Source organism: Chryseobacterium herbae (assembly GCF_025154075.1).
Classification (GTDB): domain Bacteria; phylum Bacteroidota; class Bacteroidia; order Flavobacteriales; family Weeksellaceae; genus Chryseobacterium; species Chryseobacterium herbae.
In genome coordinates this window covers 504,397-562,067 of record NZ_JAOAMU010000003.1, presented here as the reverse complement: position 1 = coordinate 562,067, position 57,671 = coordinate 504,397, and the positions used below count along the sequence as shown (strand labels likewise).

Sequence of the window (57,671 nt, the reverse complement as noted above, 5' to 3'; positions counted from 1 at the left end):
AAAAACAGGAGCTTCCATGATAATTTCTTGGCTAAAAATGCAATTAAAAGAAATGCAATAAAAAGAATAATATACAAAAGGACTCCGGCAAACACTCTTTCAGCCTCCGGTAATATTTTAAAGCTTACCAATAAACCAAGGCCGTACACCAGAGTGATCATCAACCATGGCAATACCAATTTTTTGGTATTATTTCCTTCATTTAAAAAGTCTTCGTGCTGAAATTTGAGCGTTTCTTTGAAGTTGAGGACTGCTGTTTCAATTTTTGAATTGTATTTTCCGTCAAACTTAATGGAATCTTCATACTGCGAAAAGAGGCTGTTCATCAGATTGATCTCTTCTTTAGAAAGGGATTCATCCGCAGGTTTCAGTTTTTGCAGTGTAAATGTTTTGGTGTTGAAAAATCCCAGCAAACCGGAATCTTCGCCTTCAATAATCTTTACATAGCCTTTTATGGCAAGATTTACAACGCCAGCGGTAAGGTATTTATTTTTAAAACTTTCGGAATTGATGTACCCTAGAGAAGCCGGTGAAAGATTTTCGGGAACATTGAATTGCGGATAAACCGTTGGGGTTTCAGGATCTACGCCGTATTTTCTCCATGTTGAATAGAGATACAGCAGCAGTCCCAGGAATATGATACATGCGCCAATCAGAATTCCATACTTTTCAGAGAAAGTCGGTGGTGGTGGCGGTACCATAATTCCTTTTTTAAAACCTACCGCAACAGTAAGACCTTCATTCGCTTTAAGGCCTGACGCATTCCATTCTATGGATTGATCTGACAATACTTTAACCGTACAGTTCTGGCTATTGCTGCCATACTCCCCGGTGTAGCAAGAGTTTTGGATGATTCCGGCACCTTCCGGAAGCGTTACTTTTGCCGAAATAGAATCTACATCAAAATCCCAATACGTTCCATTGACATTCCAATAGAATTCATCGTACTTCGGAAAAAATCCGATCTGGTTTTCTGTTTTATATTTTATTTCATAGTTGTAAGTTCCGGGATCAAGAATGATATCTTTGTTTCCGGCGTATATTTTCAAATAGCCGTCTCCTGTCTCTTCATGGTAGTTTTCATCGATCCCGTTTTTTTTTACAGAAATAATGTCGTACCGTACCCTTTGCGTTTTATTATTCAGATTTCTGGATAAAGGAAGAGCCCGGAAAATTCCTCTTTTAATATTATTTCCGAGGCTGTATACTTTAATGTTTTCCGTAACCGTAATTCCAGAATTTTTATCTACCTCAATATCCGAGTGGAAAGAAATAATTTTTTCCGGCCCGATAATAGACAGCTGATCTGCCCTGGCCAATTCATTCTGAGCAAAGGCGATGAAAAAAAACTGAAGAAAGAAAAGCAGTAACCACTTTTTCATTTCCTAGAATTTTACGGTTGGAACTTCTCTTTCTGCAATATTATCCAGTTCGAAGAACGGTGATTTCTCAAATTTGTACATATTCGCGATGATATTGCTCGGGAAAGATTCTACCAGTGTATTGTTCTCACGGACCGTACCATTATAATATCTTCTTGATTTCTCCACATCATTTTCTATGGAAGTAAGTTCGCTCTGCAATTGTTGAAAGTTCGTGTTAGCTTTCAGATCAGGATACTGTTCAGCTACCGCAAATAAATTCATCATCGCTTGGTTCAGGTTTTTCTCTGCAGCTTCTTTAGACTGAACAGAATCGGCACCTACAGCCTGAGTTCTTGCCCTGATCACACTGTCAAGGGTCTCACGCTCGTGGGTTGCATAGCCTTTCACCGTTTCCACAAGATTGGGAATAAGGTCATGACGTTTTTTAAGCATTACATCTATGCTGCTCCACGCTTCCTGAACGAGATTTCTCAGTTTGACAAGTCGGTTGTAAATTGATACTGCGTAAAGCGCAAACACAACAATTAAAGCAATAATAATAACTATGGTCATAATTTTTTATTTTGTATGCTTTAAAAGTAGTGTTTTTTTAAATTTGAATCAGAAATTAAAAAGTTGGATAAAAATATTTTAGTAGATTTTCTATAAATTTTATTGTTGGGAACAAAAAAAGTACCCGGAAAACCGGATACTTTCTGTAATTAAAACTATATGAATCTCCCCTAAAAATACTTACGGCAGTGGTATTCCACCATGGTATTTAAAAGTTTATTTTTATTCAGATAAAACTCCAGGTTCTGGTAGTCCTCTGAACTTACATTAATATACAATTGTACCGAACCAAAACTGTTTCCATTCACATATTCTACATTCGCAGACAACACCCTGTGGCATATCCCAAACTGATTATAAATGGTATTCATCAAATGCTCAAATTTCATTTTGCCATTCAATTCTATTTCCAGTATCAGTTCTTTTTTAGGCAGTCCAATGGTAGTATTGGGTATTATCTGCAGCGTAGGATTAGGTGTAATCATCACTAAATAATTTTTTGGTTAAACATTTTCTAGATCATGGTTGCTTTCTTGCGTTAAATCTTTGACAAAAATATAAAAAATTATTAGTCCACCAAATTAGTAGACTAATAATTTTAAATTTTAACATATTTATTTTTCAATCCGGGAAATAAGGAGAATATATACTGAACAATCTTTGTGCTTATTTGTCTCTCGCTGATTGAACTGATTGTGCAGATTTTTTTAAACATTCAATCAAACCACTGCGTAAAATCAAAAAAATAGGCTCTGCGTTGATACTTTCGATATTGGTTTAAACATTTTAATCATCGCAAGGATAAACAAAGTTTTTTTGAAACGAAGCTATTTTGATAAAGATAAACAAAGGCATTTCATTTAAGAAAGTAAAACAATACCAAGCAACTCATTCTTTCTTTTGAACAGAGTAAAACCAAAATTTCAGGGCTGAAATCATAGTATTTCGGAAATAAGTGAAACGCCTTTGTTTATCTTACTGTAAAGAAAATTAAATCAATTCTTTGTTTTTCTTTGCGTTTAACAAATTTTTATTTACGAGACTTTATTTACAACTCCCTACTCTTTCCAGTTTTTCAGAAGCTGCCAATCCATTGGGGTTGCATCCCGGTTTTCCTTCCGGTACTTCCAAATTTTTCTTTTTATAAAATTCAGTCCAGAATGCATTGATCTTTCCTGTTTTCGGATCAATAAATGTCATGGGTTCCAATTTGAAGATATTATTCTCACGAAACGCTCTCTCTATATAATCTGAACAGTAGTAAGAATTTTCGTCTAAAATATAGTTGAAGTTATAAGGTTTTCCCAGCATGGTCTCTGCTTTTTTAAGCGCTGCCGGAACAGATTTCTGATATTCAGGTTTCAACCGGTAAATCACAACTTGTTGTCCGTCATCAGACTGATCTTTAAGAAAAGAAGCAAGCTCCTGTTTTTGGGAACCTCCTTTTGGTGCGGCATGGAGCACATACCAATGATTATTTTCTTTTTCTGCAATCCCGATATGATCAAACGATGCTTCTTTTTGTTTTTGAGTGACATTATTAATTGCTCCTGAAAGTCCGGTTTCTTTCGCCGTCACAAAAAGCAGGTCTCCGTTTTTTAAAGGTCCGGCTTTGGGATGTGGCGCACAATACTGCAGCAAAAGCGTTACAGCAAAGCAAAGAACATAGGTAAATATCTGTACCGTTTTGTTCAACGGATCTTTATTAACTTTAATCATATTACATTATCATTGAGCGGTCAAATTTACAAATTGTATTCATAACAGGTATGTGAAAATACTTAATTACCTTTGCAGGACAGCAATAAAACCAGATTTCTATGCCTCATATCCTACTCGTTGAAGATGACAAAAGACTTTCGCAGCTGATTGCGAGAGGACTGATGGAAAATGATATGGAAGTCAATACGGCTGCTGACGGTGAAACAGCCCTGAAGCTTACTGGATTGCTGAACTTTGACCTCATCATTACAGATATTATTCTTCCTGTGAAAAACGGTCTGGAATTTTGCAAAGAAATCAAGATACTGAAACCTGAAATTCCTGTCATTATGCTAACCGCGCTGGGAACTACAGATGATAAACTGGAAGGTTTTGATTCGGGGGCAGATGATTATCTGACCAAACCTTTTGAAATGCGGGAACTTTTGGCCAGAGTCAAAGTTTTGCTTAAAAGATATTCCACCTACCGTCCGGAAACCTCAACCCTGCTGCAGTATGAAGATATTGAGATGGATCTGAAACTGAAGACCGTTACCCGTTCCGGAAACCTGATCAAACTGACTCCCAAAGAATTCAATCTGATGAAATTTCTGCTTGAAAATCCTGAAAGGGTGCTTTCCCGTCATGAGATTGCAGAAAATGTTTGGGATACTCATTTTGATACAGGCACGAATTTCATTGATGTTTACATTAATTATATCAGAAAAAAAATAGACCGCAGCTTTGAAACCAAACTCATCCATACCAAGGCGGGCATGGGATTTATTTTAAAAAAGGGCTACGAAGACAGTTCCAATACTTAAAAATTACGGAATGAAAGTTAGAACCAGGCTTACTTTACTGTTTACATTAGTGACTGCAATGCTCATCAGCTTTTATGGGGTTGCCATTTACTATTCGTCAAAGGAAGCCAGGGAAACTTCGTTTTATACAGAACTCAAAAGTGAAGCTGTAGCTAAAGCCAACCTCTTTTTCCAGGGTGATTTGAGTGAAAAGGAAATGCATCAGCTGTACAAAAATAATACGCAGACTTTAAGTGAAGTACAGGTGGCTATTTATGATTCCGGGTTCAATCTTGTGTATCATGATGATTCAAAAGTGGATTATGTGAAGGAAAATACTGAGATGCTATCCAAAATTTTCAAAAGTAAACAGCTTTTCTTTTTTCTGGATGACTTTCAGGTGGCAGGAATTGTTTATTCTCATCAGGGAAAACAATATGCCATCACTGCTGCGGCTTATGATCAGTATGGTTATAATTCGATTAATCATTTGCTGACGATCAGTATTGTTTCATTCATTATTATTCTCGTGCTTATTTATCTGGCGGGTCTTTTTCTTTCGAAAAAAGCGCTTAGTCCGGCGGTAAAAATGGTAGAACAGATCAAAAGGATCAATGCCGGAAAACTACAACTGAGATTGGATGAATCTGAAGAGAAAGGAGAATTTCACGAGCTTGAAAAGAGCTTCAATCAAATGCTGGAAAGACTGGATCATTCTTTCAGTACCCAAAAACATTTTGTTTCCAATATTTCCCACGAACTGAATACACCGCTTGCTGCTATGACCGCCGAGCTGGAACTGGCTTTACAGAAAAATTATACTCAGGAAGAATATCAGAAAATCATTCTGAATGCATTAACGGATGTAAAAAACATGAGCAAACTTTCGGGAAGTCTAATGGATCTTGCCAAAGCCAGCTATGATCCTGCGGAAATAAGTTTCTCTGAGATCAGAATCGATGAAATCCTGATGGATTCTTACGCTAAAATCAGAAAAGAAAATCCGCAGTATATCATCCATCTGAATATTGATCCCGAAATGGATGAGCAGAAACTAATCCATAGAGGAAATCCTTATCTTCTTCTGGTGGCATTCAACAATCTTATCGATAACGCCTGTAAATATGCTTCGGATGGCAGCTGTCTCATTGATGTTGCATTGGTCGCCGATCATCTTTCCATCCAATTCATCAATACCGGAATCTCCATTTCCGAAAAAGATCAGCAGAACATTTTCAAACCTTTCTACAGAGCCGAAAATTCCTTCAATAAAAAAGGATACGGAATCGGTCTCTATCTTACTCAAAAGATCATCGATCTTCATCAAGCCCGAATTCAGGCCTCTTCGGAGGAAAATACGACTAGCTTTCAGATCCTGTTTACATGAATTCATTTGAGACATCAGATGCCAGATTTCAGATTTCAGACAGAATCGTGGTAAACTAGAAATTTAGATTAACTTATAAAGGTTTCGGGATGCGGGATACGATTTCCGAACCACCAACTAAACTCCACACTCATATACTCTCCGGCTCTCAAACTCTCCAACTCTAATACCCTCAAACCCCTATACTCTCCAACTTCTAACTTCTCTAATAGAATTCTAATAACATTCTAAAACATCTCTAACGGCCTGCCACAGCTGTTACTTCTACTTTTGCAGCAAAATAATTCAAACTATGGACACAGATCCTGCCAGTTATTATCAACCTTAAGGCTTTTCTGAGCATACTTTTTCCGTGTGCCTGAAAAAAGGCCTGCAAAAAAGAAAAAGTTATGAATACATTAGAATTTGGTACACGCTTACTGACTGCTCTTATTTTGGGCGCCTCCATCGGTTTTGAAAGACAGTGGCATCAGAAAAGTGCGGGCCTCAGAACCAATACACTGGTATGTCTGGGATCGGCGGCATTTGTTTTATTATCCCTCAGAATCGGGGGTGATGCTACGGGAAGAATAGCTTCCTATATTGTGAGCGGCATTGGCTTTCTCGGTGGTGGTGTCATCATGAAAGACGGACTTACCGTACGAGGACTGAATACCGCTGCTACCATCTGGTGCTCTGCATCCGTAGGCTCACTGGCTGCTTTAGGATTTGTTACCGAGGCAGGAATGACTGCCGGCCTCATTATTTTAACGCATACCATATTACGCCCGCTGGGAAAAACATTAGGTTCTAAAACCATCCGCACCAGCACTTCAGAATATCTGATCACGATTAAATGCAGAACGGAAATTGAAAACCATGCAAGAGTTTTGCTGATGCAGTCATTCAATTCCACCGATCAGATCTTGCTCAAATCCCTTACCAGCGACGATACAGATACGCCTGAAAACATTATTATTTCCGCCGAAGTATATTCCGCATCTCCACAGGATAACATTATAGAAAAGGCAGTGAGCAGACTCACCCTGGAAGATAAAATCACAAGGGTAAGCTGGGAAATCATCGGCACTGAAAGCGATTTATAAACCTAAAAAATCAATGTAAAATGATCCATCTAAACAATAAACAACGACCACTAAACATATCCTTTATGAAAATACTGATCTTCTCTCCTGTTCTTGCTCTTATCATTTCCTGCAGTGGTAAAAAAGAAGAACCTCAACAAAAAGAAGCATTCCACATCCAGGGAAACCTTGTTACCATAACGAACAACGATCCTGTCTTAAAAAAAATTACTACAGAAACGGTGACTGAGCAAGAGTCTGGCAACAGCATTACTTCAGCCGGAACCATAGAAACCATTCCTAATAATTATGCGGAAATAGCGAGTCCGTTTTCGGGAAGGGTCATCAGATCCTTTGTAACGATCGGACAGCACGTCAATGCAGGAAGTCCGGTTTTTGAAATCCTTGCTCCCGGATATTCTTCCGTTCAGAAAGACTATTCCGATGCATTGAATGATGTGAGACTGGCGGGAAAAAATTACAAACGTCAACAAGATCTTGTTAAGCACGGTGTCGGTATCCAAAAAGAACTGGAAGAGGCAGAAACTGAATACAAAAATAAAAAGACCTCACTATCCAACGCTTCGTCAACACTGAATGCATATAACAGCAAAAGCTCTGGTGGAACCTATATTATAAAAGCCCCGATCAGCGGAGAAATTATTTCCAATAAGATCGTCACCGGGCAGTATTTAAAAGAAGACTCGGAACCCGTGGTGATTATCGCTGAACTTTCAAAAGTCTGGATCACCGGTGCTGTGAAAGAGAAAGACATCCGTTTTATAAGCCCCGGAGACCCTGTATCCGTGAAAGTCAATACCTATCCGGATATGGAAATTACCGGAAAGGTGTATCATATCAGTGAACTGGTAGATGAAGATACCCGAAGTATTAAAGTCCTGATTCAATGTGATAATCCACAAAGAAAATTAAAGCCCGGAATGTACGCAGCGGTTACATATTCTGCCGGAACAGAAAAAGCGGTAGTGATTCCTTCTGGTGCTCTGATGCAGCAGGGAGACCGTCAGTATGTCTGGGTACAATCTGGCAAACAGGAATTTACAAAACGTATTGTAGTTCCCGGTAATACTTCTGAGAAAGCAGTAAGGATCAATTCCGGGCTCAAACCAGGAGATATCATCATGACTCAGGGTGGAATCTACATGCCGGATACCAAATAACAACCTTTAAAAGTCAGGAAACTTTCGCCTGGCGAACAGCACGATTTCCAGACAATCAATCAATCTTATGAAAAAATTACTCACACTCTCCATACAGAAGAGATGGCTGATGCTTGCCCTTTTCTTACTATTAGGAATTTTCGGATATTATTCCTGGACTAAACTCTCTGTGGAAGCGTATCCGGATATTGCCGACACAACATCACAGGTAGTGACACAGGTTCCCGGACTGGCTGCTGAAGAAATAGAACAACAGATCACCATTCCTCTGGAAAGATCTCTGAATGGTCTTCCGGGAATGCACATTATGAGAAGCAAAAGTACTTTCGGATTGTCTATCATCACGATGGTTTTTGATGACGGTGTTGATGACTATTGGGCTAGACAGCGCATTCAGGAAAGACTATCCGAAGCGGAACTTCCTTACAATGCTCAACCCGGTCTGGATCCTTTAACCTCTCCTGTAGGCGAAATCTACCGCTACATCATTGAAGGTAACGGGCAAAGCCTGAGAGAACTTACTGATCTGCAGAATTTTGTCATTATCCCAAGAATCAAACAGGTCACGGGGATTGCGGATGTGACGAATTTCGGCGGAATCACCACCCAGTTTCAGATTGAGCTGAATCCTCAGAAACTGGATCAGTATGGATTATCTTTATCTGAAGTCACAGAAACTATCACCAAAAATAACAGTAATGCCGGAGGAAGTATGCTCCCAAGAGGTGACCTGGCTTATGTGGTACGTGGAATCGGACTCATCAAAGATTTAGATGACCTGGGAAAAATTGTTATTAAAACAGAAAAAGGCGTCCCTGTATTTCTGAATGATGTCGGAACTCTGAAATACGGAAATCTTGAAAGAAAAGGAATTCTGGGTTATACGGACAGGAGTCGTAATTACAACGAAAGTACAGGAGGAATTGTATTACTGTTAAAAGGGCAAAATCCTTCCGTCGTTTTAAAGGATGTTCATCAGGCTATTGAGGAACTGAACACCCATACTCTTCCGGCAGGCGTAAAAATTCATGCTTATCTGGACCGGACCGATCTCGTGAATACAACGCTGACTACAGTTACTCATACTTTAACGGAAGGAATTGTTCTGGTCATTATTATTCTGATTGTATTTCTGGGAAGCTGGAGAGGAGCCTTGCTTGTAGCGATTACCATTCCACTGTCGCTTCTTATTGCATTTATTCTGATGTATTTCACCCATATTCCTGCTAATCTTTTGTCGTTAGGTGCCATAGATTTCGGGATTATTGTAGACGGATCCATTGTGATGCTTGAAGCCATTTTAAAAAAGCGGGAAGACCATCCCGAGCAGGAGCTGGAAGAGAAAACCATCATCCAGAGGGCTACAGAAATTGCAAAACCTATTTTCTTTTCGACTGTCATTATCATTACCGCTTATCTTCCACTGTTTGCTTTTGAACGGGTTGAAAAGAAGCTCTTCACTCCTATGGCTTTTACAATAGGTTACGCATTGTTGGGAGCATTGGCAGCAGCACTGATCTTAATTCCCGGACTGGCTTACGTCATCTATAAAAAACCACAGAAAATTTTTCATAACCGATGGCTTGAAAAAATAAGCAGCCTGTATGGTAAAAGAATCGAAAGAATCATCAAAGCTCCTAAAAAAATATTGATTCCCGCGGGTGTTATATTGCTTTCTGCAGGCTTCCTTTCTTTCATGGTGGGTAAAGATTTCCTTCCTGAGCTGGATGAAGGATCGATCTGGCTTCAGGTACAGCTTCCACCCGGAATTTCATTAGACAAAGCGAAGGAAATGAGTGATTCTTTACGCACCCAGACCATGAAACATTCCGAAGTTACTTATGTGATGGTACAGGCCGGAAGAAATGATGACGGTACAGATCCATGGACCGCTTCCCATTTTGAGGTTTCCGTAGGAATAAAGCCTTACAAAGAATGGGCATCAGGAAAAACCAAAGCGGATCTGATCAAAGAACTGGCGGATGATTATAAAAATATGCCAGGATTTTCTGTAGGATTTTCCCAACCCATGATCGATGGAGTTATGGATAAAATTTCCGGTGCGCACAGTGAACTGGTTGTAAAAGTATACGGTGATGATTTTGACGGAACCAGAAAAATTGCCGAACAGATTCTTTCCACTTTAAAAAAGATTCCGGGCTCTGCTGATCTTGCTATCGATCAGGAGCCACCGCTTCCTCAGCTGCAAATCATCGCGGACCGGGATAAAATTGCACAGTACGGTCTGAATGTTTCCGATGTAGCCGACCTCATCGAAACGGCTCTGGGTGGAAAAGCGATTTCACAAATATTTATTGGCAATAAAGTCTATGATATTTCTTGCCGGTACGCCGAAGACAGCCGAAATACTCCGGATAAAGTCGGAAATCTTATGCTGACTTCAGCTTCAGGAGCTAAAATACCGCTTTCACAGGTAGCTGAAATTAAATTAAGCACCGGAGAAAGCACAATCACCCGGGAAATGAATAAGAGACATCTTACGGTTAAATTGAATTTAAGAGACCGGGATTTATCTTCTTTCCTGAAGGAAGCACAGGATACCATTGAAAAAGATATCCGCTATGATCATCAGAAGTACCAGATCAAATGGGGCGGACAATTTGAAAATAAAAACAGGGCTTATTCCCGACTGGCTTTCATCGTCCCCTTGGCTTTGGCTGTCATGTTTTTACTTCTTTACGGAGCATTCGGAAGTTTCAGACAGGCGCTTGTTCTGATGAGTATTATTCCATTGGCATTATTCGGAGGTATGCTGGCCTTGAATGTACGCGGAATGACTTTAAATGTTTCTTCGGCTGTCGGTTTTATTGCGCTGTTCGGAGTGGCGGTACAGAACGGAGTGATCATGGTCTCGCATATCAATACGCTCAGAAAACAGGGATTGAATTTAAAAACATCCGTGATCAAAGGAGCGGAAGACCGTTTCAGACCTGTACTGATGACTGCTTCCGTAGCCGTTATAGGATTATTCCCGGCTTCATTAGCTACTGGAATTGGCTCCGATGTACAGAGACCTTTAGCCACAGTGATCGTGTATGGACTTATGTTTTCAACGCTCCTTACTTTATTTATCCTGCCGGCGATCTATTATCTCGCAGAATATCGTTTTGACCAACCTAAATTAACATCAGATGAAAGCTAAAATCACTTTAATTATATCAATAGGCCTATTATTTCCAATTGCACTGAAAGCCCAGGAAAAGGAAACTTTAAATTTCTCGTCTTATCTGAATGAGGTCAGGGAAAAAAATTTAAACTATGCTGCTCAGAAATACAATGTGAGCATGGCTGAAGCTTCTATCCTGACGGCAAGTATTTTTCCCGATCCGCAGCTTGAAATGGAAACCTCAGATAACGGGGTTTCAAAAAAGATGGGCTATACCATCGGAACTTCATTGAGCTGGACCCTTGAACTTGGACAAAAAAGAAAGGCAAGAATAGAAACTGCAAAAAATCAGGCCGAATATACCAAACTCCTGCTTCAGGATTTTCTGAGAAATCTAGTGGCTGATGCTTCTCTCGGATATATTGAAGCTTTAAAAACAAAAGCTCTGGTGGATGTTCAGAAAGATTCTTATCTCAGTATGCAGCAGCTTGCCAAATCCGACAGCATTCGGTACAAACTTGGAGCTATTTCTCAGGTTACCTCCAAGCAAAGCAGACTGGAAGTTTCTTCTTTGCTAAATGATTTGTATATGGCGGAAAGTACAAGCAGACAAGCTTTCTCCGCACTTTCCATATTCTTAGGAACAAATTTGGAAAAAAAGGACATCAGCGGAGACTTCAAAGATTTTAACAGAGATTTCAATCCTGAGGATCTGATTCTCGAGGCGGTCAATAACAGAACTGATCTTCTGGCTTCCAAACAGAACATCAATACCGCTGCGAGTCTTGTTCAGCTTGAAAAGTCTAAACGGGTCATCGATCTCGGACTCAGTGTAGGCGCAGAGCATAATACGTGGGCAACGAATGAAATTGCTCCCTCACCTGCTGTGAATGCAGTAAAACTGGGAGCGAGTATTCCTCTGAAATTTTCAAACCGTAGAAATGCGGATCTGAAAATAGCTGAAATGGGCCGTATGCAGGCGGAAACAGAATACAAACAGACTCAAAATAGTGTCCGGACGGAGGTTATGCAGGCTTATCAGCAGTATCATGCAACACAGAAGCAGCTGAAACAGTTTGATAATGGCATGCTTTCAGAGGCGAAAAATATTCTGGATGGTATCAGCTACAGTTATCAGCGAGGTGAAAGTTCTATTCTGGAAGTTCTGAATGCGCAGAGAACATATAATGATATCAGGCAGCGTTATATTGAAACGGTGGCTGATAATGCGGTGGCACTTGTAGAACTGGAACGGAAAACGGGGATTTGGGATATAGATTTTTGATATTAATCGAGTTTCTTAGTTCTCGCGGATGATTGTGGGTATTTGTGTTGAAAAAATTTAAGTGGAAGGGGGCTTCGAGAGCCTCAGCCCCCAGAAATATTTGTCTTCAAAAATGATAGTCGTAATGAAGTAAGCGAAAAGTCTGTTTCTTTTTTGAAACGGGCTTTTTTACTTTTTAAGCTGGCTTTCATAAATATTGATCCAGTCTTCCACTGTCATTTTTTTGCTTACCTCAGCAATGAGCTCAAAAGGAATATCTTCTATCTTTTTGAAGCGGACACAGGATTTTCCCATATCCAGTTTTCGTTTGGAATGTTTAGGATATTCTGTGACAAACCAATCCAACAGTTCAGGATTGGCGTAGATTCCCATATGATAGAAGGCGATGAAATTCTTTTGCGAAGCCAGACCCATGAATGGCAGCGGTGAACCCGGCGTACAGTGATAGCCTGCAGGATATGTTTCCAGAGGAACATTCCATCCTATCATTCCATAACTGACACCTTCCTGAAAACCTTTCGGCAGATTGTCATTCACGGTATCATATAATTTCTTGAATACTTCCTGTCTTTCTTCAGGAATTTTTGAGATATAATCGGCTACAGAGTCGGCTGGAATTTGCATATTCGGTCAAGTTTTATAATGTTCCAAATTAATAAAATTTAGAATACCTACAATGATGACTGAACATATATTGATACGGTCTTTAATTCAATAATAATTTTCTAAACAATCGTTTAATAGCTTGCACTTACACCAAGGGACAAACCGGCACTTTCCGGTACAAATCTGCATACACCGCCCACGCACAGCAATCCTCCCCGCTGTCTTCCGTATGAAGCCTGAACCCTGAAACTATTTTTTCTGAATACCAGACCGCCGGTGTAATAATGCAATTGTTTTTCTTTATCCGGATTACCATAGTTATAAAGATCATTGATGAAAACGGACCAGTTCTTTTTAAAATTATATTCAGCCAGGCCGGCAACCCAATTTCCGTGGTAACTATCTGCCCACTGATGCTGGAGTTCCAGTTTCACAGAGCTTTTTGAAAATTTATAGATATTATCCAGAACTATTGTTTTTGCTTTCACCTCGCCTACTGTCTCTTCGGTTCTGTACGTGTTATAATACTGGTTGATGAAAACAAAAGCAATCTTCCAGCTGTCCTGTAGTTTTGTTCTTATATCTATACTTTGATCAGCATAATATTTTTCCCCGAGCTTTAAAAAATCTGTCCTGTAATTATTATTATCATTGATATAATTGCGATAGGTTCCTTTGAGACCATACCAATTGGAAATATTCAGGGACAGATCAACACCGTATTTTCCTCCGAGGAATGTTCCTTTCTTTATTTTATAAAAAATATCGAACTGGGAGCCTATCTCCCCTGATTTTTTTTGAGGCAGAAAGGCAAGTCTGGGCTGTGCCTGATACACATAGATATTGGCAAGACTGTAGTCATACTGCTTTGTAAGTGCCGGCAAATAATCCAGAACAGCATTATGGTAAATATTTCCGATCTGGTCACGCTGGGAATATAAATTGAAATTTTCCAGCCTCCGGAAATTGGCGATAATTCCAAACCGGTCCGTAGCATATGATAGATTGAGGTAATAAGCATTTCCTGAGAAGGTATTATTCGGATCCAAAACGGTGACCTGTTTTATATTGTCTTTAGTTTTGTAGAGATATTCGAATTCCATGGCAAATTTGGAATACTCCATTTTCAGACGTGATGCATACACATCTACATTTTTCGGGTATAGAGCATTTTCTCTGTTGTTTTCATACTTGGTAACGTAGCTAAACTCTACGCTGGTCCGGAGATTTTTCACATTCATCAGAGAATCAAGTTTAACCTCAGCATCCAACCCACCGATCATCCCATCGGTAAGTTTAAACCCTGATCTTTGTTTTCCTGCCAAAGCTTTCACCGTTATGATCTGATCCGGGTCGGAATATTTTATTTTAGCCCCAAGCAGAGAATTGGCTATTCCAAGCTGTTTGTCTTCCCAGAGACGTAGCGCCAAACCACTTCCGAACTGTTCATAAAAGTGACCTAAAGTTACATCAATCCCAGCTTTCTCGTTATTGTAATTGACATAATAAGTGGCTAAGTTGGTCTCTTTAAAAGCCGGAGAATAATTAAGTAAAGCCTTAGGTTCATAGGATTCCAGCTGTGCTCCGAAAGTGAAGTTTTTCAGTTTATAATTCAGATTCAGATAATTATTGGATCTGAATCTGTGAGAGGCCTCTGCTTCGGACAGTTTTATTTTATCATCATCTATATAGTATTGGGAGTTAGATTCTAAATTTACAGTCAGCTGACAAAAAAATTGAGTACTAAAAAGGAACAGAGTACCGATCATTAATTTATTCACCATTTTCAAAAGATTAATTTTTATAACAATCTTTAATTTTCGCAATCAGTTCATCCTCGTCGCCGGAGGAATATCCCACATGAGAATACACTATTTTACCCTTATGGAGAAGGACTAAATAAGGAATACTGTTCACATTCAATGCTCTTTTCAGCGTCTGGTTGGAATCCAAAAGTATGGTATAAGGCCATCCTTTGCTTTTAACTACTGTTTTTACTTTTGAAGCTGTACGGGCATCATCGGTAGACACAGCATACACACTGAATTTAGCCTCCTTCTGCCAGTCCTCATACTTTTCATGGATGGTATTAAGTTCTTCCATACACGGCAGACACCAGGTGGCCCAAAAAGTAAGTACAACAGGATCCGAAGAATCTATTTTTGAGACATTTATCTTTTCATTATTCAAGTTGCTGATGGATACATTGGGAACCTCCTGAGCATAGAAGAGATGGAGGAACAAAAGCAGAATCACAGATAATATTTTTTTCACCATTGCAGATATTTTTTTTACAAACATACAGAATAAAAATTAACGATATGTTAATTATTATTGTATATTTGCAATAATAACATCAAATAAAACATAAATTTATTAAATATTCGATAAAATAATAAGTAAAATATTAATCGATTTACTCAATGAATTTGATAACATTTTAGAGAACCGATTTTTAACTGAATATTTTAAAAACAATATGAAAAAAAACTTAATATTTCTTATTCCTGGCATACTTGTTTTTTTCATCCTCCTGGCATGTCAGGGCTCAGCAAGTGATGAAGGCAACTCAGTAGTAACCTATCTGACGGTAACTGCTGAAGGCGGAAATGAAAAATTAGTAGGGAAAACATTTATTTTTAAGGTGAAAGATAATCTTACGAATGATGTTACCTCCCAAAGTCTGATTTATATCAATGATCAGGTGATTTCGGGAAATACCTTTACTCCTACCGAGAAAGGAAACTATACTGTACGAGCTGAATACAGAGATCTACCCCTAAACCCGATCGCTGTAAAAGCTGTTGTAAACAGCGGAATAAGTTTTAAGCACAGAATCTTATACGAGGATTTTACAGGAACATGGTGCGGCTACTGTACCATAGCACTGGCAAGACATGATAATCTGGTGCATCAGACCGAGGATTTTGTTTTTATAGGAATTCACGGTCCAGCCGGAACTACTGATCCGTGGTCCAATGGTACGAGCACGGAAATGGAAACTTTAAAAAACGTTACAGAGTGGCCGGCAATGTTTATCAACAGAAATACGGTATGGCCTTATGATTCCAATTATACAGATATGTCTTTACCGCTGGGACAGTTGAGTGCTTTCAGTAAAATCGGAATAAGAATGAAATCTTCGGTTTCCGGAAATATCTTTACTACGGAGGCTTCAGTTTTATTCACTGAGAATTTCACCCATCTTAAAATGGCAGCATTTCTGGTGGAAGATGGGCTGGTGCATCATCAGAAAAATTATATCAGTTCGCTTTATGGAGGCACCAGTTACATTTACAATTATATCCATCACAACGTTTTACGAAGCAAACTGACCTCTTCCGTAACCGGAGAGAGTATTCCCAACACCCAGACCGTCACATCCGCTGAATACACCCGATCTTTTCAGTATACGGTTCCGGCAGGTTACAATGCGGACAAACTTAAAATTATTATTATGATCACGGATGCCAACGGCACTGTACTCAATGTAAGAGAAGAGAAAATAAACACCACCAACACTTACGAATTTTTATAACAACCTTAAATTTTTAACAATATGAAAAAGATTTTATTTTTTATGGGTATTCTTATTTCAGGAATACATTTTTCCCAGACTTATTACACTCAGGATTTTAATACTACCGGGCTTAACAGCTGGGTCAGTACAGACATTGACGGGGATGGCAAACAATGGATTAACTCAAACCTATCCAGTGTAAATGCGGGTCTAGGGACCGGATCGCTGATATCCAGGTCCTGGACAAGCGCGGGTGCAATAACTCCAAATAATTTAATCACGTCTCCACTGATTAACTTGGGATTGGTCACTGCAAGTAATGCTTACCTGCAATACGACCTTGCAACGGCACCCAGTTATCCTGCTGAAAGATATTCAATATATGTCACAACCTCCAATGTATCAGGAACGATCACATCATCTACTCCGGTCTACACAGAAACAGTTGCTACGGGAGGTTTTCAAAGCAGATCAGTAAACCTTACACCTTTTATTGGACAAGAGGTTTACATCTCATTCAGACATTATGAATGTACAGATCAAAACTATTTAATTGTAGATAATATTCAGGTAAAAACTCTTGCTGACAAAGATATCGCCCTTAAAAACATTTTCCTCACCGAATACGGTCTCATCAGCACTGATTACCAGCTTAAGGCAACAGTAAGAAACAACGGATCAGAAGCTGTTAATAATATCACTCTTAATTGGAATGATGGGGCAACGGACCACATTTCTACCATTCCATTATCTTCTCCGCTTAATGCAGGACAGGAAATCACCGTTACCCATCCTGCAGCCATCAATTATTCCACAGTGACAGAAAAAAATATGGCGGTAACAGTGACCCAAATAAACGGAACTGCCGATACAACGCCTGCTGACAACAGCAAAAATACGATGTTCAGAACTGTAAGTCAAAATTCACCTAAAAAGGTATTGGTTGAAGAAGGTACCGGAACCTGGTGTGGATGGTGTCCGAGAGGTGCGGTTGCCATGAAATATATGGATACCAATTATCCGGATGACTTTATTGGGATTGCAGTACACAACAGCGACCCTATGGCGGTAAGTGAATATGATACCGGATCTAATTTCAACGGATATCCGTCTATGAATGTGGACAGGGCTGCTTTAAATAAAGGGGTAACCAATACCGAAATGACCACACAGGTGACTACAAGAAAAACGCTTATTACCCCTGCACAGCTCAATGCATCCGGAGGTTTGACAGGAAACTCACTTACCCTTAATACTTCCGCTACATTCAGAACCATGATAAGCAATGCCAATTTCAGATTTGCCGTGGTTTTGGTAGAAGATGGTGTAAAAGGAACTACTACTGCTTATAATCAAAAAAATTATTATGCAGGCGGAAACAATGGAGCTATGGGAGGATATGAAACCTTACCAGATCCGGTACCTGCAGCACAAATGACCTATGATCATGTAGGCAGAATGCTGCTAGGCGGATACACGGGACAGGCAGGTTCAGTTCCTACCACAATTACAGATGGGCAGGTTGTCAATTATCTATTCACAGCAAATATTCCAACTACTTATAATCTGGCCAAAGTGAAAGCCGTTGTGCTTTTATTAAATGGTGTGACCGGTGAAGTAATCAATGCACGTTCTTTCCTTCTTGGTTCTTTAGGAACAAGTACGACTGAAACCAATTCCAATTACCTAACCGTATATCCTAACCCAACCTCAGAATATATCAAGGTACAGGCTAATAAAAATGTAGATCTTAAACTTTATGACGTCTCAGGAAAAGTTGTTTTAGAAAAAACAAATGTAGCACCGGACAGCCCGGTTTCCGTTGAAAAACTAGCTAAAGGAGTTTACATTATTTCTATTACAGAAAAAGGTTCAGAACCAAAAACACAAAAATTAATTATAAAATAATAATCTAAAAGCACTGGGCTCCAGGCCGGAGCTCAGTGCTTTTTCTTAACAAATAAATTTATGAAGAATTTTATTTTTTTACTGCTGGGTGTTTTTACCCCTTGTTTTAGTCAGGCACAGTTGGCTTTGGTAAAAGAAAACGGAGCCTCAATTTCCAATGGACAGATTTTCACCTACAATACAACCAACGAAAGCTCTGCTACACTTTACTATAAAATTAAAAACACCTCTTCATCTGCCGTTAACGTACGTATTAAGATTCTTAGCATCCAAAATGGGACAGGAAGTGGCTTTCAATTCTGCTACCTGAATACCTGCCTCCCTTCTGTAGCTCTCAATGCTGTATATCCTTCAAATTCCAACACACCCATTACGATCAATGGCAACTCAGAGACCCCTGCCAGTGGCTATAATATGTGGAATTCCAATACAGGAAGCGGAACATTCCCGATAGATTATACGGTAAAATTTTATCTGGTAGATGATTTTAATAATGAGTACGGAACACCGGTTACCATTGTGTACCGATATGACCCTAATGCCATGTTAGCAACTGATGAGGCAGGAAAAAAACAGAAACAATTTGCTTCTGTATCCTCTACTCTATTTAAAAGTAATATCTCCATTATTTCAAAAGAGAATATTACTTATCGTATAAGCAATATGGAAGGGCGTATCGTATTACAAGGAAATCTCAAAAAAGGAGATGAAGCAATAGATACGTCTACAATGAACACAGGAACATACATTATAAGCCTGCAGAATGATCATGGAAAATTGATTTCAGAGAAAATCATTAAAAATGATTAATTGGCAGAATTGATACCTCAACCTAAAATAAAAACGGTGGCTATAATGAAATAACCACCGTTTCTTTATTAAATAAAAAAAATTATTTTTTGATCGCTTTCACCGTAGATTGTGAACCGTCTTTGAAATAAATCGTTACAAAATACAACCCTGTATTCAGCGTGCTCAGATCAAGCTCTTTCACAGCGCCCGTAAAGGTTTTTAAGGCTCTGCCCGAAGCGTCCCCTACCATTACAGATTTCACTTCTCTGGTATCTGAAATGTACAGAATATCTTTGAATGGATTTGGGTGAACAGATGCTTTCTTTACACCGTCTTTCACTTCAGATGTACTTAGTTGAGCATTTTCAACGGTAAAGTTGTCAACATAAAAATTGTAATCTGGATTATCATTTACAGTTCCGGCTGTTGCGTAAAAAGCAAATACAGTATTCACACTGTTGTATCCAGTTAAGGTATAAGAATATTGCGTTGACGTATTGGTAGGTGCATTGGCTGCATTCCATGTCTGCAAGACTGTCCAGGTAGATCCGCCGTCATTCGATACCAGAAACTGGACCACATCATCAGATCCCATTGGTGAAGAAGCAGTACTTAGATACGCTGCAACTCCATAATCAAATTTAACTTTATAGGAACCTGCAGAAAGATTAAATGGCAGTGTTTTTAGCCAGCCTACTCTGTTGGTAGAATACAAATTGATCGTTGCTGATCCACCTGATCCCGTTCCTAAGAATCCACCTGATGCCCAAAGACTGCTTGTTCCTGTAGGACCTGTAGCAGGAGTACCTCCGGAAAGATTACTGGTCCAGCATGTTCCAGGGAAAGTGCTGAAGTCATTCGTGTAAGACGGGACTATTGTTCCACACAACGTGGTAAATGTTCCCGATTGCGACCAAACGCTCTGAGCCGTTGCGGTGCTACAATTCGTTCTTACCCAATAATAGTAAACCGTACTTGATGATAAGGACGGAATGGTAAAGGAAGTTCCTGTAACTCCAGGATGATTCGGCACTGTTGCAGCGGTAGGCGCTGTATTGGTTGTACTGTAATACACATCATAGCTTACAGCCTGAGTACTGGCCGGTACTGTCCATGAAACCTGAGCAGAGCTTGAAGTAAGCGTACCTACAGGCTGAAGTGTTGGAGCCACACAATCTGTATAGGCATCCGCTGAAAAAGCAAAAACATTGGCAATTCCTGTACCGCTGACTTTAGTCACCGTGATACTTTGAATTGGCTTAGTCTGATTGGCTGCATCAAGCGTCAATAAGGACTGATACAATCTCGGGTTTGTAGAATTCGGTTCTAAAACATTATTCGCTCTGTTGATTCGTCCGATCCCCCGGACGGCATAGTTTGTCCCGTCATACCAGTCAGAGACTACTACTCCTGAAAATATCTGAGTGCTGCTATCCGTAAAGTTGACCGTTACATTCACTGTACATGGTCCGCTTCCTCCGGTAGCAAGCATATATACTTTAAAAGCAGGAATAGGTGTGATAAATGACAATGTTCCGCTTGTCCCACTGGTGGAAATTTTAAGAGAATTATTCCCATAAAGATCTCCCAGTTTGTAGCTCAATCCGGGTGTAGAAGCCACTACAGAATTTACGATCCCGTTTACAGGAAGTCCGTAGGTGAGTGCCGTACTTGTAGGGGTAAGCTTAAAATCCCTTGCGACAAAGGCAAAAGAAACACCGTCAACGTCTTCTGTGGTGCTTGATAAGGCAGAACCTACATCATTGGCAATGACATCTGCCGTGTATCCGGACTGGACTGGCATGGTCTGATAGTTTTGGGCATTCATAGCTGATGCCGCAAAAAGAGTCATAAGAGGAAGGACTCTCAATGGTAAATGTATTTTCATAATTATTTTTTATTAGCGCTGAAATTTAATAAAAAATACAATACAAAATTGATATTTTTATGAAATAACCAAATATTCATTAATAATATTAAGATATCAACATATTCTGGTATATGGAAAATTTATTTTGCAACCAAATATTTTATTCACATTTTAATATGTTATTTTAACAATTTCAATCATTTTGACCTATAATCAATCTCCAATAGTTCCAATTTTTAACAAACTGAGGACCAGTATCAAGCGTAAATAAAAAGGATTATGTTCATAATCAAAAGAACAGGCAACAATCAATTTTAATTTGCTGATTTTCAAAACAATTAAAAAGCACTCAAAATGGATAACAGGTTATTTTATTATTGAGAAATTAAATCTTATTTTTGCCATACAAATTTTTTGAACAATGCCGAATATTTCAAACAGAGCACAGCATATGCCGCCATCGCCGGTAAGAAAACTGGTTCCTTACGCTTTAAAAGCGAAACAGCAGGGAATAAAAGTATATCACCTTAATATCGGGCAGCCTGATATTGAAACACCGGAAACCGCTTTAAATGCTTTAAAGAATATTGATCTTAAAGTATTAGAATATGCACTTTCTGAAGGTAATATAGAATATAGAAAAGCCCTTACGGAATATTATCACACGTTAGGTTTTTCAGACCTTACACCTGATAATTTCATTGTGACCAATGGTGGTTCTGAAGCGCTGAATTTTGCAATTTCTACTTTATGTGATGACGGAGACGAGGTGATTATTCCTGAGCCTTACTATGCCAATTACAACGGTTTTACGAGCACATTCAACGTACATGTGGTAGCAGTTCCGTCTACTATTGACACAGGTTTTGCTCTTCCTCCGATCGAAGAATTTGAGAAAAAAATCACTGAAAAAACAAGAGCAATCGTTATCTGTAACCCGGGTAACCCTACCGGATATCTTTACACCCGTGAAGAGCTTCAGAAGCTGGCAGAAATTGCTTTGAAATATGACATTGTTGTGATCTCCGACGAAGTATACAGAGAATATGTATATGACGGAAAGCTGCAGATTTCTATGCTTGATTTCCCTGAACTGAGCGACAACTGCATCATCATTGATTCAGAATCCAAGCGTTATTCTATGTGCGGAGTAAGAATCGGTTGTATGGTAACCCGTTCAAAAAAGATCCACGATGCGGCTATGCTTTTTGCACAGGCCAGACTAAGCCCGGTTCTTTTAGGACAGATCGCAGCTACGGCGGCACACCAGAATGATGGAGCCTACATCAGAGCGGTAAGAGAAGAATACACACACAGAAGAAATATTTTGGTAGATCTTCTGAATGCTATTCCAGGGGTTATCTGCCCTAAGCCAAGAGGAGCATTCTACTGTGTGGCTGAACTTCCGGTAGATGATACTGAGAAATTTGCACAGTGGCTTTTAGAAAAATATTCCCTGAATAAAGAAACGATCATGGTAGCTCCTGCAGGAGGTTTCTACAGTGATCCTGAGTTAGGAAAAAAACAGGTAAGAATTGCTTATGTGCTGAAAGAAGCAGATCTTAGGAAAAGTGCTGAAATCCTGAAACAAGCACTGAAGACCTACAGAGAAGAATTCAGCCTATAAAAATACAATATATGATGCCGGCAATAAAAAATAATTACCTGAAACTTCTGTTTTCACTATTTTTGCTGCCGGCATTTTTTTCCTGTGACAAGAAAAAAGAACAGATTCCCGCCGCTCTTCAGCATCCTAATGAGATCACTTTCATCAGCTTATCCAATATAGGAGGTGAACAGGGAAACTACAAGATCATCAAAGTCACTAAAGATTCCATCCATGCTGAACAAGGCATCGCAGAGCAACAGACTCATCAAGAATGGAGCTCAGCGATCACTGCACAGAACTGGAAAAATCTGATCGCTTCCATCAAAGTTAAAGATCTTGATGAAATACAAAGTTCTCCAAGTAAGCAGTCTGTAGACGGCATCGATGAAACTTTTCAGATCAGAACTCCGAAAAAGTCGCATATTTATGTCAATTCTTATGCAGATACGGTGCATTACAAACAGCTGAAACAGTTTAAAGAACAACTCAACCTCCTTCTTCCCACAGAATATCAATAACAATATGCAAGAAAATTTTTCCCTAAAGCCTTACAATACATTCGGCGTTGACGTCAAAGCAAAATACTTTATTGAAGTACAAACCCTTGAAGAATTAAGGGATGCCATCCATTATTCTAAAAATCATGATCTTCATATTTTATTTTTAGGCGGAGGAAGCAATATTCTTTTGACTAAGGATTTTGAAGGTCTTGCGATTAAGCTTAGTTTAAAAGGAATTGATGAAAAAGATCTGAATGACAACGAAATTCTGGTAACGACAAAAGCAGGAGAAAACTGGCATGAATTCGTGATGTACAGCCTTGAAAAAAATTATGGCGGACTGGAAAACCTTTCTTTGATCCCGGGAAATGTAGGCACTTCACCGATGCAGAATATCGGAGCTTACGGAACGGAAATCAAAGATATTTTTGTCAGTTGTAGTGTTTTAGACCTTGAAAATCTTGAGCTTAAAACATTCAACCTTGAAGATTGTCGTTTCGGGTACAGGGATTCTATTTTCAAGCAGGAAGGAAAAGGAAGATATGTGATTTTGGAAGTTACTTTCAAATTAACCAAAAAGGATCATCATATTAAAACTGAATACGGAGCAATAAAAACTGAACTGGAAAATCTGGGAATTTCTCATCCCACTATTCAGGATGTTTCCAAAGCAGTAATTAACATCAGACAAAGCAAATTACCTGATCCAAAAGAAACGGGAAATGCGGGAAGCTTTTTTAAGAACCCGACTATTCCTTTGGCACAATTCGAAGATCTGAAAAGGAAATTTGAAAATATTCCAGGTTATCCCAACGGAGATGTGGTAAAAGTTCCAGCCGGATGGCTCATCGAACAATGCGGATGGAAAGGAAAACAAATTGGAAACGTCGCTTCGCACAAACTTCAGGCCCTGGTCATCGTGAATGCTACGGAAAATGCTACGGGAAAAGAAATTTATGATTTTTCCACAGCGATCATCAATTCCGTACAGGAAAAGTTCGGGATAGAACTGGAACGCGAGGTGAATATTTTATAATACAGAAGCTGTTTTCAAACCTATTGGAAGCAGTTTTTTTATGAATTGAGCGTCATCAAGGAATAAAAATATTATTTTAGCTAAAAAAAAGAGCACAAACATGAAAATAGCTATTCTTGGAGCCGGAAATATGGGCCTTTCCTTTTCTAAATCATTTTTAAAATATGAACTGATTAAGCCGCAGGATCTTCATCTGATCACACGAAGTGAGTCCAAAATCTCTAAAATAGCAGAAGAGTTTCCAAAATCTCAGATCTCTACTTTTGAAGAGACTCATGAGCTGGATGCCGATCTTATCATCATCGCTGTAAAACCTCAGGATTTTCAGCATGTAACCCAGAATTTTCAGTTTACATTAAAAGAAAATCAGATGGTTCTTTCTATTATGGCCGGGATCAAAATTGAAAAAATCCAAACCTTACTCAACCATCCTCTTGTCGTAAGAGCCATGCCGAACTCTCCTACCCTTCTCGGAATGGGAATTACAGGTTATACCGCTGCAGGAGGCATTTCTTTCAGCCAGCTGATCAATATTGAAAGACTATTAAATAGTACGGGAAGATCAGTCTATCTCGAAAACGAAGACCTTCTGGACGGCGTTACAGCGCTTTCAGGAAGCGGACCTGCTTACTTTTATTATATCGTGGATGCAATGATAAAAGCCGGTGTAGAAATGGGTATCGATGAAAATCTTTCTAAACTGTTTGTACAGCAAACGATGCTGGGTGCTTATCACCTGATCAACAATTCTGACAAAAGCCTTGAAGAATTAATTAAAGACGTAGCTTCCAAGGGCGGAACTACTGAAGCCGCTTTGAAAACTTTTGAAGACAACAGCTTTAAAGACATTTTAAAAAACGGAATTTTAAATGCTGAAAAACGGGCTAAAGAACTAAACGGCTAAATTTCTTTTCGATCAATTTACAGAGTAACCATCCCAGATAAACACCGAAGGTATTCAGAAGAATATCATCCACTTCAAATATGCCCATTCTTGTAAAATACTGGAGCGCTTCAACGATGACAATGGAAGAAATAAAGGCATACAGCAGCGTTTTCAGATCTTTAAACTGAGGAAAAATCCAGCCCAGAAACCCAAAGGGAATAAACATCACTACATTACCTAAAACAATAATCACAACATCCTTCCACCCGATCGTATTATGGATAAACTCGAGAGTAGAAAAAATAGGTTCCACGGTAATCAGATGATCATCATACTGAAATCTGCCCATACCCCAAAACATAAGGTAGAGCAAAAACAGCATGTACGGAACAATAATGATTTTGTAAAATTTCTTTAACATCAAGTGCAAATTTATTCATTTCAAAAACATTAAATTTGTGTGTTAAATTAATTTAATGAAATACATTTTACTTACCCTCATTTCAGCAATGCTGCTGTCTGTTTCCTGGCCTACCTACGGAGTTCCGTTCTTTATATTTATTGCCCTTGTTCCGCTTCTGATGATGGAACACGGCATATCAAAATTTTCAGCTTACAAAAGAAAAAGCTGGATGGTCTTCGGACTCTCCTATCTTTGTTTTGTAGTCTGGAACATTGTGACGACCGGATGGCTGTATGGCGCAAAAAATCCGGATGGAAGCCATTCTATGATGGCGGTTGTATTTCCTGTTCTGGTCAATTCCTTTCTGTACTCCCTTGTTTTCCAATGTTATCACTGGTACAAAAACGCACAGGGAACGTATTGGGGATTAGGATTTTTGATTGCGATATGGATGAGTTTTGAAAAATTCCATCTGAACTGGGAACTTACCTGGCCATGGTTGAACTTAGGAAATGTATTTTCAGATTATCCTAAATTAATACAATGGTATGACACTTTGGGAGCCACCGGAGGAAGCTTCTGGATTCTTTTAGTCAATGTATTAATTTTCTATACCATAAGAACCTGGGAAGCCGGAAGAAAAAGGAGAGACCTGATCAGAAATGTATCTATTGTAAGCGCACTCATCATCCTTCCGATGGTTATTTCAATAATTAAATACAATAACTTCAACGAAAAACCTTCCGGACAGGTCAATGTTCTGATGCTGCAGCCCGATCTTGATCCTTATGCTGAAAAGTATTCAAAGGACAGCCTTACCATTGAAAATGATCTTTTAACATTAGCTGAAAGCAATTCCAAAGGAAAAATAGATTATTATATTGCCCCTGAAACAGCTCTACCCGGAAGAGGCTCGATTTCTGAAACTGCTTTTGAAAAGAGCTTACTTTTAAACAATATCAAAGGATTTTTAACCAAACATCCCGGCGCTGTTTTCGCAACCGGAATTTCTTCCCACCGTTTTTACAAAAATCAGGAAAAGATGCCGAAGGAAGCCTATCAGCTCAATCCCGATCTTTGGGTAGAAAGCTACAATACGGCTATTCAGGTTGCTCCACTGGAAAAGGTTCAGGTATATCACAAAGGGAAACTGGTTCCCGGAGTTGAAATATTCCCTTATATAAGTGTTTTAAAGCCTCTTCTGGGCGATGCCATGCTTAACCTGGGTGGAACTGTCGCTTCTTTGGGGATAGACGAAGAGAGAAAGTCATTTGCCAATCCTTACAACAAAGGCAGAATGGCACCGGTCATCTGCTACGAGAGCATCTACGGTGAATTCACTACAGATTACGTGAAAAAAGGAGCCAATTTCATGGGCATTATGACCAATGACTCATGGTGGGGTGTTACGGAAGGGCACAAACAGCTTCTTTCTTATGCAAAACTGAGAGCCATTGAAACCAGAAGAGAAATTGCCCGCGCCGCCAACAGCGGTATATCAGCCCACATCAATGCAAAAGGAGAAATAGTAGCTGACACATTCTACGGTGATAAAACCGCCCTATTCGCAAAAGTGAATCTGTATGAAACCATGACTTTCTATACGAGAGCCGGAGATCTGTTATCAAGATTTTCCATTTTTGCATTAGGCTTTTTATTGTTTTACTTTTTGATTGAGAAGTTCAGGAGTAAGATGAAGAAGGCGTGATTTTTTAAACACTAATGTTTTGCACAAATCAACACAAGAGGTTTTATAAAACTAATTAATCACAAGGGGGCTTCGAGAGCCTCAGCCCCCAGAAATATTTGTTATCAGTAATACTTTGTCATCAAAATTATAGTCATAATGATGTAAGCATCCTATAAAGGGGGCTGAGGCACTCGAAGCCCCCATTCATTATATCAAAAAATTAAACACTTAAACAAAAGCACTTTACCCAGCCGGATAAAGTGCTTTTTTGAGATCAGTCATCAATCTCTACGATAAAAAAATAGAAAAGCCAGCTGGACGTCTGGCTTTTCTTACTAATAGAACTTTTCAGTTTTATTTAATGATCAATTTTTGAGTGGTTATCTCATTTTTAATTTTCAGTTTTAATAGGTACACTCCTTTTGTAAGGTGTGATATATTGACAGACTGATCGTTGTTCAAAACAATATTTTGTTTTCTGCCATCCATAGAATACATTTCAACATCCGAAACTTTTTCGCCTTTGATGAATACTTTCTCAGACGCCGGATTCGGGTAAATGGAAACCTGACTGTTTACAGCAACATCACGCGTTCCCAATGTACCCTGCGTAGAAGCATCAGAAAATACTTTTGAAGCATCGATAGATTTTACACTCCAGTACACATTCTGAATGGAAGAATCAAGATCCAGAAACCATGATGGTGTTGTCACCACATATTTCGCAAGATTGGCGGCTCCGGGTGTAGATCCTACTTTAATCTCGTATCGAAGGGCATTTGCAGGTGTCTTATCATCAGAGGCACCACTCCAGGAGAATTTAAAACGGTTTCCTGTTTTTACTACATTAAGGACTGCGGGAGGTACAGGTTTCAGATTAACTTCAGTAGAAGTATTTTTGAAGAATTTGGTAAGTGAAGGCATGCCCGGATCTGCCCAATCAAATCCGGCCAATAGAACATCCAGATGGTGGTCATTGTCAAAGTCAAGTAGATTCACAAAACCCGGACCTCCTAACGTATGCAGCCCTGTAGGTATATTTTCAGTAAAATTTTGATTCGAAGGAGTATATAAAAAAGTTTTTACAACGGCATCATTATTACTATCATTTCCGGAAACGATAAAATCATAATAGCCGTCATTATTCACATCACCCGTAGTGACAGATGAATCTGCAATCTCTGCGACATTTATCTTCTGTAAATTTAAATGTCCGGTTCCATCATTCATGAGCACAGCAAGAAATCCATCATAACTCGTATCCTGGCCAGTAATAACTATATCCTGGAACCCGTCTGCATTGAAATCTGCATACTCCATTTTTCCACTCGTAAGCGCTGTGAAATCCTGTGAAAGCGTCAATGTTCCTGACTGATTCAGAAAGACTTTACAAATAGGATTATCACCATCAGCTACTCCAAGAATAACGAGATCAAGAAAGTTGTCATTATTAAGATCTACAAATTTGAAACTTCCGTTCTGCGTTCCCGGGTGCCAAGCTTTCGTGATTTCAAAATCAGTTCCTGTATTTCTGTAAAAATCAACATTATTGACAAAACCGGTTCCTTCTACATATTGAGTTCCGTTGATGGCATAATCTACTTTACCATCATTATCAAAATCAAAAGCTTCCAGAGATCCATAGATTTTTCCGGCAAGATCTGCTTCTTTTACAAAACCGGTTCCGGTATTTTTAAATCGGTAATGTTTATAGTTTACAATATCATTATAGCTGAGTCCCGTAGAAATAATATCCATAAGACCATCATTATCAAAATCCATGAACTTGATATCTCCCAGATGGGTTGCATTGGCTCCCAGATTGGCATAAGGCACCAGTGAAGTCCCGTTATTTTTATATACTTCGTTAAAAGATGTATCTACGTTTCCATCACCATCGCTGTCAATAGCTCCGTTGATCACCACATCCTGCTTTCCGTCATTATCCATATCAGCCACATCAGCTGATCCATAGTAGAAATTCTTCATACCAGTCTGGATTTCAGTATAGTTCTGAGCCATCAGCCCAACGGGAATCATAGATAAAAGAATACAGATCCTCTTCATGTTATTTTTATTTAGATTAATTAAAAACAAAGGTAAAGTATTCGGATTTGCTTTTAAGAGAAAGCTTACATGAAATATATCAGTCACTTGGCTCAGCGTGTCTCGGGATTTATTTTATTTTAAAAATCATGATTATTAATCAGTCAGTTATTTGTAAATATTTTCCAAAAGATTTGTCTATATAAAAAATTCTTCGTTATTTTGCACTCTCAAATATTATACAAATAAGAACATCGAGATATGTCAAGAATTTGCCAAATAACAGGAAAGCGTGCAATGGTTGGTAACAACGTTTCTCACGCTAATAACAAGACGAAGCGTCGTTTTGAAATTAACTTATTAGAGAAGAAATTTTACCTTCCGGAGCAGGATAAGCACGTAACACTGAAAGTATCAGCTCATGGATTGAGAGTGATTAACAAGATTGGAATCGAAGAAGCTATTGAAAGAGCTACTAGAAACGGATTGATTAAAAAGAATTAATAAATCATGGCAAAAAAAGGAAATAGAGTTCAAGTAATCCTTGAATGTACAGAGCACAAAGAGAGCGGTATGCCAGGAATGTCTAGATACATTTCTACTAAGAATAAAAAGAACACTACAGAGAGATTAGAGCTTAAGAAGTACAATCCTGTTCTTAAAAGATCTACCCTTCACAAAGAAATCAAGTAATTTATAAATATAATTTACCATGGCAAAGAAAGTAGTAGCAACCCTACAAAGCGGGCAGTCAAAAAAAATGACTAAAGTTGTGAAAATGGTTAAGTCATCTAAGTCAGGTGCTTACGTTTTCGAAGAAAAAGTAATGAATGCAGACGAAGTAGACGGTTATTTGAAGAAATAATCTCCACTTTATTTACAATATAAAAAACTACTCATATTTTGGGTAGTTTTTTTGTTATCTTTGTTCACCAGATTATTAATCAATTCAATATACACCAATATGAAAAAGATTCTTGTTCTGGTTTTCACAGCAATTTTTCTATTTTCATTCGGTCAGAAAAAGATGAACAATGTAGAATACAAAAACTCGGCGGAAGTTTTTACCATTAAAGGATTGTCACAATCAACAAGCATTGACTGTGGAAATTCCAGAATGATATTACTGTCCGGACAGGTTCCATTGGATGCTGCAGGAAATCTCGTAGGAAACGATGTCGAGAAGCAGACCCAACAGGTTTTTAAAAACATTGAAAGCATCCTGAAAGAATATGGAGCAACAGGAAAGGATATTGTAAAACTGGGAATATTTATCACTGACATTTCCAAAACGCCAGACTTTAGAAAAATCCGTGACTTATACATCAACCTTCAAAATCCTCCCGTGAGCAGCCTTGTGGAAGTAAGCCGTCTTTTCAGAGATGACGTACTGATAGAAGTAGAAGCCACGGCAGTTATAAAAAACAAATAAGAATGAACTATGAGTTGGTTTAAAAATATTTTCAAAAAAGAAGAAAAAGAAACTTTAGATAAAGGTCTGGAAAAATCTAGCCAGGGTTTCTTTGAAAAAATGACGAAGGCCGTAGTCGGTAAAAGCAAAGTAGATGATGAGGTACTGGATAACCTGGAAGAAATACTTATTGCATCTGACGTAGGCGCATCCACAACCATCAAGATCATAGAAAGGATTGAAGAACGTGTTGCCCGTGATAAATATGTAGGTGTCAATGAACTGGATGATATTCTTCGTGAAGAGATCTCGCGACTTCTTCTTGAAAATCCTCACGCAGGAACAGGAAATATAGACAGTTCTAAAAAGCCCTACGTTATTATGGTAGTCGGCGTAAATGGCGTAGGAAAAACAACGACTATCGGGAAACTGGCTCACCAGTTCAAATCCGAAGGCAGAAAGGTTGTCCTTGGAGCGGCAGATACCTTCAGAGCGGCAGCTGTAGACCAGTTGGTCATCTGGAGCGAAAGAGTCGGTGTTCCTATCGTTAAACAGGATATGGGCTCAGATCCCGCTTCCGTAGCTTTTGATACCGTTCAAAGTGCCGTAGCACAAGATGCAGACGTAGTGATTATAGATACCGCAGGAAGACTTCACAACAAGATCAACTTGATGAACGAACTTTCCAAGATTAAAAGAGTAATGCAGAAGGTGATTCCTGACGCCCCGCATGAGATCCTGCTCGTTCTTGATGGCTCCACAGGACAGAATGCATTTGAACAAGCAAAACAGTTTACAGCAGCCACAGAAGTGAACGCATTAGCCGTAACAAAATTAGACGGAACTGCCAAAGGCGGTGTTGTCATAGGCATATCAGATCAGTTCCAGATTCCGGTAAAATATATCGGGGTGGGCGAAAAGATGACGGACCTCCAACTTTTCAATGGTACGGAATTTGTTGACTCATTCTTCAAGAAAAGATGATTTAGATCATGTTTTCCCTTAACTTAGCAAACAAATCAATACATATTAACATTTAAAAAATTTGCAACTATGGGAATTTTAACATGGATTATATTCGGGCTACTGGCTGGAGCTATCGCAAAAATGATTATGCCGGGTAACCAGGGAGGCGGCTGGCTGATCACCATTATACTAGGGATCATCGGAGCTTTTTTGGGTGGTGCAATAGGAGTTTATATTCTTCACTGGGGAGACGTTACTTCATTCTGGAATCCAAGAAGCTGGATTCTGGCTATCGGAGGTGCTTTAATCGTGCTCTGGATCTACGGAATGGCTACTAAGAAAAGCTAATACAGCAGATAAAAAATAAAATCCCGGAACTGAAATTCAGTTCCGGGATTTTTTGTACAATATAATTTAGTTTAGTTGATCTTGATCTGGTAAGGCATTTCCATTTTCACCTCAGACTTTAGTTTCTCATCTGTGATCTGCTGAAGAATCTCATAGTTGGCTTTACCAATTTTATTTTTGATGATTCTTGCAGAGATATCCTCTTCGTTCAGGTCTTTGAAGATCTGCTCAAATGGAGTCATTCTTTTCGGATAAGAGGAAATATGGTAAGATTTTAACCCTGCTTTCTGAGCGGCAAATTTCACAGCATCATTCAATGTTCCTAATTCATCCACAAGACCGATTTGCTTGGCACGAACACCACTCCATACTCTTCCACCTCCTACATTGTCGATCTGCTCGAAGGTCTGCTTTCTGTTTTGAGTCACAAAATGCACAAATCTTTTATAAGTTCCTTCTACACTTCTTGTGATCAGATTTACTCCGTAAGGTGTAACCCCGTTCAGTGCAGAATAATATTGAGAATTGGCATTGGTAGCGACAATATCTGAACGGATCCCATTTTTGTTCGCAAGGTCTTTATAATAAGGAATCACTCCGAAAACTCCGATAGATCCCGTCAGCGTATTAGGCTCTGAATAAATTTTATCCGCTGCCATCGCAATATAATATCCTCCGGAAGCTGCATAGTCACCGAAAGACACGACCAAAGGCTTTTTCTTTTTCAACTGCTGAAGTTCAAATAAAATTTCATCTGAAGCATTGGCACTTCCTCCTGGAGAATTGATTCTGAAAACAACCGCTTTCACTTTTTCATCATCCTGAAGCTCTTTGATGTATTTCACATATCTTTCTGAAAAGATATCATTGTAGCCATCACCATTGTTAATTCCTCCTGAAGCGTACAGTACAGCTACTTTCTCTCCAGACTTATCTTCGTCTGCATAAGAACTGATATAGCCGGATAATGACACCTTATTCAGCTTATCTTTTTCTTTAAGACTAAGCTTTGATTTGATCATCTGATCATATTCCGTTTTCTGGATCAGTTTATCAGCCAGTTTATATTTTAATCCTAATTCAGGAATCATTCCGTATAAACTATCAACAACCGTTTTGAACTGAGCGGTGTCAATCTTTCTTGAAACGGCCATTTTAGTTGAAGTACTGCTCCAGATATCATTTAAAAGAGTACTTAACTGCTCTTTATTTTCCGGAGAAATATCATTCCTTAAGAAAGGTTCTACCGCAGACTTGAATTTCCCATGTCTGATCACTTCAATCCCAATACCGTATTTATCAGCAAAATCTTTAAAAAATGCAACTTCAGTAGCCAATCCTTTTAATTCTATCATTCCTGATGGATTAAGATAATACTGATCTGCCACAGATCCTAAATAATAAGCAGACTGCGAAACAGCATTACCGTAAGCATACACAAATTTTCCACTCTTTTTAAAATCTTCAATAGCATTTCTGATATCATCAATCTGGGTCATTCCGGCATGCAGATCGTCAGCTTCTATACTTATCCCTTTGATATTATCATCGGTTTTAGCCTTTTTGATAGCTTCCAGAACGTCATACAAAAGAACACTTTTGCTTTTATCGCTGATATTGAACAATCCCACTTCTTCTTCTGTAGGGCTGTCTATTATATTAGTCTTTAAATTAATCGTCAGAACAGAATTGTTTTTCACAGACACCGCTTTGTCATTCCCCATGGAACTGAACACAAGCATCATGATGAAAAAGACGAAAAATACGGCACATAATAGGACAATTGCCACTATATTTGCCAATACATTTTTAAAGAAACTTCTCATAAATCAATCAATTTTCCAATATGTCGCAGCATAGGGTCGTTTTGTTACTAGGGAGTAACCTGGGAGACCAAAAAAAAAATTTAGAGCTTGCCTTAGAAAAGATCAGGGAAGGCGGAAATGAAATATCACAAACCAGCGAATTTTTAATAACAGAACCTGTAGAATTTGTCAGTTCTAATATTTTTTGTAATATTGCATCAATAATATTCACGCATCTTTCGCCTATTCAACTGCTTGATTTTGTTAAAACTATTGAAGTTGAAATGGGAAGAATTAATGATTCAAAATCTTCTGGAGGCTACAGCGATAGAATAATAGATATTGACATCATTAAATATAACGATTTGAATTTCAGATCCGAAAGATTGGAAATACCTCATCAAAAACATTTGTTTGAAAGAGATTTTTCTAAAATATTATTGAAAGATTTTATCTAAATAAAACATAAAACATATATGAAATTAGGTTTATTATTATTAGCCATACTGCCTATCACGGCTTATGCCCAGGATAGTACTGCAGTAAATTCTTCTGGTGAGTATCCTAATACCTTCTCTTCGGGTTCCGCTAATGTACAACGCTTTGACAACAAAGCCAGACGTTTCAACGACTGGTCTATCTCCGTGGGTGGGGGTGCTGCTTTTATGGCACATTCTGACCTTAGCTCTTTTTATGACAAAAAAGTTAACTGGGGATATAATGCTTATATAAGTATTGACAAGCAGATTACACATGTATTCGGATTAAGCCTTATCTATCAGAGAGGAGAAACGAAACAGAAAGCAATGCTTGATGGAGCTGCAGGTGCAGCAGCAGGTGTTGGAACAGCGACTACGAAATATAACCAGCTTGCCTTAATGGGAGATGTAAACTTTTCAAATTTATTGAGAAGAGTTGACAACCATTCTCCTTACAGATGGGCTTTCCACGGTTATGCAGGTATTGGATTCCAGGGTTATGACACCTCTCTTCATGATGGTAATGAATTCAGATGGAGCGACAGTCCTAAAAGAGTTCCTCTATTTATCAAACAGGATTTTGATATTAACTCCCTATTCTATCAGTTCGGTGTAGGATTGAAATACAACATTTCAAAACTTATCGATATCGAAGCCAGAACGATGTATATCATAAGTGGCGACGACGAATTTGACGGAGGCGGATGGGCTGAGGCCAACGACTATGATCCAGCAACTGCCGGTTCAAAGTATAATATGATCTCCGATTCAAGGTCTGACAATGCATGGACAGTAAACCTAGGGGTAACGTTCAAGCTTGGAAAACAATTATCTCACTTAACGTGGCATGATCCACTTCAGGAAGCATATTACAGAACCAGCGTTCTCGAAAATGCATCTCAGGATCTTGTGGTATGTGAAAAAGGTGATGCAGATAATGATGGTGTATGCGATGATTGGGACAGACAGCTTGATACTCCTGCAGGCGCAAGAGTAGATGGCGCCGGTGTAGCTTTAGATATGGATCTTGACGGTGTTATAGATCTATACGATAAGTGTGTAACCGTTCCTGGACCAGTTGAAAACAACGGATGCCCTACCAAATAATACAATGAAAAGCAGTTGAAAGACTGCTTTCTTCAGTTGAAGAAAAAAAATTTTAATACATAAATACATGATGAAATTAAATTTAGCTGTTGCTGCATTAGCACTGGCGATTCCCTTCGTTAGCTATGCACAAGACTCTACGGCAGTTTCAACAGGAGAGTATCCAAATACATTCTCTTCCGGTTCTGCTAACGTTTCCCCATTTACCAATCAGTCAAAAAGATTTAATGACTGGTCTATTTCAGCAGGTGCGGGCGTACCACTGATTCAGTCTGCAGATCTTACTTCTATCAAGAATGGTAATGGGAAAAACCTTTTCGGATACTCTGCTTATGTAAGTATTGACAAAGCAATTACCCATGCTTTCGGTTTAAAGTTACAATATGACAGAGGCGAAACAAGACAGGGATGGTTCAATACGAAAGATGCTGCCCCCGATGCGAAAGCTGTAGGAGCAAGAACTCAGTATGATGCAATCTCTTTAATAGGAGACATCAACTTTTCTAATTTATTGAGAAGAGTTGACAACCATTCTCCTTACAGATGGGCACTTCATGGTTATGCAGGTGTTGGTACTATCGCATACAGAGCATATCAGAAAGATATTAAAGGACAGGTTTTAGCTACTGAAGTAAAACCATTCAAGTTTGGATCTATGTTTATGCAGGCTGGTGCTGGTTTAAAGTATAAAATCAACAAAAGACTTGATCTTGAAGGTAGATTAATGTATGTAGTTACCGGTGATGATGAATTCGATGGAGGTGGTGACAAATACAGTACAATCAACAGACGTGAAGAGCAGGTATCCGACAACTTCTTCAATGCTACTCTAGGTCTTTCACTGAAACTAGGGAAACACGAATCTCACTTAATGTGGCACGACCCGCTTCAGGAAATCTATTACAAACTTGATGTTTTGGCTAATAAAAACCAGGATGTAGAAGTATGTAAAAAAGGTGATGGTGATAATGACGGAGTTTGTGACGATTGGGACAGACAACTTGATACTCCAGCAGGAGCTAGAGTGGATGGTGCCGGTGTAGCTCTTGATACTGACCTTGACGGTGTCATCGATCTTAATGATAAGTGTGTAACGGTTCCGGGACCTGTAGAAAACAACGGATGCCCCATTGTAAAAAAAGTAGATAATAACCAAACTGCCATAGAAATAGAACAAAATCTTAAAGATATATACTTCAATTTCAACAAGGCAACCATCAGACCCGAATCTAACGACAAATTAGATCTGGCGGCCAAAATCATTAACGATAAAGGAGGTAATTACCTATTAACGGGAAATACAGACATTAAAGGAAATGCTGCATACAACCTTAAATTATCCAGAGAAAGAGCCGCTGCAGTAGTAGCCGCTTTGGAAAACAGAGGAGTAAGTCAGAATGTACTGAAATCTAAAGGAGTAGGTTCAGCTGAAGCTGTAGTTCCTGCAACTGCATCTGATGCCGAAAGATTAGCAGACAGAAAAGTTACGGTTCGTTTTATAGAAAGCACAGATTGGGATTCTATTAAGAAGAAAGATTATGAAGATGCGCCCGTAAAAAAACCTATTAAAAAGAAGAAAAAATAATACTTACATATTAACCGAAAAGAGCAATTCTTTTCGGTTAATTTTTTTACTACGAAATATTTTACCTACCTTTATATTATTTTTCAGACATTTCGGCATGTAGTGAATTATACATATCAGAACTATTGAGAAGAGATCACAAGAATAAATTACTTAAGAAATAAAATCATTTAAATTAACTTAAAAAAATAACACTATGAAATTAAGTTTAGCAATTGTTGCATTAGCCATGGCAATTCCTGCCATCAGTTATGCGCAAGACTCAACGGCAGTTTCACATGGAGAATATCCGAATACATTTTCTTCCGGTTCTGCCAATGTTTCCCCATTTACCAATCAGTCAAAAAGATTTAACGACTGGTCTATTTCAGCTGGTGCAGGTGTACCGCTGATTCAGTCAGCAGATCTTACATCTATCAAGAATGGTAATGGTAAAAACCTTTTCGGATACTCTGCTTATGTAAGTATTGACAAAGCAATCACTCATGCTTTCGGTTTAAAATTACAATATGACAGAGGTGAAACAAGACAGGGATGGTTCAATACGAAAGATGCTGCACCGGATGCGAAAGCCGTAGGAGCAAGAACTCAGTATGATGCAATCTCTTTATTAGGAGATATCAACTTCTCTAACTTATTGAGAAGAGTTGACAATCACTCTCCTTACAGATGGGCACTTCATGGTTATGCAGGTGTTGGTACTATCGCATACAGAGCATATCAGAAAGATATTAAAGGACAGGTTTTAGCTACTGAAGTAAAACCATTCAAGTTTGGATCTATGTTTATGCAGGCTGGTGCCGGTTTAAAGTATAAAATCAACAGAAGACTTGATCTTGAAGGAAGATTGATGTATGTAGTTACCGGTGATGATGAATTCGATGGAGGTGGTGACAAATACAGTACGATCAACAGACGTGAAGAGCAGGTATCTGACAACTTCTTCAACGCTACTCTAGGTCTTTCATTGAAATTAGGAAAGCACGAATCTCACTTAATGTGGCATGACCCGCTTCAGGAAATCTATTACAAACTTGATGTTTTGGCTAACAAAAACCAAGATATTGAAGTATGTAAAAAAGGAGATGCTGATAACGACGGAGTTTGCGACGATTGGGACAGACAACTTGATACTCCTGCTGGGGCAAGAGTGGATGGTGCCGGTGTAGCTCTTGATACTGACCTTGACGGTGTAATCGATCTTTACGACAAGTGTGTAACTGTTCCGGGACCTGTGGAAAACAACGGATGTCCTACAACTCCTACAGGACCTGTAGTAGAAACAGAAACGAAACTTGAAGGAATTGAGTTTGATTTAAATTCTGACAGAATTTTACCTTCAAATACCCCAATCTTAAATAATGCAGTTAACTATATTAACTCTTCAACAGGTTCTTACAGTGTAATCGGTGCTACTGATACAAGAGGTACTGACGCTTACAACCAGAAACTTTCTGAAAGAAGAGCAAATAACGTTAAGAATTATTTGATTAAAAACGGAGTTCAGAATGGAAAAATCAACGCAGTAGGAAAAGGTGAAAAAGACCTTAAATATCCTGAGTGTGAACCAGCTACTAAATGCCCTGAATGGAAAAACAGAGCCAACAGAAGAGTATACTTCGAAGCTAAATAATACACTTATCAGCTAATATATCAAAGCCGTGCCTTGCACGGCTTTTTTTGTTGTAATACTTTTATTACTTTTACCCTATGATTTCTCAGCAGGATTTCCAAAAATTAAAATTTGATACCCTAAAATATTTTTGGGGCTATGACAGTTTCAGAGATTCACAGGAAGAAATCATTGATGCGGTGATTAATGAAAAAGACAGTCTTGTCCTGTTGCCTACCGGTGCCGGAAAATCACTTTGCTACCAGCTTCCGGCCTTACTGAAAGAAGGAACCTGTTTGGTGATTTCTCCTCTTCTTGCTTTGATGAAAGACCAGGTAAGCCAACTGAAGCACCGTGGTATAGAGGCGGACTACTTATCTTCCGAACTGGATGAATATGATGCGGAAGCAGTTTATGACCGTTGTAAGGACGGCCTTACCAAACTTCTATATGTATCTCCCGAAAGATTGACCAACAGCCAGTTTCTACAGAATATTGAAGAAATTCAGCTGTCATTTATTGCTGTAGATGAAGCCCACTGTATTTCAGAATGGGGTCAGGATTTCAGACCGAGTTACCAGAATATTAAAGAATTCAGAAAAAATAATCCAAAAATTCCATGTCTGGCTTTAACAGCTACAGCAACTCCAAAAGTACTCGAAGAAATTAAAAATAAGCTGGAACTAAAAAAGCCGTTTGTTTTTCAGAAAAGTTTCAGGAGAGAGAATATCAGGATCTTTTTAGATGAAGTTTCCGATAAATTCCAACGTGTTTTTGACATCTTAAAACACAATAATGATTCCGGGATCGTCTATGTAAGAACCCGAAAAGACGCAGAAATGCTGGCCGAATTTCTCAAAAAAAACCAGGTTAAAAATGTTGATTATTTTCATGCCGGATTAACGACGAAAGAGAAAAACACCAGACAGTCTCAATGGAATAATAGCGACAACCATGTTCTGATCTCCACCAATGCCTTTGGAATGGGAATAGACAAAGATAATGTACGCTTTGTGATCCATTACTCTCCTGCACCTTCATTAGAGAATTTTTATCAGGAAATCGGAAGAGCGGGAAGAGATGGCAAAGACAGTTTTGCATTTCTCCTTTGGAACAAACAGGAACTGCTCAATTTTGACGAAATCTTAAAAAATCAGATTCCCAACAAAGCTGAATTTCTAAAAATCATCACTTACCTCTACTCTATTTTTCAGGTAGCAGAATATGAACTGCCGGAAAAAGTTTTTCAGCTGAATATCCAGGGAATACAAAACTTTACAAGACTATCGAGAGCTAAGATCAGCAATGTTCTCAATTTCCTGCACAATCAGGAGATCATCTATCACAACGACAACAAAAGCCTGTCTTCACTGGAACTTCTGTTTAATGCTGAAGAAATAGACCAGCTACCACAGAAGGATGCTTATTTCATAGAGCTTCTGCTCCGTACCGTGTCAGGAATCACTACTCATAAGGTAATGTTCAGCGAGCAACAGGTCAGCAATAAGATCGGAGTAAGCGTTCCTCTGATTAAAGAACGTCTGAAAGAACTTCAGCAGAAAAATTATCTGGAATATGTAGACGGTGCTTTATCAAGCATTAAATTTCTAAAACCCCGTGACGAAAGAGCCATCAATGCGGCGTATTGGAAACTTTTTGAGCATATTCAAAAAAATAAAATCCAGAAATGGGAAGAGATCAAGTTCTTCATAGAAAACAATGATTATTGTAAAATGAAACTCATCCTCGCCTATTTTGGAGAAAAAAACACGAAGAACTGTGGCCAGTGCTCAGTTTGTGAAAAGAACAAGCAATCCATTTTCGGAAAAAACATATCCCAGCAGATCATTAATCTGTTGGCTAAAAAACCTTCCACCATCGAAGACTTATCCGTCCAGCTCAACTATCACTCTAAAAACAACATCCTAGAAAACCTGATCTTTCTCTTAGACTCAGGAAAAGTAAAGATGCTGAACTTTAGAACCTATGCGCTTAATAATGAGTAATAAGTAATGGTGAATGGTCAATTGTGAATTTTGCTTCGCAAGTGAATGGTGAATCTTAGACAGCAGATTTCAGACCAATCGGGTAAACTAGAAATTTAGATTCATTTTAATAGTTAAAAAAAGGTTCGGGATGCGAGGTCCGGGTTTTGCGGTTCAAACCAATATCTGTCAACCAGCAACTAACTTGTATACTCTAAAAACTCTCCGACTCTCTCACTCTAAAACACTCCAACTCTAATATCCTCCAACTCCAAAACTCTCCCAAAAACCCTTATCTTTGCACCATGAAATCATTGAAAGTCGTTTTTTTAGGAACTCCGGAGTTTGCAAAGACTTCTTTGGAGGCTATTCATCAGTCTGATCATGAAGTGGTAGGTGTGGTAACTGTTGCTGATAAAGCCAGTGGCCGCGGACAGAAGATCAACCAGTCTCCGGTAAAAGTGTACGCCGCCGAAAATAATATTCCTGTTTTCCAGCCGGAAAAATTGAGAAACCCTGAATTTTTAGAAGAACTGAGAAAACTGGATGCTGATGTGTTCATAGTCGTTGCTTTCAGAATGATGCCAAAGGTTCTTTTCGAAATGCCTAAAATGGGAACTTTCAATCTTCATGCTTCATTGCTTCCTGATTACAGAGGAGCAGCTCCTATCAATTACGCAGTGATTAACGGTGAAGAAAAAACCGGGGCCACTACATTTTTCATCAATGAAAAAATAGATGAAGGAAATATTCTTCTTCAGCAGGAACTGGACATTTTACAGGATGAAAATGCAGGAAGTCTTCACGACAGATTAATGGAAATGGGTTCAAAACTGGTGGTAAAAACTCTGGACGGTTTAGCAGAAAATTCCATTATCGAAAAACCTCAGCCTCATGTTGAGCATCCTAAAAATGCTTATAAAATATTTAAGGAAGATACCAGGATCAACTGGAAAGCTCCTTCAAAAACAATTCACCAGTTCATCCTTGGAATGTCACCTTATCCGGCTGCTTTCACCACAATAAAAATCGGAGAAGAGGAAAAAGGATTGAAAATATTCGCTGGAAAATTTGAGATCACGGATCATGGAAAACCTTCCGGAACATTGGACATTTCTAAAAATGAATTCAAAATTTATACGGAAGACGGTGCCTACTTCCCACAAGAACTTCAGCTTGAGGGCAAAAAAAGAATGACAGTAAAGGATTTTCTGAATGGATTTAGAAACTTTGAGGAGATAAGCTTTTAGGGAGTTGAAGAGTTTTAGAGTATATGAGTGGGAACTTGGTTGCTTGTTGACAGTTGCTAGTTCCAAAACTCAATGTAAAAAAATCTTAAACTTCTGATCTGAAATTCGATATCTGACATCTGATTTCTAAAAGATCCATCTTTAAGTAAAATAAAAAAGGTTTAGAAATTTTCTAAACCTTTTTGCTTCATTTATATTTTCTTCCGTCTTCAATGAAATTGACAACGAAGTTAATTCACAATTAACGATTCACTTTTAAAGCTGAACAAGCTCTGTCACCTCTACATCATATCCTCCAACCTGTGGCTTGATATTCGGGTTTTGAGTGATCACTTTAAATTTATTGATTCCCAGATTTTTCAGGATCTGTGTACCAATACCGTAATCTCTGTAGTTGTAAGCTAACGTAGGATGCTGCTCCTGACCATCCTGATAATTCAGGAATTGCTGAAGTTTTCTCAGTGTATTTTCAGAATTTGAAACGTTATTGATGAAAATAACGGCTCCTTTTCCTGCTTCATTCACCATATTGGTTACTTTTTCCAATAAAGGTTTTTCACCGTTGTTAAGTCTTGTCAATACATCAAAATATGAATCTGAAGACTGAACTCTTACCAAAACAGGTTCGTCAACCGTCCATGCTCCTTTTGTTAAAGCAAAATGGATCTGGTCATTCGAAGTTTCTCTGAAAGCAAAAAAATCGAACTCACCATAAGCTGTTTGTACTTTTCTTTCTTCCAGTCTTTCGATAAGATTTCCTTTTTTAAGCTGATAATGAATCAGGTCTTCGATGGAAACTATCTTCATATCATGTTTCTGAGCAAAAGCGTGAAGTTCCGGCAAACGGGACATTGTACCATCGTCATTCATGATCTCACAGATCACACCACCTTCTTTTAAACCTGCCAACTGAGTCAGATCAATAGCTGCTTCAGTATGTCCGGCTCTTTTTAAAACCCCTCCTTTTCTAGCACGAAGCGGGAAAATGTGACCAGGTCTCATGAAATCTGTCGGTTTGGATTTTTCATCCATCAAAGCTAAAATGGTTTTGGCTCTGTCTCCGGCAGAAATACCTGTAGAAGTTCCGTTTCCAAGAAGGTCAACAGATACGGTAAAAGCGGTTTCCTTAGGATCACTGCTTCTGCTTACCATTACTTCAAGACCAAGCTCGTCACATCTTTTTTCAGGAAGCGGCATGCATATAAGTCCTCTTCCGTGAAGTGCCATAAAATTGATAATTTCTGGCGTTGTCAATTCTGCAGCGCAAAGAAAATCTCCTTCGTTTTCTCTGTCTTCATCATCTACTACTATGATTATTTTACCATTTTTAAGGTCTTCAATAGCCTCTGGAATAGTATTTAATTTAATATCAGACATGTTTACTTTTTATTTGTGCAAAGATACTTATAAAAATGAGCATCTGCCAATTAATATGGATGGTTTGTTAGGCTTTGGATAAAGAGTTTGCCGCCTCTCTGAAAATCTCATAAGATCTCAGTCTTTTCTGATGATCGTAGATATGGGAATTGATAATTAATTCATCCACATTGAATTTTTCCTGAAAATCTTTCAGCTGTTCTTCTATTGCTGCCTGATTTCCGATCAACGTATATTTCAGTTTCTGAAGTACCATCGATTTTTCCATCGGCGACCAAAGATCATCCATATCATCTACTGGCGGAGCAAATGGTTTACGGTCATTTCTGATGATGTTGATAAATACCTGGAACAACGTTGTAGACATCTTGTGAGCCTCTTCTGAAGTCTCAGCCGCTACCCCATTGATACACGCCATCAGGTAAGGTTGAGCCAGTTGTTCGGAAGGCTGAAAATGCTCTCTGTAAATTTTAAAAGCCATTTCCATCTGTTCCGGAGCAAAATGTCCTGCAAAAGCATACGGAAGTCCAAGCTCCGCAGCAAGCCAGGCACTATCTGTACTGGACCCCAGAATATAAAGCGGAATATCCAGACCTTCGCCGGGAATCGCACGCACTAAAGCATCAGAATTGTCTTTCGAAAAATACGTCTGCAATTCTAAAATCTGTCTTGGAAACTGTTTGTTGATGATCGCAGGATTTCTTCCTAAAGCCTGGGCGGTAAGTCCGTCTGTTCCGGGAGCTCTTCCCAGACCAAGATCTATTCTTCCCGGAAAAAGAGATTCGAGGGTTCCAAACTGTTCAGCGATGATCAGGGAACTGTGGTTCGGAAGCATAATTCCTCCGGATCCTACACGTATTGTTTTTGTTCCGTTGGCGATAAAACCGATCAGAACTGTGGTGGCAGAGCTGGCAATACTTTCCATATTGTGATGCTCCGCAAGCCAGAATCTTTTATAATGTAAATGTTCAGTATGGTTTGCTAAAGATAAACTGTCCTGAAACGTATCGTGAATACTTTTTCCCTGCTTTACGGGAGCAAGATCAAGCACCGATATTTCAAAATTTTTCATATCAGATATTTATTTTTTTTTAAAGCGATATGAAATCACCCTCGGTGATTTCATAATTTTAAATTTTAGGTTTAAAACCAAACAAATTTAAACCAATAAAATCGCATTAGTTACTTTTTGTAATTGATAAGTCTGATTGGCGTTGTGAGAAAAAACTATTGAATACTATTTAATCTTCTTTATTTTTTTTGTACTTGGATTATTGCATTATATTTGAACTCCAAAATTTAAATACGTGGAAGAAGCTGTAAAATTTAGCCGAAGAATACTCAAGGTAGACAATGAACCTTTTGAGTTGTGGGTGAATAAAAGTATCATGCAGAATAACGACAAGGGCCAGTTTAGCTGGTGTTGGTATGTTGAATTGCAAAAATTTGATGATACGGAAAATGATGAGGCCAATTTACAACTGCTGATGGTACAAATCCTTCAGAGAATAATGAAAGTGGCTGATATCAAAATTGCCGGAACAACGCTTTACAAAAATCTGTACGAAATCATTTTCTACGCCAAGCAGGAGGATACACAGAAAATTACAGGCGAATGTATAGACATTCCCAATGATTTGGAAGACAGAGAGGACAGGTTTATCAAATACCATTCAAAGAGTGATAGCAACTGGGATAATCTGAAGCTTTATTTTGATGTGATCAATAACAGCTAACAGGGTCAATCAGGATCTCTTAAACAAATAAAAAAAGACTGTCTCACTTTTGGGACAGTCTTTTTTGTTATATCGAATCATTCTTCTCTTTCTTAAACGTATAATGATTGATCAAAATTCTGATCTCATTGAATTCAAAATCGTTCGGCAATGCATTCTTCCATTCCGTAAGGGTTTCATGAGGATTTTTGTAGAATTCGTTTTCAAACGCTTTGATCTTATCCGAAGTAATGACTCTTGAAATATCCAATAATCCCTGCTCTGCAAATTTTGCTAAATGGCCGATTACCGTTTCTTTCACGAGACCTCTTTCCATGGCGATTTCACCAATGGTTTTTCCCTGCTCAAATAACTGAAAAGTCAAAACCTGTGATGGAACTTTTGCAATTTTCAAATTGATTTCTTTGTCATTTTTTTCATCTAAAAGCTTAGTTTCCAACAGATGAACCTCTTTCAGGCTGTTCAGGTATTCTTCAGTATCTTCCAGCCATTCCCTGAATTCTTCATTGTACTGTTTTAAACCTTTTGTTCCTTTGATTTCAGCATAAAATTCCTTCAGCGGATTGAATACTTTATCCCTGATTTCTGTAAAGAAAAAATTAACGGCACCTTTCGTTTTACCTTCAATTTCAGACCATTCTTCTTTATTTTCGATAAAATTATTAACCTTCTGGGAAATGACTCTTTCCAGTTTTTCAAAAATCTTTCCGAGGTTAACAATTTCATGTTTCAGCTGAATATAAAGCTGGTTGGTTTTTACATGATCAATGCTTTTCGTGGTAATGGAAAGTTTATTCCACTCCTCCACTTCATTCAGGAACCACAGACAGTTGACGGTACGGAGTACTTTTTTGATACTGTAATCGTATTTTTCACGGTTCAGAATCGCTTCTACATTATCATTCGCAAGAGTATTTCCCTGGAACTGCAGAATTCTGTTGTCCTTAAAAATAACCTCGGGAGTGATTTTGGATTTTAAAACGATTCCTTCCAGCGTACGGCATCTCGAAAGCGCTACATACACCTGACCGGCAGTAAAACTTTTCCCTGCATCAATGATGACATTATCAAACGTCAGTCCCTGGCTTTTATGAATGCTAACCGCCCACGCCAGCTTGATCGGGAACTGTTCGAAGCTTCCTAAAACTTCTTCTTTGATATTTTTTTCGGTGTCGAGGAAATATTTTTTCTGTTCCCAGACTTCTCTTTTTACTACAATTTCTCTTTCACTTCCATCGAGAACCACTTTGATTTCGTTGTCATCAAGTGACATAATTTCACCTAACTTTCCGTTGAAATATTTTTTTTCTCCGGTGATATCATTTCTGATGAACATGATCTGTGCCCCAACCTTTAATTCTAAAAATTGTTCGTTCGGGAACTGATTTTCCTTGAAATCTCCAAAAAGTTTGGCTTCATAGGTTTTCACTGTCAGATCAATCTCTTCCAGTTTTTCCTGGTTGATTTCATCCGCCATTCTATTGTGTGAACACAGATAAACGTAGGAATTGGTTCCGGCCTTAAAATCAGGATTGTATCTTTCGTTGAGAACATCAAAATTGATATTGGCAATATCTCCGTCACGGATCGCATTCAGAATATCGAGGAATTTTTCATCCGACTGTCTGTACACCTTGGTCAATTCAATGGTCAACAAAGGAATATCCTTCACGGCATGACTATCGAAAAAGAAGGGCGACTGATAACAAATCTTTAAAATATGTTCGTCTCTTACCACCGGCGGAAGCTGGTAAAGATCACCAATGAACAACATCTGAACTCCACCGAACCGCTGGTTATTTCTTCTGATAAACCTCAGAGAAAAGTCCATCATATCGAGAACATCAGCTCTCAGCATGGAAACCTCATCAATGATAAGTACTTCCACTTCTCTTAAAAGTTTAAGTTTGTCCTTTCTGTATTTAAAATGGGGCATCAGGTCGGCAATATTATTCGCCAATCTTCCATCGATACGGTCCGTAGTGGGTAAAAAAGTCCTCAAAGGCAGCCCAAACATAGAATGGATAGTTACCCCTCCGGCATTGATTGCGGCAATGCCCGTAGGCGCTACCACAATATACTTTTTCCTCGTCTTCTTTACAAAATCATTAAGGAAGGTTGTTTTTCCGGTTCCGGCTTTTCCTGTAAGAAAAACACTTCTGTTCGTATGCTCTATTAAGTCAAAAAAATGATTGTTCATCGCTCCAAAATTACGCAAAATGAATTTGAATTTGGTACCTTGGCATAACTTTTGAAAATTCTTTAATAGAAAAGAAATTTATAATGAAAAAATTCTTAATCAATATTCCATTGTTGGCATTATGTACTACACTTACCCTCGTTTCATGTAATACAACAAAAAATACCAGCGCCAATCTTCCAAAAGATATCTCCGAAAGACCCGCCGATGAAGACAGTCAAAAATATGAACAGGCTCAGCTGGATAAGTTAAAAGCATTCATTGAATCTGAAGCATCCAAAGAAAAATGTACCGATGCATCAGAATGGACTTTTGCCCCAATGGGAGCCAAAGCCTGCGGAGGACCTCAGCAATACATCGCCTATCCTAAAAAAATAGAAGCTGCAATATCACCCAGAATCGAAGAATATACCCAGAAAGTAAAGGCCTTCAATGAAAAATATAATATCACTTCGGACTGTATGATGATCACACCTCCAACATCTGTCAAGTGTGTCGCTGGAAAAGCCCTGCTCATAACACCGGAGCAATAGAAAAAGAAAAAAATCAAAGCAAAGGTTATATATCTGTTGAATTATCAACAAAGCTCACTCAGGAGTTTATACTAAGGATTTTAAAAAAGCTCTATCGATATGATGGAGCTTTTACTATTTGTGGGGTGATAAGACTTGAGAACCAAGAATCAAGATTTTAGACTTCAGATGCTAGATATCAGATGTCAGACATGAGACTTGCTCTTAATGAATTTTAGCATTAACAAGTTTCGGGATGCGGGATTCGAGGTTCGGACTAGCAACTGTCAACCAGCAACAAACTCATAACTCATAACTCATAACTCATAACTCTCCAACCCGGAACTCTAAAACCCGGACCTCGGAACTAGCTCCCTACCTCCAGATTCTCTTTATACCAGGAAGAATATTTCACATAATTATCTGCAATTCTGTTCACTTCTCCTTCCAATAATTGGGCAGAAATGTCTTTGATTTTTTTGGCAGGAACTCCACCCCAGACTTCTCCTGATTTGATATGCGTTCCCTGCGTTACTACGGAACCGGCTCCTACGATAGAATTTTCCTCTACCAGACAATCATCCATTACGATAGCTCCCATACCAATAAGCACGTTATCATGGATTGTACATCCGTGAACGATTGCATTGTGTCCGATGGAAACGTTATTTCCTATATTTAAAGGGTATTTCTGATAGGTACAGTGCAGCATGGCATTGTCCTGAACATTCACTTTATTGCCCATCTTGATATAATGTACATCGCCTCTTATCACTGCATTATACCAGATACTGCAGTTTTCTCCCATGGTAACGTCACCGATAATGGTTGCCGTTTCTGCCAAAAATGTGCCCTCTCCTATCTGAGGTTTTTTTCCTAAAAGTTCTTTTACAATTGCCATAATTTTGATTTGAAAATTTGAAAAATAAGTTAATTTGAAAATGTAAATTCTGATTACATGAAATAACTTTTAATTTTTTGTCGGAAAATGAATTGATTTGAAAATCACACGTCTACTCATACTAATTTCTAACTTCTCAACTCTAACTTCTAATTTCAAATGAGTGTGATAGCAAAAATCTAATTTCTAATCTCCAACTTCTAATTTCTAATTGCGTATTTTTGTATCTCAAATTTAACGAAAAAATGCGTACGATACTTATAGAACCAACTGAAAACCCGAAAGTGATGAAATTTGTCGCGGATTATAACCTGATCCCGGGCTCTTTAGAGTTGGACAGAAGTTCAGATATTTCAGAAATTCCTTTAGCTCAGGAACTTTTCAACTATCCTTTTGTGGAAAGAGTTTTCATCACTGCTAATTTTGTAGCGGTAGCAAAACAGGACACCATTGAATGGGAACATGTCGCTGAAAGCCTGAAAAATGTCATTGAAGATGAATTATTAGCCAATCCGAGAATTTACCTTCAGAAGAAGAAGGAAATGTATCAGATTTATGCGGAAATGACGCCTAACCCTAATGCCATGAAATTCGTTTCCAGCAAAATGCTTATTGACGGTTTTGTGGAAGTGAAATCAAGAGAGGCTGCAGAAGGAGTTCCTTTAGCCCAGACGATCTTTAAGGAATTTGATTTCGCTAAAGAAATTTTTATTTCTGATAATTTTGTTGCTGTAACCAGAGATGATTCTGTAGAATGGCATCAGGTAATGATGGCTGTAAGAGGTCATATCGCTGAATATCTTCAGAACGGAGGTGAAATATCCAACCTTGAACCTCAGACTCATGAAAATCCTGTTGAAAAAATCATCAACAGAGAATATACAGACGATGAACAGAAAATTTCAGATATCCTGAATGAATATGTAGCTCCTGCCGTAGAAAACGATGGTGGAAAAATTTCCCTGATGGAATACGACCAGGAAAATAAAACCGCAAAAATGCTTCTACAAGGTGCATGTTCAGGATGTCCAAGTTCTACTGCTACTTTGAAAAACGGAATTGAAAATATTTTAAAACAATTTGTTCCTGATTTGGTAGAAAGAGTAGAAGCTGTGAACGGATAAAATCATTTGGATATGAGAATATTCCTTCTTTTAATAGGTCTTAGCTTAAGTATTCTTGCCTGCAGGAAAGAACCTCAATTGAACAGCGGTATTCATGATGATTTGGTAGAAACTAAATTAGCGAAAGACAGCCTTCAAAAGATGGATGTGGTTTTAGATAAATTAAATAAGAAAAACACAACTTTTCTTGATTACTATTTCCACAATTACTACGAAATGGACAAAGAAACCGGCGACGAAATAAAAAAATTAAAAGGAGAACAATTCATCTACGATGCAGATGATGAATATTTCAAATTATATACAAAAATAGCAACTCAAAAGGGTGATGAATATTTGAAATCTTTGGGAATGACCAAAGAAGAAGAACATTTGGCACTGGAAGTTTATATTTTACATTTAAAGCAAAGGTATGGTCCAACTATCGATGGACGATTGCAAACTCTAAAATAAACAATGAAGGGAATTCTATTAGTAAATCTGGGATCGCCAAGATCCACGGCAGTGAATGATGTAAAGGAATATCTTGACGAGTTTTTGATGGATGAAAGGGTAATTGACTACCGATGGATTTTCCGTGCATTGCTGGTTCAGGGAGTTATTCTTAAAACAAGACCCGCAAAATCTGCAGAAGCCTATAAAACAGTTTGGACAGATGAAGGCTCCCCTTTGGTCGTCATCACTGAAAAGATCCGGAAGAAACTTCAAAAAATAGTGGATGTTCCCGTAGAAATCGGGATGAGATATGCTCAACCCAGTATTGAAGCGGGAATTCAAAAGTTAGTTGATCAGGGCGTTTCAGAGATCGTTCTGTTTCCTCTTTATCCGCAATACGCGATGAGTACTACGGAAACAGTGATTGAAAAAGCAGAAGAAGTCCGTAAAAAGAAATTTCCGAAAGTAAAAATCAATTATATACAGCCTTTCTACAACAGGGATATTTACATCAACTGTCTGGCAGAAAGTATCAAGGAAAAACTTCCTGAAAACTTTGATGCTTTACAGTTCTCCTACCACGGGGTTCCGGAAAGACATCTTTACAAAACAGATCCGTCAAAGACCTGTAAAATTGACGATGCTAACTGTATCAACAGCCAGGTGGATACTCACAATGCCTATTGCTACAGACATCAGTGCTATAAAACGACTGAAGCCGTAATTGCTAAGATGGGTCTTTCCAAAGAAAAAACCATTGTTTCTTTCCAGTCAAGATTGGGAAAAGACAAATGGATAGAACCTTATACGGATGAAACATTAGAAACGATCCCTAAAAAAGGGGTAAAAAATCTGGCCATTGTGTGCCCTGCTTTCGTTTCGGACTGCCTGGAAACTCTGGAAGAAATTTCAGTAGAAGGCAAAGAACAGTTTGAGCATGGTGGTGGAGAAAACTTCCATTACATTCCTTGTCTGAATGATGAAGACCGCTGGATTGATGTCGTCAAGATACTTTGTGAAGAAAAACTGAATGATTTTTATCTGGTTTAAAATATAAGGAGCTGTTTGATACAGTTCCTTTTTTATTAACTGATTATTTTAAACACAAATGCCACAAATGATTTTCACAAATATCCACAATCATCTGTGAAATCTGTGGTTAAAAATTCATTAACCACAAAAGGCACAAAAGTTTTTGAACACTTAAGTTTTCTAAGTTGAATATATAATGTATAAGAAGTACACTTAAGTTTTAAAAAATTCAAAGAATTTTGGACGGGTGGTTAGTTCTGAAACACAAATACCGCAAACGATCTGCACAAATATCCACAAACATCTGTGAAATCTGTGAAATCTGTGGTTAAAAAAGAATATTCATACAGCCTGTTTTTATAGACAGGATTATTTTAAACACAAATACCACAAATGATCTACACAAATATCCACAATCATCTGTGTACATCTGAGAAATCTGTGGTTAAAAATATCACAAATCATATCCACAATAAAAAAGAGGCACCCATAATGAGTACCTCCTAATATTTAAACAAATTAATGTAAATTTTATTTTCCAATCGGAGTTCTGAATTCTCCATATCCCATCAACCCGTCGTAATTACGTCCGAAAGGAGCATAATATAAAAACGCCTGATACAGATTTTCCGTCTGCCAGAAATTACCATTCACCTCTCCGAAGTTCAGCGAACCGTCGCTTTCTTTGGTAGCGAGGATGTAGTTGTAAAAACCTTGTTTCAGAAATATTTTGGCTACATATTTTTTATTGGCTGCATCGTACTGCATCTGGTTTTCTTTGCTTGGCATAAAATTGTTAAAACCTCCCAGTACATAGATTTCCTTATCCACAGGATCGGAATCCAGAGAAAAATATACCCAAGAATAATCGGCTTCTCTTTCAGCATTTCTTTCCAGTCCCAAATCATTTCTTCTGAAGAACCACGCTCCGTTTACGTCAGGCTGATATTGATAATTTAATGGAAAAGCCCATATTGGATGCAGATAAGTTTGGTTGACGCCGTCTTTCAATTCTGTAGCTCTCACCATATCTGCGGCCATATTCATATTCTTGTTATCGAAATAATAGAATTCGTTATTCCCGGGAAATGTTAAGTTCATCTGTTGAAAAAGCAGCTGATTTCCTAAGGTTGCGCTTGGTTTCAAACTATTAACTACTACATTTGGGTTGTTGTTCTGCATTACATTCAACGTCATTGAATTGACATTAGAGGAAAGATCTCCTGTTTTTGAAGTGGCTTTTACTTCTACCCTTTGATTCACATTGGGATTTCTGGCATCTGCAATTCTTGAGATATTCAAAGCGACGGTTGCCACATCTTCCACCAGATAAAAACGTCTTTTGAAAAGAGGTCTATCTGCTGAATCTTTATAAACAATCAGCTCAAAATTTCCTGAAATCTTCGGTTGTATTTTATCATTCGGGAATGTAAGCTTATAATGGGTGTAAGCCTGCAGCGTATTAAAAGAATATTGGAACTGATCCAGAAGTCCGTTTAAACTTCCGGTTGCCATTTCTGTAAAAAACAGGTTGTCATCATTCCAGTTTCTGTCGTAATGCTTGATCGTATATCTGTAGATTTCGCTGGCATTCGTAAGATCATCAAAGCTTAAAACCAACTGCTCACCGAACCTGATAACAGGTGTTTCATCGTTCGTCTGCGGATTAAAAAGTTGAATGCTCTGAATATTCTGACCAAAAACCAGTCCGCCCAAAGAAAGTAAAAGTATTCGCAAAGTTTTCATTATGACGAAGATAACGAAAAATCGGGATTTTCTTAATAATATCGTATTTTTGAAATAAAAAAATCCAGTTATGCTTCAGATTCAGGGCTTCGTATTCAATTTTGCGAGCGAAAACACATACATCCTTTACAACGAAAATAAAAACGCCTGGCTGATCGATCCGGGAAATATGAATGAGCAGGAAACCAAAGCGATAAAAAGCTTTATTTCTGAAAACGGACTGAAGATCGAGAAGATTCTTCTGACCCATGCTCACATCGACCACGTTTTAGGCCTTCAATGGGCTTTTGACACCTTCAAAGTTCCTGTTCACATGCATCAGGAAGATCAGGATGTACTTGATATGCTTCAGGCCAGCGGAATGAGATTCGGATTCACGGTTGATCCCGTAAAAGCAGATATTACCTACATCAATGAAGGCGACGTGCTTGAACTGGATGGAGAACAATTTAAAATCTACCACGTTCCGGGACATTCTCCGGGCAGCGTTGTGTACCATAATGACCAGCAGAAATTCATGATCTCCGGCGATGTTCTTTTCGAAGGCAGCATCGGAAGAACCGACCTTTATAAAGGAAACTACGAACAACTGATCGAAGGTATTACCAATAAACTATTTATTCTTGATGATGAAACTCAGGTATTCTCAGGCCACGGAAATCCTACGACAATAGGGTTTGAGAAGCAGTATAATCCGTTTTTTAAATAGTTTCGAGATACGGGATGCGGGTTTTTCGAGTTCCAAGTTAGAGAGTATGAGAGTTTTAGAGTATATGGGTGGGGAGTTTGGTTGCTGGTTGACAGTTGCTAGTTCGAAACTCGATACTAGAAAAACCCGAATCACGAAACCCGCATCCCGCATCCCGAAACTTTATGAATTGCTAAAATTCACTTTTCACTTGCGAAGCAAAATTCACCATTGACATTTTCTAATCTCAGTCTAGTGTCTCGTGTCTCATGTCTGAAATCTAGCATCTGACATCTTCCTCCCACAAAAAATCAAAACCGCCAGGAAATATCCTGACGGTTTTTTTATGAAGAAAATAAATATAAGTTTAAAAATCAAGTGTGATAGATGCTCTTGCAGCAGCTCCCATGATTGGTCTTGCCATTCTGATATTCGTTCCGGCTGCAGTCTGGGATCTTGGATCTCCTTCTGTAATGCCAATCGTGTTAAAGATATTGGTTCCGTCTACCGCAAAACGTATTTTTCCTAACTGGTAGGACATTCCTGCGCCTACTTCAGTGAAAGCCGGAAGAACATTATCATCCGTATTTCCTTCGTTCTGGAAACGTTTTCCATAGTAGTTCATACTTACGTAAGCTCTCCATTCTTTTGTGATATTCACTGCAGGAGAAATATTGAAATAGAACTTAGGCATTCTTCTTACGATGTTTCCGTCGTAGTCAAAGGTAGTTCCGTCTGCATTTTTCCCGACAAAATCTTTGTATTTCGGATTCTGAATCGTTCCGTTGAAAGTCACTTCAAGGATATTATTGAAAAGTCTGGTGTATCCTTCGATTTCTACCCCGAAGTTCGTTGTGTTGGCGAATTTATTTTCTGAAGTTCCGTCTGAGAATACATCTGTAAATGAAAGGTTTTTAAGCGTAGAATAGAAAGGAATGATTCCGATATCGAAAGTACGTGAATAATATTTGTAACCCACTTCTAGCTGATTGGTGTCAACCGCTTTAATAGCGCTCAGATCACTTATATTATTATAGTAAGCTTCTTCATTTGGAGATCTGAAACCATGAGAGAAGCGGGCGTATACCGCATTTCCTTTGTTAAGCTTATAATTGGCTGCCAATGTGTAAGACACTTTATTGATATCATAATTCCAATACGTATACTGATTACCCAATACTGCCATATTATCATCTGCCGTAGTTGTTGCAAAGCTGTGGGTTCCGTCAGTTGTTAAACCTGAATTATTAAGATTGGCTGTTGTTGTATTGACTTTGTATCCTTTATAGTAATCACGGCTGTAACGCATTCCTGCATTAAGGCTTAAGTCTTCTGTAACATTATAATCAAAATTCAGATAAGCATCATTAAGACTTCCCTGGATCTGTGAATCTCTGATCAGGAAAGACATATCTTTTACCCCATTGTAGGTCTGAGAATATCCTGTATCTGAAGGGCCCATAGACGGATTCACCAAATTTAAAAGTTCCGGTTTGTCTGAAGCAGTTGCTAAAACATTGCTCCAGTTCCAGTACTGATGAGATTTCCAGTTTGATTTATAGAAACCGGCCGTCACACTTCCTTTGTCAAATTTATAATTGAACTGTAAATCATTGACAAAATTATTCATCTGCTTATCAATAGCCCAGAATCCTAATTTCTGTATATACTGAGGATTCACCAAAGCCCCATTGCTCACCAGAGAATACTGATAATTGCTCATTCCCAAACCACCGTCTTTTATAGCACCGGTAGCATAATCAGAAGCCAGTTTTGGAGCTCCTGCAGGGAACATTCCCGTATACTCCATATTGATATTGGTATATCTCGTCTTGTTCAGAACGCTGAAATTATTTCCAAGATCATATTTAAATTCTGCTCCTACAACATCTACTTTCGGGTGAATTCCGTTTTCAAGATCTCTCTTAAAAAATCCGCCGCCGGCCTGTGGAATATTAAGCTGACTTACTCCTCTGTAGCTGTAGGTTCCATAATTGGCATTAAAACCGGGAAATTCCTTAAGGTCGTTTCCGTCTTGTAATAAAGGAATCGGAAGGTAGAATGTATTCCGGTCATCCAGTTTTTTGTAGTAGACTTTAGCATAGCCTTTATCAAAGACATACTTTAGGTTCATTCTGATCTGTCCGCCATTATTGGCTCTGAAACCTGTTTTTCTGATTCCGTTATCTGTTCTGTAGAATCCGCCAACGTTAAAGAAAAGTTTATCCTGGACCAAAGCCCCGCCTACATTAATATCTGTACGCATCAGGCCGTAAGTACTGGTTTCAAGCTTAGCCGTACCTTTAAAATCATTACTCCCTTCTTTGGAAATAAAGTTGATCAATCCTCCGGGAGAATTGTTTGCATAAATGGAACCTGAACCACCTCTCAGCGCTTCCAGACGGCTCACCGTATTATCTACACGGAAAAAATTATCTGCATTCGCAAACTGAAGTGCTCCGTCTTCAAACACTGGAAGTCCGTCTTCCTGAACCTGCACGAATTCATAAGCTCCTGCAGAAGGAATTCCTCTTGCAAAAAGGTTGTTACCCACTTCACCACCGGAAGTTTCCACAGCAAATCCCGGAACCCTCTGTAAAAGAGCGGCTGCACTGATAGGATTCTGCTTCTGGATCTCTTTTGCCGTAAACGTAGAGATAGCGGTACTGGATTCTATTTTCTTTTTCGGGCCGGAGTTTCCGGTAATAACGATCTGGTCTATGGATGACGTCTTGATGGAATCCTGAGGAGTTTCCTGGGCGTACGCGTTGTTAAAATAAAGCGTAGCGGTGGCAGCCATTAAAAATATCGATCTTTTTTTCATAGCATGATTTTTATATAGTTAGTTTTGTTTTAATTTGAGATAGACTCCATTTGTCCATCCGAATCCGTCCTGATTCGGGTACTCTCCTCCTCCCGCAATGGTTTCCGTGTCTAATGCATTGTATTTTTCCATTAATTTTCCAGTGTTGCTGTAGACTCTTTCCACATTCTTACACCAGTTATTTTTAATTTCCTCAGCCAGTTCATCGAAACCATAATTCTTCATTGCTTTGTAACCTAACCACTGATATGGTGCCCATGCATTAGGAAGATCCCACTGCTGGCCGGTTTTCTTTGTAGTCGTTACAAGACCTCCCTGATAAAGGAATTTATCTTTAATATGCTGGGCAACAGATTCAGCCTGTGCCTCGTCTGCCAGTCCCAAAAATAATGGGTAAAGAGCAGCAATATGTTCAGACGGTGTGTTTTTGTGTTTTTTTAAGTGATAATCTTTATAACATTCAGTGTTTTCATCCCAAAAGTAAGTGTTGATCATCTGTCTGCGTCCTGCTGCTCTTTGAGTAAAATAATTTTCTTTTTCTGTCAGATTCAGAAGTGCTGAAGATTTGGCCAGTGTTTTCTCCAAATGCCATAGAAGGCTGTTCAGATCCACTTCTGCAATATTCAGTGTTTCTATCGTCTGTATATGTTCGCCGTCTGCAAACCATCTGCTGGAAAAATCCCAGCCGGATTCACAGGCACTTCTTATATTTCTGTAAAATTCTTCGCCTGCATTGTCGCTGTCTTCAATATCGATCAGATAGCTTTCAGGGCGGGGTGCATTTTCTGCATCATAATAACGGTTCAGAAGATCTCCGTTCTTCGTTTTCGCTACTCTTTTTACGCTGGAATCGTTCTCCAGCCATTCTTCCCCATTCATCCAGAAAGCATATTCCTTCTCTAAAGTATCGTGATATTTGGTGTAAATTTTTTCGTCACCATTAGTTTCAAACAGAAGATCCAGCATCAGCGAAAAGTATGGTGGCTGCGAACGGCTCAGGAAATGGGTTCTGCTCGCATTCGGAACAAATCCTACATTCTGAATTAAATAAGAACAGTTTTCTACAATATTCTCCATCATTTCTGTTCTCCCCGAAACCTGTAATCCAAGCATAATGAAATAGCTGTCCCAGTAAAAGAATTCATTGAAACGTCCTCCCGGTACGATATAAGGCTTCGGAAGTTTCAGTAATGTTCC

Annotated in this window: 50 protein-coding genes (2 of these 50 only partly in view); 32 read left to right on the top strand and 18 right to left on the bottom strand. The window is 38.6% G+C overall.

The genetic code is table 11. The features are described 5' to 3' along the window. The 4 genes from N0B48_RS12545 to N0B48_RS12530 all read right to left on the bottom strand — a co-directional run. A protein-coding gene (locus tag N0B48_RS12545) for a DUF2207 domain-containing protein (protein ID WP_259839132.1) crosses the window boundary here: on the bottom strand, positions 1-1,382 show its 5' portion. The gene continues 544 nt to the left of window position 1, outside the view; the window shows 1,382 of its 1,926 coding nt (coding positions 1-1,382); the start codon lies at positions 1,380-1,382; its stop codon lies beyond the left edge, outside the window. Positions 1,383-1,385: 3 nt separating this feature from the next. Further along, complete coding sequence (locus N0B48_RS12540) at positions 1,386-1,937, bottom strand: LemA family protein (protein ID WP_259839130.1); 552 nt, start codon at positions 1,935-1,937, stop codon at positions 1,386-1,388. Between the two features lie 170 nt (positions 1,938-2,107). Beyond that, the gene (locus tag N0B48_RS12535; RefSeq protein ID WP_259839129.1) at positions 2,108-2,422 is read right to left on the bottom strand and encodes an NIL domain-containing protein; all 315 of its coding nucleotides are present in this window, start codon (positions 2,420-2,422) and stop codon (positions 2,108-2,110) included. Positions 2,423-2,981: 559 nt separating this feature from the next. Further along, positions 2,982-3,656, bottom strand: coding sequence for a YiiX/YebB-like N1pC/P60 family cysteine hydrolase (locus tag N0B48_RS12530; protein ID WP_259839128.1), 675 nt, complete (start codon positions 3,654-3,656; stop codon positions 2,982-2,984). Between the two features lie 101 nt (positions 3,657-3,757). On the opposite strand from N0B48_RS12530, the gene N0B48_RS12525 reads away from it, so the two are divergent. The 6 genes from N0B48_RS12525 (at position 3,758) to N0B48_RS12500 (ending at position 12,485) form a co-directional block, all read left to right on the top strand. Then, on the top strand, positions 3,758-4,462 hold the full coding sequence (locus tag N0B48_RS12525; protein WP_259839127.1) for a response regulator transcription factor: 705 nt from the start codon (positions 3,758-3,760) through the stop codon (positions 4,460-4,462). Positions 4,463-4,472: 10 nt separating this feature from the next. After that, a complete protein-coding gene (locus tag N0B48_RS12520) occupies positions 4,473-5,828 on the top strand; it encodes a HAMP domain-containing sensor histidine kinase (protein WP_259839125.1) in 1,356 nt (451 codons plus the stop codon). 389 nt (positions 5,829-6,217) lie between these two features. Continuing rightward, positions 6,218-6,913, top strand: coding sequence for an MgtC/SapB family protein (locus N0B48_RS12515; protein ID WP_034731350.1), 696 nt, complete (start codon positions 6,218-6,220; stop codon positions 6,911-6,913). A 65-nt stretch (positions 6,914-6,978) separates the two neighbouring features. Further along, positions 6,979-8,073 (top strand): efflux RND transporter periplasmic adaptor subunit, encoded by a 1,095-nt coding sequence (locus N0B48_RS12510; protein ID WP_259839123.1) that lies wholly within the window; start codon positions 6,979-6,981, stop codon positions 8,071-8,073. 67 nt (positions 8,074-8,140) lie between these two features. Next, positions 8,141-11,236: an efflux RND transporter permease subunit gene (locus N0B48_RS12505; protein ID WP_259839122.1), complete on the top strand. Its 3,096-nt coding sequence runs from the start codon at positions 8,141-8,143 to the stop codon at positions 11,234-11,236. Further along, the gene (locus N0B48_RS12500) at positions 11,226-12,485 is read left to right on the top strand and encodes a TolC family protein (RefSeq protein WP_259839121.1); all 1,260 of its coding nucleotides are present in this window, start codon (positions 11,226-11,228) and stop codon (positions 12,483-12,485) included. Before N0B48_RS12505 ends, N0B48_RS12500 begins: the two co-directional genes overlap by 11 nt. Positions 12,486-12,653: 168 nt before the next feature. Here the strand turns inward: N0B48_RS12500 and N0B48_RS12495 are convergent, their stop codons facing one another. The 3 genes from N0B48_RS12495 to N0B48_RS12485 all read right to left on the bottom strand — a co-directional run bounded on the left by N0B48_RS12495 (position 12,654) and on the right by N0B48_RS12485 (position 15,368). Beyond that, a complete protein-coding gene (locus N0B48_RS12495; RefSeq protein ID WP_259839120.1) occupies positions 12,654-13,109 on the bottom strand; it encodes a DUF1801 domain-containing protein in 456 nt (151 codons plus the stop codon). 113 nt (positions 13,110-13,222) lie between these two features. Then, the gene (locus N0B48_RS12490; protein ID WP_259839119.1) at positions 13,223-14,875 is read right to left on the bottom strand and encodes a DUF6029 family protein; all 1,653 of its coding nucleotides are present in this window, start codon (positions 14,873-14,875) and stop codon (positions 13,223-13,225) included. Between the two features lie 10 nt (positions 14,876-14,885). Next, positions 14,886-15,368, bottom strand: coding sequence for a TlpA family protein disulfide reductase (locus N0B48_RS12485; protein WP_259839118.1), 483 nt, complete (start codon positions 15,366-15,368; stop codon positions 14,886-14,888). Positions 15,369-15,570: 202 nt separating this feature from the next. Between N0B48_RS12485 and N0B48_RS12480 the strand changes: the two genes are divergently transcribed. From N0B48_RS12480 to N0B48_RS12470, 3 genes are read left to right on the top strand one after another with little or no spacing between them, the layout of a single operon-like run. After that, complete coding sequence (locus N0B48_RS12480) at positions 15,571-16,629, top strand: Omp28-related outer membrane protein (protein ID WP_259839117.1); 1,059 nt, start codon at positions 15,571-15,573, stop codon at positions 16,627-16,629. Positions 16,630-16,650: 21 nt separating this feature from the next. Then, positions 16,651-18,519: a T9SS-dependent choice-of-anchor J family protein gene (locus N0B48_RS12475; protein ID WP_259839116.1), complete on the top strand. Its 1,869-nt coding sequence runs from the start codon at positions 16,651-16,653 to the stop codon at positions 18,517-18,519. 60 nt (positions 18,520-18,579) lie between these two features. Then, on the top strand, positions 18,580-19,329 hold the full coding sequence (locus tag N0B48_RS12470; RefSeq protein WP_259839114.1) for a T9SS type A sorting domain-containing protein: 750 nt from the start codon (positions 18,580-18,582) through the stop codon (positions 19,327-19,329). Positions 19,330-19,411: 82 nt separating this feature from the next. Here N0B48_RS12470 and N0B48_RS12465 read toward each other — a convergent pair whose 3' ends face one another. Beyond that, positions 19,412-21,199 (bottom strand): T9SS type A sorting domain-containing protein, encoded by a 1,788-nt coding sequence (locus N0B48_RS12465; protein ID WP_259839112.1) that lies wholly within the window; start codon positions 21,197-21,199, stop codon positions 19,412-19,414. A gap of 403 nt (positions 21,200-21,602) precedes the next feature. Between N0B48_RS12465 and N0B48_RS12460 the strand changes: the two genes are divergently transcribed. From N0B48_RS12460 to proC, 4 genes are all read left to right on the top strand, one after another. After that, positions 21,603-22,808, top strand: a complete 1,206-nt coding sequence (locus tag N0B48_RS12460) for a pyridoxal phosphate-dependent aminotransferase (protein WP_259839111.1) — start codon at positions 21,603-21,605, stop codon at positions 22,806-22,808. Between the two features lie 11 nt (positions 22,809-22,819). Continuing rightward, the gene (locus tag N0B48_RS12455) at positions 22,820-23,308 is read left to right on the top strand and encodes a hypothetical protein (protein WP_259839110.1); all 489 of its coding nucleotides are present in this window, start codon (positions 22,820-22,822) and stop codon (positions 23,306-23,308) included. A 4-nt stretch (positions 23,309-23,312) separates the two neighbouring features. Continuing rightward, complete coding sequence (gene murB, locus N0B48_RS12450; RefSeq protein WP_259839109.1) at positions 23,313-24,326, top strand: UDP-N-acetylmuramate dehydrogenase; 1,014 nt, start codon at positions 23,313-23,315, stop codon at positions 24,324-24,326. A 100-nt stretch (positions 24,327-24,426) separates the two neighbouring features. Continuing rightward, positions 24,427-25,230 (top strand): pyrroline-5-carboxylate reductase, encoded by an 804-nt coding sequence (proC, locus tag N0B48_RS12445; RefSeq protein WP_259839108.1) that lies wholly within the window; start codon positions 24,427-24,429, stop codon positions 25,228-25,230. Here proC and N0B48_RS12440 read toward each other — a convergent pair. Next, complete coding sequence (locus N0B48_RS12440) at positions 25,211-25,633, bottom strand: VanZ family protein (RefSeq protein ID WP_259839107.1); 423 nt, start codon at positions 25,631-25,633, stop codon at positions 25,211-25,213. The two genes, proC and N0B48_RS12440, sit on opposite strands and share 20 nt — an antisense overlap. 55 nt (positions 25,634-25,688) lie before the next feature. On the opposite strand from N0B48_RS12440, the gene lnt reads away from it, so the two are divergent. Then, positions 25,689-27,323 (top strand): apolipoprotein N-acyltransferase, encoded by a 1,635-nt coding sequence (gene lnt / locus N0B48_RS12435; protein WP_259839106.1) that lies wholly within the window; start codon positions 25,689-25,691, stop codon positions 27,321-27,323. Between the two features lie 336 nt (positions 27,324-27,659). On the opposite strand, the gene N0B48_RS12430 is transcribed toward lnt, so the two are convergent. Next, the gene (locus tag N0B48_RS12430; RefSeq protein ID WP_259839105.1) at positions 27,660-29,372 is read right to left on the bottom strand and encodes a T9SS type A sorting domain-containing protein; all 1,713 of its coding nucleotides are present in this window, start codon (positions 29,370-29,372) and stop codon (positions 27,660-27,662) included. 240 nt (positions 29,373-29,612) lie between these two features. On the opposite strand from N0B48_RS12430, the gene rpmB reads away from it, so the two are divergent. From rpmB to N0B48_RS12400, 6 genes are all read left to right on the top strand, one after another. Then, entirely contained in the window at positions 29,613-29,855 is a 243-nt protein-coding gene (gene rpmB, locus N0B48_RS12425) for a 50S ribosomal protein L28 (RefSeq protein ID WP_002976757.1), read from the top strand. Between the two features lie 6 nt (positions 29,856-29,861). Beyond that, positions 29,862-30,044: a 50S ribosomal protein L33 gene (gene rpmG / locus N0B48_RS12420; protein ID WP_027373683.1), complete on the top strand. Its 183-nt coding sequence runs from the start codon at positions 29,862-29,864 to the stop codon at positions 30,042-30,044. A 19-nt stretch (positions 30,045-30,063) separates the two neighbouring features. Then, the gene (locus N0B48_RS12415; protein ID WP_002976755.1) at positions 30,064-30,216 is read left to right on the top strand and encodes a DUF4295 domain-containing protein; all 153 of its coding nucleotides are present in this window, start codon (positions 30,064-30,066) and stop codon (positions 30,214-30,216) included. 99 nt (positions 30,217-30,315) lie between these two features. Next, the gene (locus N0B48_RS12410) at positions 30,316-30,783 is read left to right on the top strand and encodes a RidA family protein (RefSeq protein ID WP_259839103.1); all 468 of its coding nucleotides are present in this window, start codon (positions 30,316-30,318) and stop codon (positions 30,781-30,783) included. Between the two features lie 9 nt (positions 30,784-30,792). Then, positions 30,793-31,746 (top strand): signal recognition particle-docking protein FtsY, encoded by a 954-nt coding sequence (gene ftsY / locus N0B48_RS12405; protein WP_259839102.1) that lies wholly within the window; start codon positions 30,793-30,795, stop codon positions 31,744-31,746. Positions 31,747-31,815: 69 nt separating this feature from the next. Continuing rightward, positions 31,816-32,076 carry a GlsB/YeaQ/YmgE family stress response membrane protein gene (locus N0B48_RS12400; protein WP_259839101.1) on the top strand — a complete coding sequence of 87 codons (261 nt, stop codon included), beginning with the start codon at positions 31,816-31,818 and terminating at the stop codon, positions 32,074-32,076. A gap of 71 nt (positions 32,077-32,147) precedes the next feature. On the opposite strand, the gene sppA is transcribed toward N0B48_RS12400, so the two are convergent. After that, a complete protein-coding gene (sppA, locus tag N0B48_RS12395; RefSeq protein WP_259839100.1) occupies positions 32,148-33,902 on the bottom strand; it encodes a signal peptide peptidase SppA in 1,755 nt (584 codons plus the stop codon). A gap of 20 nt (positions 33,903-33,922) precedes the next feature. On the opposite strand from sppA, the gene folK reads away from it, so the two are divergent. From folK to fmt, 6 genes are all read left to right on the top strand, one after another. After that, a complete protein-coding gene (gene folK, locus N0B48_RS12390; RefSeq protein ID WP_259839099.1) occupies positions 33,923-34,339 on the top strand; it encodes a 2-amino-4-hydroxy-6-hydroxymethyldihydropteridine diphosphokinase in 417 nt (138 codons plus the stop codon). An 18-nt stretch (positions 34,340-34,357) separates the two neighbouring features. Continuing rightward, positions 34,358-35,467 (top strand): OmpA family protein, encoded by a 1,110-nt coding sequence (locus N0B48_RS12385; protein ID WP_259839098.1) that lies wholly within the window; start codon positions 34,358-34,360, stop codon positions 35,465-35,467. Positions 35,468-35,537: 70 nt separating this feature from the next. Continuing rightward, complete coding sequence (locus N0B48_RS12380) at positions 35,538-37,052, top strand: OmpA family protein (RefSeq protein WP_259839239.1); 1,515 nt, start codon at positions 35,538-35,540, stop codon at positions 37,050-37,052. A 196-nt stretch (positions 37,053-37,248) separates the two neighbouring features. Beyond that, positions 37,249-38,685: an OmpA family protein gene (locus N0B48_RS12375; protein ID WP_259839097.1), complete on the top strand. Its 1,437-nt coding sequence runs from the start codon at positions 37,249-37,251 to the stop codon at positions 38,683-38,685. A gap of 77 nt (positions 38,686-38,762) precedes the next feature. After that, positions 38,763-40,670: a RecQ family ATP-dependent DNA helicase gene (locus tag N0B48_RS12370; protein WP_259839096.1), complete on the top strand. Its 1,908-nt coding sequence runs from the start codon at positions 38,763-38,765 to the stop codon at positions 40,668-40,670. A gap of 284 nt (positions 40,671-40,954) precedes the next feature. Beyond that, on the top strand, positions 40,955-41,899 hold the full coding sequence (gene fmt, locus N0B48_RS12365) for a methionyl-tRNA formyltransferase (RefSeq protein ID WP_259839095.1): 945 nt from the start codon (positions 40,955-40,957) through the stop codon (positions 41,897-41,899). 255 nt (positions 41,900-42,154) lie between these two features. Here the strand turns inward: fmt and ribB are convergent, their stop codons facing one another. Then, positions 42,155-43,276 (bottom strand): 3,4-dihydroxy-2-butanone-4-phosphate synthase, encoded by a 1,122-nt coding sequence (gene ribB / locus N0B48_RS12360; protein ID WP_047452078.1) that lies wholly within the window; start codon positions 43,274-43,276, stop codon positions 42,155-42,157. Positions 43,277-43,343: 67 nt separating this feature from the next. Then, positions 43,344-44,348 (bottom strand): LLM class flavin-dependent oxidoreductase, encoded by a 1,005-nt coding sequence (locus N0B48_RS12355; RefSeq protein ID WP_259839094.1) that lies wholly within the window; start codon positions 44,346-44,348, stop codon positions 43,344-43,346. Positions 44,349-44,583: 235 nt separating this feature from the next. Between N0B48_RS12355 and N0B48_RS12350 the strand changes: the two genes are divergently transcribed. Further along, positions 44,584-45,012 (top strand): hypothetical protein, encoded by a 429-nt coding sequence (locus tag N0B48_RS12350; RefSeq protein ID WP_259839093.1) that lies wholly within the window; start codon positions 44,584-44,586, stop codon positions 45,010-45,012. Between the two features lie 67 nt (positions 45,013-45,079). Here N0B48_RS12350 and N0B48_RS12345 read toward each other — a convergent pair whose 3' ends face one another. Beyond that, the gene (locus N0B48_RS12345) at positions 45,080-47,212 is read right to left on the bottom strand and encodes a helix-turn-helix domain-containing protein (protein WP_259839092.1); all 2,133 of its coding nucleotides are present in this window, start codon (positions 47,210-47,212) and stop codon (positions 45,080-45,082) included. 83 nt (positions 47,213-47,295) lie between these two features. Between N0B48_RS12345 and N0B48_RS12340 the strand changes: the two genes are divergently transcribed. Beyond that, positions 47,296-47,745: a hypothetical protein gene (locus tag N0B48_RS12340; RefSeq protein WP_259839091.1), complete on the top strand. Its 450-nt coding sequence runs from the start codon at positions 47,296-47,298 to the stop codon at positions 47,743-47,745. Between the two features lie 346 nt (positions 47,746-48,091). Here N0B48_RS12340 and N0B48_RS12335 read toward each other — a convergent pair whose 3' ends face one another. Next, the gene (locus N0B48_RS12335) at positions 48,092-48,625 is read right to left on the bottom strand and encodes a gamma carbonic anhydrase family protein (protein ID WP_223606335.1); all 534 of its coding nucleotides are present in this window, start codon (positions 48,623-48,625) and stop codon (positions 48,092-48,094) included. 245 nt (positions 48,626-48,870) lie between these two features. On the opposite strand from N0B48_RS12335, the gene N0B48_RS12330 reads away from it, so the two are divergent. Genes N0B48_RS12330 through hemH form a run of 3 tightly spaced genes read left to right on the top strand, consistent with a single transcriptional unit; the run spans position 48,871 to position 51,234 of the window. Beyond that, positions 48,871-49,749 (top strand): NifU family protein, encoded by an 879-nt coding sequence (locus tag N0B48_RS12330; protein ID WP_259839090.1) that lies wholly within the window; start codon positions 48,871-48,873, stop codon positions 49,747-49,749. Positions 49,750-49,761: 12 nt separating this feature from the next. After that, positions 49,762-50,202 carry a hypothetical protein gene (locus N0B48_RS12325; protein WP_259839089.1) on the top strand — a complete coding sequence of 147 codons (441 nt, stop codon included), beginning with the start codon at positions 49,762-49,764 and terminating at the stop codon, positions 50,200-50,202. A gap of 3 nt (positions 50,203-50,205) precedes the next feature. Beyond that, the gene (gene hemH / locus N0B48_RS12320; RefSeq protein WP_259839088.1) at positions 50,206-51,234 is read left to right on the top strand and encodes a ferrochelatase; all 1,029 of its coding nucleotides are present in this window, start codon (positions 50,206-50,208) and stop codon (positions 51,232-51,234) included. A gap of 513 nt (positions 51,235-51,747) precedes the next feature. Here hemH and N0B48_RS12315 read toward each other — a convergent pair. Continuing rightward, complete coding sequence (locus N0B48_RS12315; protein ID WP_259839087.1) at positions 51,748-52,962, bottom strand: type IX secretion system plug protein; 1,215 nt, start codon at positions 52,960-52,962, stop codon at positions 51,748-51,750. 70 nt (positions 52,963-53,032) lie between these two features. On the opposite strand from N0B48_RS12315, the gene N0B48_RS12310 reads away from it, so the two are divergent. Beyond that, positions 53,033-53,671: an MBL fold metallo-hydrolase gene (locus N0B48_RS12310; RefSeq protein ID WP_259839086.1), complete on the top strand. Its 639-nt coding sequence runs from the start codon at positions 53,033-53,035 to the stop codon at positions 53,669-53,671. Between the two features lie 346 nt (positions 53,672-54,017). Here N0B48_RS12310 and N0B48_RS12305 read toward each other — a convergent pair whose 3' ends face one another. After that, the gene (locus N0B48_RS12305) at positions 54,018-56,474 is read right to left on the bottom strand and encodes a TonB-dependent receptor (protein WP_259839085.1); all 2,457 of its coding nucleotides are present in this window, start codon (positions 56,472-56,474) and stop codon (positions 54,018-54,020) included. Between the two features lie 18 nt (positions 56,475-56,492). After that, a protein-coding gene (locus N0B48_RS12300; protein ID WP_259839084.1) for a trehalase family glycosidase crosses the window boundary here: on the bottom strand, positions 56,493-57,671 show its 3' portion. Its footprint extends 300 nt past the window's final position; only the last 1,179 of its 1,479 coding nucleotides appear in the window; the start codon falls outside the window, past its right edge; the stop codon is at positions 56,493-56,495.

Coding starts and splice junctions, on each gene's coding strand:
- N0B48_RS12540 (WP_259839130.1), bottom strand. CDS start 1,937: ATGACCATAGTTATTATTATTGCTTTAATTGTTGTGTTTGCGCTTTAC.
- N0B48_RS12535 (WP_259839129.1), bottom strand. CDS start 2,422: ATGATTACACCTAATCCTACGCTGCAGATAATACCCAATACTACCATT.
- N0B48_RS12530 (WP_259839128.1), bottom strand. CDS start 3,656: ATGATTAAAGTTAATAAAGATCCGTTGAACAAAACGGTACAGATATTT.
- N0B48_RS12525 (WP_259839127.1), top strand. CDS start 3,758: ATGCCTCATATCCTACTCGTTGAAGATGACAAAAGACTTTCGCAGCTG.
- N0B48_RS12520 (WP_259839125.1), top strand. CDS start 4,473: ATGAAAGTTAGAACCAGGCTTACTTTACTGTTTACATTAGTGACTGCA.
- N0B48_RS12515 (WP_034731350.1), top strand. CDS start 6,218: ATGAATACATTAGAATTTGGTACACGCTTACTGACTGCTCTTATTTTG.
- N0B48_RS12510 (WP_259839123.1), top strand. CDS start 6,979: ATGAAAATACTGATCTTCTCTCCTGTTCTTGCTCTTATCATTTCCTGC.
- N0B48_RS12505 (WP_259839122.1), top strand. CDS start 8,141: ATGAAAAAATTACTCACACTCTCCATACAGAAGAGATGGCTGATGCTT.
- N0B48_RS12500 (WP_259839121.1), top strand. CDS start 11,226: ATGAAAGCTAAAATCACTTTAATTATATCAATAGGCCTATTATTTCCA.
- N0B48_RS12495 (WP_259839120.1), bottom strand. CDS start 13,109: ATGCAAATTCCAGCCGACTCTGTAGCCGATTATATCTCAAAAATTCCT.
- N0B48_RS12490 (WP_259839119.1), bottom strand. CDS start 14,875: ATGGTGAATAAATTAATGATCGGTACTCTGTTCCTTTTTAGTACTCAA.
- N0B48_RS12485 (WP_259839118.1), bottom strand. CDS start 15,368: ATGGTGAAAAAAATATTATCTGTGATTCTGCTTTTGTTCCTCCATCTC.
- N0B48_RS12480 (WP_259839117.1), top strand. CDS start 15,571: ATGAAAAAAAACTTAATATTTCTTATTCCTGGCATACTTGTTTTTTTC.
- N0B48_RS12475 (WP_259839116.1), top strand. CDS start 16,651: ATGAAAAAGATTTTATTTTTTATGGGTATTCTTATTTCAGGAATACAT.
- N0B48_RS12470 (WP_259839114.1), top strand. CDS start 18,580: ATGAAGAATTTTATTTTTTTACTGCTGGGTGTTTTTACCCCTTGTTTT.
- N0B48_RS12465 (WP_259839112.1), bottom strand. CDS start 21,199: ATGAAAATACATTTACCATTGAGAGTCCTTCCTCTTATGACTCTTTTT.
- N0B48_RS12460 (WP_259839111.1), top strand. CDS start 21,603: ATGCCGAATATTTCAAACAGAGCACAGCATATGCCGCCATCGCCGGTA.
- N0B48_RS12455 (WP_259839110.1), top strand. CDS start 22,820: ATGATGCCGGCAATAAAAAATAATTACCTGAAACTTCTGTTTTCACTA.
- murB (WP_259839109.1), top strand. CDS start 23,313: ATGCAAGAAAATTTTTCCCTAAAGCCTTACAATACATTCGGCGTTGAC.
- proC (WP_259839108.1), top strand. CDS start 24,427: ATGAAAATAGCTATTCTTGGAGCCGGAAATATGGGCCTTTCCTTTTCT.
- N0B48_RS12440 (WP_259839107.1), bottom strand. CDS start 25,633: ATGTTAAAGAAATTTTACAAAATCATTATTGTTCCGTACATGCTGTTT.
- lnt (WP_259839106.1), top strand. CDS start 25,689: ATGAAATACATTTTACTTACCCTCATTTCAGCAATGCTGCTGTCTGTT.
- N0B48_RS12430 (WP_259839105.1), bottom strand. CDS start 29,372: ATGAAGAGGATCTGTATTCTTTTATCTATGATTCCCGTTGGGCTGATG.
- rpmB (WP_002976757.1), top strand. CDS start 29,613: ATGTCAAGAATTTGCCAAATAACAGGAAAGCGTGCAATGGTTGGTAAC.
- rpmG (WP_027373683.1), top strand. CDS start 29,862: ATGGCAAAAAAAGGAAATAGAGTTCAAGTAATCCTTGAATGTACAGAG.
- N0B48_RS12415 (WP_002976755.1), top strand. CDS start 30,064: ATGGCAAAGAAAGTAGTAGCAACCCTACAAAGCGGGCAGTCAAAAAAA.
- N0B48_RS12410 (WP_259839103.1), top strand. CDS start 30,316: ATGAAAAAGATTCTTGTTCTGGTTTTCACAGCAATTTTTCTATTTTCA.
- ftsY (WP_259839102.1), top strand. CDS start 30,793: ATGAGTTGGTTTAAAAATATTTTCAAAAAAGAAGAAAAAGAAACTTTA.
- N0B48_RS12400 (WP_259839101.1), top strand. CDS start 31,816: ATGGGAATTTTAACATGGATTATATTCGGGCTACTGGCTGGAGCTATC.
- sppA (WP_259839100.1), bottom strand. CDS start 33,902: ATGAGAAGTTTCTTTAAAAATGTATTGGCAAATATAGTGGCAATTGTC.
- folK (WP_259839099.1), top strand. CDS start 33,923: ATGTCGCAGCATAGGGTCGTTTTGTTACTAGGGAGTAACCTGGGAGAC.
- N0B48_RS12385 (WP_259839098.1), top strand. CDS start 34,358: ATGAAATTAGGTTTATTATTATTAGCCATACTGCCTATCACGGCTTAT.
- N0B48_RS12380 (WP_259839239.1), top strand. CDS start 35,538: ATGAAATTAAATTTAGCTGTTGCTGCATTAGCACTGGCGATTCCCTTC.
- N0B48_RS12375 (WP_259839097.1), top strand. CDS start 37,249: ATGAAATTAAGTTTAGCAATTGTTGCATTAGCCATGGCAATTCCTGCC.
- N0B48_RS12370 (WP_259839096.1), top strand. CDS start 38,763: ATGATTTCTCAGCAGGATTTCCAAAAATTAAAATTTGATACCCTAAAA.
- fmt (WP_259839095.1), top strand. CDS start 40,955: ATGAAATCATTGAAAGTCGTTTTTTTAGGAACTCCGGAGTTTGCAAAG.
- ribB (WP_047452078.1), bottom strand. CDS start 43,276: ATGTCTGATATTAAATTAAATACTATTCCAGAGGCTATTGAAGACCTT.
- N0B48_RS12355 (WP_259839094.1), bottom strand. CDS start 44,348: ATGAAAAATTTTGAAATATCGGTGCTTGATCTTGCTCCCGTAAAGCAG.
- N0B48_RS12345 (WP_259839092.1), bottom strand. CDS start 47,212: ATGAACAATCATTTTTTTGACTTAATAGAGCATACGAACAGAAGTGTT.
- N0B48_RS12340 (WP_259839091.1), top strand. CDS start 47,296: ATGAAAAAATTCTTAATCAATATTCCATTGTTGGCATTATGTACTACA.
- N0B48_RS12335 (WP_223606335.1), bottom strand. CDS start 48,625: ATGGCAATTGTAAAAGAACTTTTAGGAAAAAAACCTCAGATAGGAGAG.
- N0B48_RS12330 (WP_259839090.1), top strand. CDS start 48,871: ATGCGTACGATACTTATAGAACCAACTGAAAACCCGAAAGTGATGAAA.
- N0B48_RS12325 (WP_259839089.1), top strand. CDS start 49,762: ATGAGAATATTCCTTCTTTTAATAGGTCTTAGCTTAAGTATTCTTGCC.
- hemH (WP_259839088.1), top strand. CDS start 50,206: ATGAAGGGAATTCTATTAGTAAATCTGGGATCGCCAAGATCCACGGCA.
- N0B48_RS12315 (WP_259839087.1), bottom strand. CDS start 52,962: ATGAAAACTTTGCGAATACTTTTACTTTCTTTGGGCGGACTGGTTTTT.
- N0B48_RS12310 (WP_259839086.1), top strand. CDS start 53,033: ATGCTTCAGATTCAGGGCTTCGTATTCAATTTTGCGAGCGAAAACACA.
- N0B48_RS12305 (WP_259839085.1), bottom strand. CDS start 56,474: ATGAAAAAAAGATCGATATTTTTAATGGCTGCCACCGCTACGCTTTAT.